Origin of the sequence: Serratia sp. T13T92 (assembly GCF_047530105.1) — a bacterium.
Taxonomy (GTDB): domain Bacteria; phylum Pseudomonadota; class Gammaproteobacteria; order Enterobacterales; family Enterobacteriaceae; genus Chania; species Chania fonticola.
Genome location: NZ_JBLJAK010000039.1, coordinates 1 through 44,018 on the forward strand (window position 1 = coordinate 1; position 44,018 = coordinate 44,018).

Sequence of the window (44,018 nt, forward strand, 5' to 3'; positions counted from 1 at the left end):
GGGGAAAGAATACGTGATGCTGTAAAAGACCGAGTATAGAAATTCGAGTAAAATTCGAGTAAATTCGAGTTATTGTAAATTTATATTTATAAATCAATAGCATAAAAAAAGACCGAGTACGATTCCTTTATGTGTCCATTTATAAATAAAGCTATAAAATTCAATGTGATAACTTCATAATCCATCAAAATCAACCTCTCAATACCTTCGTTTTCCATCCTTTAGTTTCAAATACCTATCAGATTTCTCGTTTCAATTCGGGAAAATTTCGGCACCAAAAACCGCAAAATTTAGTCTCAATATAATGACCGGTCACCATTACCACGGATAGCCCACAAACGACTACAATTTGCGAATTGATAGCGATCGAGATCTGCACATGCGCAAGTTAACCATTATGGGACATGCCATTTTCTTCATGAACGAGAACGAGGCCTACCCGACTCCCGATCGTGACGCCGGAGTCTCGTTTGCAGTGTGCCATGATGCCGAGAGAAGAATTAACTGGTAAACTGCTGGAGTTGTAATTTAGGTTAATATCTTACTTATTTATGGATTATTATTTTTAAATTATTTGAATGGCGGTTTTATGAAAAGACTATTAGTAATCATTACATTCTGCTCCCTCCTTGTTGGTTGCGCCTCAGAGTTAGAAAAGAAGAAATCAGCCGTTGACAAGGCTCATTCACTTCAAGAAAAACGAGATGTTCTTTTAAAGTATTCTGCAACAGCTGGATGGTCCGCCGATAGAGAGCGAGATGGTTATTTAAAATACGGCGCAGAAACAGATAGCTTCTTATCTGGGCTTGTTTCGGCTTGCTATGCTAATGAGTATCGAGACTGTGTTAAGAAGTACTATGATACAGCTTGGGAGTTAGCGTACAAAGAAGATAGAAGAAAGTGTTTTTTAGACGCTGAGTGCAAAAAAAACACCATAGTTTCAGAAGCACAAGATGAGCTAAACAAATGGTACTATATTCTCATTGCTAACAATCAGTTTCAAACTGGCGAGGCAGATCGTACAGCAAGAATGATTTGTGATGCTGTTGCTAAAAGCCAGAGTGCAGGAATGCCATATGAACAAACTGAAAGTATAATTCGAAGAATTAGCGGAATAGAGCCAGTTAATCGCGAGATGTTAATTAAAATTGGATTTGCGTGTTGGGACTTAAGTTACTATGGCTATGACCCTATCACATCAATTCGTCCCGTGATGTGATTTAAAATTAAGCGCAGTGTACACTATTAACACTGCGTTTAAAATTCACTAACAAAGGTAATATAACTCGTTTTTCCTCCTATCATTAAGCACATACCTACGCCTAACTGCGATGTGCTGTACTTCGCCACCTCTGCTGGGATTGCTCCTTGCCTTGCTGCTACTCCGGCATCACAGGCCAATCAATATCAGGTGCTTTATTGACATCAATACGATTGACTTGCACCCGGTAAAACATCCACTCTTTCAGTTTCGCCAACTCCTCTTCTGTAGCAATACCTAAATCCTTTGCATCCTGGAGCGGCCCCATTGCTTTAGTGGCTATTTCTAGAAGTGTTTCTTTTTTTCTCTGTGCTTTCGCAACAATCTCCTCATGCGTTTCAATGCGAGGAATAACTTTTTCACCATCAAACAGCCATCCGCCAAAAATATCGCACCCATCAGGCAAGCTGTCTACATCGACCACAGTTAGGCCTACAGGGTATAAACGCGAAGCATCCTCACTGATACTGCGAATTACCCCCGTATCGTTTTCAATCGCGATACTATATTTTTTGGTAAACAGCGGCAGCGATTTAAACCAGTCCAGCCCAGTTGCATCGATAAAATATTGTATTCCAACACCATTAAACAAAACATCAGGAACATAACGCTGTAAATTAACAAGTTTCATTCTTAACCCTCTATGGTTACCCAACCACCGCTACGCCAAATCTGCAATGGACGATACAATGCTACGCCAATCTGAGTGCCTTCATTGCCATTCCCACCAGTCAGTACGCACCCTGTTGGGGCCTCAACCAGTGCACCATCCATTACCATTGATCCTTGTGACCCACGCATTACACGACTAATGGTATTGTCGCTCAGCCAGGTAGTAAGGTAACCACCCCAGCATGAACCATAAACGTTGCCATCATTAGCAAATATAGTTCCATTGCTAAGGTTGATCCTGGGGCTGACGCCTGAAAGATTCAATAATCCATCATTGCGAAATGAAAGATAAGAGTCTGTCGTACCATATTTATTGTGTAATGAGACCTCGGCGCTTTGCCCTACTGTTTCATTGTAATAAAGCTCGGTAAGTATAGTATCAGCTATTGTTAACCGTACCCCTCCAGCCTGACGGTGCAAATTTCCTCCACCGTCTGTATAAGTGGTATAGCCATTTTTGTTGATAAAATCGGCATTATCGATACCCAGTGGTCCAGCAAGAACACCTCCGGAAATAGGTAAAGCGCCAGTATCATTTGCGGTTGGAGGGTTATTTTTATAGAACAATTCACCCAGTGGGGTATTATCAACTTGCGCAATCAGTTTGCCTTGGGCGCTCCATCCAACATGAGTCTTGTTGGTAAGCATTTCCATTCCGCCACCTTGCTGCACGGACATAAAATTACCAACGCTACCAAGACCTACATCTGCTGACGTGGGTTTGTTGACCCCATCGTAAAATGCTACCCAGCCCTGCCAAACACCATTTCTGCACGTGTTCCTGTATGTGCGATCGTATGAGCTAGGCGCGGTAATAACAACTGTTGCGGTTAATACTCCGCTCCCTCCGCTGACTTTCGTAATGCAGGACCAGTCCAGCTCATACTGCACAGCAGGAATTGGCATATCACTAGACCCAGCGCTTACTGTATATTTTCCAGACCCAAGTCCTGCAATGGTTGCCAATGTATTATTCGTCGATACAGCTGGAGTTGTCCCACCAATGCCAAACGCCCCTACTTGCATCAATCGGCCTGCAGTTTCGTCAGTAACTGATGTCTGTGCATCACGAAACGCAGCTGTGCCCAATCCTGCATAGATTGCTCCGGGGTTTGCCACGTTGAAGAATGTCTTCGTGCTGTCCATCAGGCATACCAGAGCCACGTCCTTCAGGATATCGTTGGCAACCAAAGCGGCTTTATTCCCTTTATACAGAGGGAAAGTCCCAAGAACGCGCCCCCCCATTGTAAGTTGCAGCGTACTGGCACCCGTGTTGTTCTGTGTGGGATAGACGATCACCGGAGATCTCAGCACCCAGTCAGTCGAACCGTTCAGAAAATACGTTGCCGGTAGTTCTAGCGTCAGTGCATTTGCAGTGCCACCAGCCACCGCGGCTGTGTAATGCCCACTCTGAAGTTGTTCGATTTGCACAAACTGGTTCTCTGAACCGCGCGTCGCGAAGTTGGCGATCACATCATTCAGGGACCAGCCTTTCGCTGTTGTACCCTCCTGACCGCGCACAACCGTCAGCGTGTCGTTATTGACTGCAGTCAGGTGACACACTTCAAACACTGTTTCTTTGGCGTCAGTCAGGGTGACTTTTGCGTAGGTTTTTAGCGTGTTAGAACCGTTGGCATAATCGTAAGTAAGCAAACCAGTAAATCTAGCCCCAGCACCAGGCATTACCTGTATTGTCGTCTGATTCGCCGTGATATCCGCGGCAAGCGACGACACAACGTTGTTTCCAAATCCGATAATCATTGTGCAACCACCGTGACAGAGTAGGTGTAAATAAAGGGCAATTTGACCAGCGCCTGGCTGATCGCATCTTTCAAGAAATAGCCTACACCATCGCCATAATCGGGAATGGTGAGGGAGAACGTGCCATTATCAACTGTGACGCCGATATCAAAGGTGCTTTGAAGTGGCGGGTCTATGCCGTTGGTGCCGTGTATAAACCGCGCAAGACGCCGTTTTAACCAGTCGATACAAAAGTGCGATCCGTCACCTTTGTAAAAATTCCAGGTCAGGATACGTTTGAAGTAGTCATCGGGAACGTATGACACCGAGCCAGGAACAAAGTTTTTCATAACTGCATAGGGAATGGCGTTGTAATCAATGGTGTTGTAGGCACCGCGAGCAATAGCATCCTCTGATATTTGCAACAGTGGACGCGATTCACCGTAAATGCCCAGCGCCACCCAATCCAGAAGCTCCCCCATGATTGACGGTGACGTCCAGCACGGCAAGTTCAGCGCGTTGAGCTCGTCAAGATAACGCTGAGCTAGCAAGTTATAAGCCGTAAAAAAGGCGACGATGTTGGGGTCACTGTTGTACTGCGTATAAGGGTAGGCGGGGATAATTTTATCAATTAGAGCTGCCATATTTCTTAACCTGAATTTGTGATGCCGAGGTGGAGAAATAGGCGTAGGTGTCACCAAAAACCAAACTAGAATCAGGCGCCGGTGGCTTAATCGTTCCGTTAATCACGATTTGGACCTGAATCATGGAAAGCAGTGACGTATCTACAAGCCCCGCGACAGACTTAAGAAAAAAATCCTGTATCTGGTATATGTTGACCGGCTGACCAACAGCAATGGCATTAACATAATCAGCAATATTCTGCTGCACCGCCTTTGCTATTCCGTCAGGATCGATATACGTAGTTGAAACCGAATTCCAGGTAATCAGAACCGTCACGTTTTGCGATGACGGCACGACAAACGGCACTTGGTAAACATCGGGGTAAACTGTGATCGGTATTGTTTTTTTTTCCACCTCAGCGCCTGATGGGTTTGATACATCATTAGTCAGAATGGAAATGTCCGGAACGGATTTATAGATCGCGTACGCAACCTCATAAGGATCGCCGCCGCCGACAACAGCCACCCATTTACCAAGCGATGCCTGTCGGTATGAAATTAGGTTTTCCTGAACGCCATCAACCTTCGCCAGGGATGAGCGTAAACAATCCGATGTTCCTTGCACACCAAACATGCCAGCGCGCATCACCTGCGCACGATAAGATGCATAAGTTTGATCTGGAGCACCCGGTAACCCAGCCGTCAGATTGGTACAGGTCACTTGATAAGTGTCCGGTACAGAAGTTTTTATCTGAGTCACAGTTCCTGCTGGCACTGCCCACACGCCTTCTGTCGTCGCCAGGCAATACAATGGTTCAGTCTGCCCGCTGTCTGGGATCGCAGTGTCACGCTGCACAGAATATAGATAGGTTCCATCTCCGACGGTAAACCCTTTCGAAATGCCAAACCCCGGCGGCCCCATGAACACCACATACACAGAGGTATTCGTGCCATCACCTTGCTGCACACCGTATATGGCCCCCAGTTGCTTCAGAAGGTGAATGTTCGCGCCGTAGGGGCTGCATGAGTTAATCAAATCGACCCGCGCTTGATCGCAAACCAGCAACGCACCAACGCTGGTACTGACCATGTCCTCGATCAATGAGCCGGGCAAGTCGGTTGTGATGCCGGGAGAGAGCTGAACCGCTGTAGCAATAACCTGCTGCCTCAGCTCATCTGCTGATTCCGGCACGGGGCCGGAAATATCATAAATAACGGGTAAATCACTCATACATACACCTGCGCCACTATTTTAGAGCCTGAGTTGGTGATCGCCGAGATGTTGTAAACTGGCGGGTCAACCTCGGTAAGTGCAATCTGGAGAGAGGAAAAATATCCACTGAACTGCTGTTGTAGCCTGTTCACGTAAAACGTGGGAATAATTTGCTGGATCACCGAACCGTTTGCCGGAATGCCGTGGTTTGCAAAAAAGGGTGACTCCTGCGGTGCTAGTTTGAGGTTCTGAACCAGCGTGGTGAGATAAACTGCGTCATTGAAACCGTTCGCGTCGGTGGTGATCATTACCCATTTTCCGGTTTCATCTTGCCCGTATGTTCTCATTCGGTAATGCTCCCGTTGAATTGTGTCGTTGGCCCCCCAGTATCTTGCCCATCGTTTCCATTACTGTGCTGATGGGAGTTAACCCAGGTAAGCAACTGCTGCCAGCCTTTATGCATGATTTCGGGGCTGGTGCTGGCCTGGGCATCTGCAAGCGTACCGCTCTGGCCAGTCAGCGACCACGAGCCGTTTGTCAGCGTCAACACGGTGCCGCCAACCGTGACCTTAAACTGGTCTGGTGTGGCAATCGTGATACTCTCAGGCGTCAGCAGGAACGTCGTATTACTGCCAGCATCGCGAATCGTGACGCCTTCCGGGCCATACAGAGTGAGCACTTGTGGGTCAACGCCCTCCCATTCCGTATGACTGATCGGCAAAAATACCAATGCGCTGAGGTTGCCTGGCGGCGTGAGATCAGCAACCCCCCCGCCCAGCCCGCTTGCACCGCCCAGATAGGTATCCGCGGGGATGACGATCCCCCGGTCCCCTGGCTGCATGGGGTAGCGGATATATTGCGGGCCAAACAAGGGGACGGTGACCTGCGGCAACACATACGGTATATCGCGAAGCAGGAACGACAGCGTGACCATGTTGCCCGATCGACTCACTACCGATGCAGGCAGCACCTTACCGGCCTCCAGCATGGCGTCCGCGATTTTTTGGTCAGTGAACCGATGCATGTTGCCACCAAAGTTCAGCTTTTTATCAATGCTCACGATGCCCCCAATTTCACAGCTGGGTAAGCTTCAATAACGGTTACCCAACTATTAGCGTCCGGTTGCCTACTGTTTCCTAGCAAACGCACGGAAGACACCCGAAAGACACCGGTAAAAGCAGCATCATCCCGGAACTGGGAATAGGATGACGCCTGTATCATCGGCCTAATCTTTTCAGGCATCCGTATATAATCCCCAACCTGAATATCACTTCGCATGACGCAGGGAATGCTGACCCTACCAAACTGCACCCACGTAGGCTGACCGATCAAGTCAGTGAATTCTATTTGGGTTGGGTTGTTACTTCTGTCCGACGCGCTTATTTTCGAATCTTTGTTCTGATGATTGGGAAAGTCATTATCGAAAACGCGGATTTCATTTCCGTTAACCATCGCAATTTCAACACCACTGTAACCCGCATCTTTAATAATGCTTTTACTGAATGAATTAAGATCTTTCGCCAGAGAAGAAAGGTTTCCGCAGAACCATGGCCGATCAAAGTCATTGACCAGCCTGTCGCTCACATTGATGGAGAACCGGTATCCACTTAACAGACTAAAACATCGCTCAAGCGCAACGGATAACTTTATTCCTTTGTTCCACGGGAGCGTCAAGCTGATCGGCGCCAAGGGAGCCGGATTGACCGACGATACTGGCCCAGCGGTAATAATAAGATCGGTACGTAATTCGGTACCTTGCCAGTTCCCCAGAACTTGCCAAATCGTCCCCTCCAGCACCAGTCCTTGCTGTGCAGGCTTCGCCAGCGGTAACCCCTTCGACATGCCTACCCACATTTTTATCGTCATACCAAACATATTTTGTCGAGCCTGTTGCATTTCCTTCGGTCCAATCCCCCAAATTGTAACTCTACTTTCTCCCTGCGGGGTAGACTCTCCAAAACGCTGAATATCAAACTCAATCATTAAATTTCCAGGATTAAAGACACCGTTTTTCAGACTTGAGTAATATCTAAATGGCTTGTTCGGATCTCCACCTTTTTCGAATATTCGAATATCGTAGTACCGCATCAGTTGATCACCTCTATCTGACCTATGGCACTACGCCATACCATACTTGTCACATTAAAAGCACCAACGAGCATATTAATATCATAGCCAATAGGGGAGCTAATCAACGGAATAGTAAGAAGCCTAATTCCTGAGTTATCTGTTACATTGAGATACCAGCGCTGCGCAGCAAGATTCCATTTTGTCTGGCAGTTATATACCCCACCATCAAGCATAGGAGTAAAAATCATGCTCTTCTGTTCATTCCCGGAAAATGGATAAAGTGTTGTGCTCATAAATTAAATGCCCCATTTAATTTACCGATAAGTCCGGTAACCGCATCTGAAACACTACTTCCCAGAGACGTATTCCCGAGCGCGGAGACCGTATTGGTCCATGAGGGCTCGGTGGTTTTATTCCCGTTATCAATATCGTCAAGATAGTTGTTGATCGCCTGCTCAGCTCCGCTTTCGGTAATCAGCGGCTGTTCAAATTCCCACAACCACTGACGCTGAGGCAGCGGCTCGTTTGTTCCGGTGACATCGCGAACTGTGCGAAGTATGCACCCGCTGTAAATCAACCCCGGCGTGGCTACCACGAACGTGCCGCCGAGATTGGCATGCGCTTGCAATACCGCCTGTAACGCGCTGAGCGTGACGAGCTTTGTCAGTGCACCGGTATTATCATTAACTGGTGCATCCATCAGCATGGGAATACGCAACGGCTGAGCCAGCAGCGCATTGGCAGCGATGGCCTGATTAGCGAAGGGGTAACGACCGATATCGTAATCGACCATGGTGCCACCCTGAGCGGCGCGCCAGTGGCAAAAATATTTATCCAGGTCGGTCAGATTCATCGACCCGCCCATCAGGCTGCTGACATAACTGGCACTTTGCGTTAATGCGACGATTGGCAGCATCCCACCAGGGATGCTCTGCGCCACACCGTCGCAAAGGATCACCGGGGATATTTCAAACCCCAACTTGTAGAGCTCGCGGGTAAATGCCATTAACCAAATCCTCCAAGTTGCGTGCTAGAGACAATCGCGCTGCCGCCAGTGTTGTTGTACACCACCACACCAGAACTGCCGCCCCTGCGCTGGTTATCCAATATTTGCTGTAGTATCTGATCGGTTTTATTGGAAGATTGCTGAGTGAGTTGCTGCTGAGGATTACTTTGGGTAGATCCTGGCGCACCTGAACCGTATATTTTTAAGAATTGCTCTTTCACTCGTCCCGGATATTCAATATTTTCCTTGCTGCCCCGTCTTCTGCCGCCATTGTAATAACGAAGGGCTTCATCAATACCGCCGCCATGCTTTTCTGCCCATCGCATACCATCACGCAGCACTTGGGCGCCGGCCATAATGTTGGTTCTGGGGTCGTAGGGATCCTCACCGGTTTTAAAGTTTAATGGTATCACCTGCATCAACCCCATAGCGTTAGCTTCACTTATCGCACGCTCATCCCATGATGACTCGGCACCTGCCACGGATTTAAGCAACCTGGCATCCAAGTCGTATTTTTTTGCCGCCTCTTCAAAATACTCATCGTAATCAGAGGGGGCGGCGCCTGAAGCCCGCTTTTTGGTGGATTGGGCGCGTTGTTCTGGTTCTTTGGGCGTGCCACCAAACCATTCAGGGAGATATTCATTAAGCTTGCTGTTCAAGCTGGTATAGGTGGAATGAGTTACTTTCAACCACTCCCATACGCGCGGGTCATCATCGGTGCCTGGCGTGTAGCTCTGTCCGGTCTGCGGGTCCGTCTGCTTTTCGTCACTGAGGATGGAAGAGTTGGCTTTTACATCATCCAGCGTGATCTCACCTGTAACAAAGCGAATCACCTTGCCAATAACCTGCGCCAACCGCTCAATGCCGGTCATAAACGACACAACGTCATTTTTGAAATCAGGTGATACCAGGTAATTACCGAACTTGCGGATCCCATCCGCCAGCCCATCTATCCACTTCCCCAGTTCCGGCGATTTAAGTACCGTCTCCACGGCCTCGGAGAAGGCATCAGACAATCTCCCCAGCTCAGGTGCTAGCGGAGCCAATCCACGAATAAAGGTGTTCTCGATGCTGATCTTGCTGCGATCCAGCTGAATATTGAAATCCTGCCATTGCTTTAATTGCTGGTCGCTAAGTTGCAGGCGCTGCGTATCCTTCTGCGCCTGTTTGGTCATCGCATCGATTTCGGCATCGCTCATATTTTTAAAGCGATTCAGGTCGTCGAGCGTGAAATAGTTGGTCAGTCCGTAAGCTTCAGCACCCTGCAGCGAACCTCCGTTCCGTGTGAAAATATCGCGGGCGCTTTTAATCATCTGCGGCAACAACGCCGCCACGTCCTGGTCAGGGTTATCGATCCCCATCGCATTGAAGGTCCAGCGCTTGCTCAGGTCCAATTGACCATCACGGATCGCACCCAGCGTACCAACGGGGTTTCCAAGTACCTTCTGGTAATTCACTGCACTCGAATTCAGGCCGCCAGCTGTTGTTCCCAGCCCCATTGCAGTGAAGCGCTGCGACGATGCTGAACTAGCCAGGCGACTCATCCCCCACAAACCACCCACCCCGGCGAGACCAGAGAACAACCCCAGCACGGCCCCCCATGAAAGCAGGCTGGCTGTGGCGTCTTTAATGTGCCCGGACAGGTCCTTGGCATCCTTGCTGGCCTTATTCAGAAATTTTCGGGCACCGCTGGTTTTTTTGTTAAATTCAGACTGTGTTTTATTGGCTCTCTCAAGGTTTCCGTTCAGTCGATCAAGGCCATCATTGATCGAGGCAATGGCGGCAACGCCATCAGTGAACGACTGAGCGATAGCCTCCGTGCTGCCCAGTACCTTGTCGGTCTGCTTAGCCGAGTCGCCAATCCCTTGAGCTGCACCCCGCCATTGTTCAGGCAAGCCCTCAAGCGCCTTCTGGTACTCATTGAATTTTTCGAGGAACGTCTGAAATTTCTCGTCCTGAACATCAATTTCAACAACGGATTTAGCTGCCATTGAAATAGCCCTTCTGTCTTATTTCTTCCAGAATGAACCGCTGCCGAAAATGGAGCGGGCTTTTGTATTCGCCGCACTCCAGTTCCCGACAGAGTTCGCTGAACCCTTCACAGGAGGCCCAGGTCAGGAGGGAATGAACGACAGTTCCTGCGGGGCTGGCGGGATCGGGGTATCGGTAGCCGTCTTCGACGTCGGTAAAGAATCGCGAAACGCCGTAGCGTTCGATGAGACGAGTTGCCCACTGTACATTTCGAGCGCTCTCCCCACTGTCGGGCCGATCAAGTTGGCTTTCTGAATAGCAGAGGCGACCATAAAAAACACCACTTCGCCCTCAACCTCGCGGTATTCGTCTGGAGAAATTATCGCCTGCTTGAACGCTACCTCCAGCGGGATAGAGCGCCATACGCCGTTATCGCTGAAAATCACCGTGGTCAGGCGTTGGATATCATCGACAAGGGTAGGCGTGGGCGGCGTACCCGTCTGGGCACCTTCGACATCTTGTCGCGCTTTGAGAATATTTCGTAACATCATTGCGGCCACTCGTGGGGCACCGGTCATCCCCACCGACGTGAAGAAGTTGTGGAACATGTTCCCCAGCAGCACGCAGTTTTCCTGCACCACCTCGTAGGGAAACGGCACAACGTGGAGGTAGACCAGCGAGCCATCGTCACGCGTGATCGTGCTGACGAAATTCAGTTTTTTATCAATTTTCATACCCATCAATCCCACATTTTGTCGTTGGTGGTCAGGTAGCCGGAAATTGTCGCAACAAAGCCAGCATCCATACCATTGAGGGTGATTTCGTTAAAATTCACCAGATAGCAGTTCAGGATGGTGTAGTTGCCGAAAGTGGTGGCATCCGGCGTAACCACTACTTCCCCCAACGCAGTATCAGAGGCAAATTGCCGCTGATAACTGGCGGCCAGCCCCTGAGTCTTCAGTAGGTGCACAGTCAATGTCACTTGCTGATAGGGTGCCTGGCTGCCGACTGTACCTGTCATTGTGGGGATAATGTCAGTAGCAACGGAATCTGGCCGCATACTGATCCCATCTTTACCAAGGAAGGAGGCAGTGACGTTAAGTGCCGGGTTGTCGGTAATGCTCACCGCGCCACGGACTCGATTAAGGAACCCCTGCGGTACTAATGGATTTGGCATTTATTACGCCCCCACAAAGTTGGTTACGTTCAGATTGAAGGTGATGGACTCAAAACCACGTTTCGGCGTGATAACAGCACTCAGACCGCCATATTTCCCATCCGCGTAATCGGACGGGTTTAGGCTGGTGTAGCTGGCGAAAGGCACGGCGTTGATGACTGCACTGCCAGCATAGGTGCCTTTTTCGTATTGTTCGTTAAAGGCATCTTGATTGAGTTGCGTATCGATAACCTGGCCGAGGATGAGCCCGTAACTGATGCCTGAGCGAAGCGTTTTAAGGGCGCGTCGTTGCAAGCGACCAATGCCTTGCGGCTCGTAATAGAGCGGGTTAACGGTGGTGTTGGAGCCGTTAATAACCTCGTTCGCCAGATCTATCTCCAGATTGATGGCGCACCATGCCACTGAGTACCAGTAGTTAAATGGCATCCCGTCCAGCATATGACCAGCGACCAGCATCTTGTTGCTCAACCCGCCCTCAGCAGCCGTGCCGATGTAGTTGATGTTTTTTTCTTGCAGTGTTTTCAGTAATGTACCATTTCCTGTTGGCGGGTACTCAGTCACGCCATACATGAAGCGGTACGCCATCGGCGGAACCATGTTTGATGAACCCGGGTCGTTGGCAAGCGACGACTGGAACGGAGCCGACATAGAAAATTCGGTGGCACCAATCCCTGGAGCTTCAACGCCAGCGAAAACATTCGGGTATTTCCCTGACACCCAGGCTTCATAGGTGGCAATAGTGGTAGTGACAAAAAACTTAACTAGCGATCCAGGTGAGGTGTAGTTGTTAGCCAGCGTCTTGAACGTGGTATCGGCATCCCACTCTCGCGGCACCAAATATGAGAAGAATTTCTGGTAGGTATTACCCAAGGAAATATCCTCATCGATGAAGTCAGCCAGTGCAGCCACAGCAGCAGCAACCGACACATCACCAAGCTCCAGAACATATACCGCGCGGGTTGTGCCCTGAGCCCAGAAAGTGGTGTTCATCTGAATGATTTCGTTTGCCGCTACGGTTTTCACTGTACCCATAACAGTTGCCGCGCCAGGGTTGGTCGTCAGCGGATAAGTAAATGCAGTGGAGCTGGTAACAGTGGCGGTGGCAGCGCGATTATAAGCTGCGGGCGTAGCGCCTGAGACAACAAGCGGGATGGTATCCCCGGTAGTCCAACCGTGGGCAGATGAAAGTGTCACGGTCACGACACCAGCAGACCAAGCGATTGTAGCAATGGCTTTACTTGGCGAAGTGATTGCCTTCAGATCGTCCTTCGTGGTGAGAAGTTTATAATCACCAATCGCCAGGGTCGTTCCGCCCATAGAGATCATCGCGCCGGATTTGAGAAGCTGCGAGGGCTTCGGCGGGTTGGTCACCGATACGTTAATGTTAACAATTGCCATTTAGTTATTTCTCCGGATAAATGGACGGAATGGCCGACGTGATCAGCTTGCGCGCGACGTTTCGCATGCGCTGCTGGTAATAGTTGACTTTGAATTTGATGGTTTTTCGCATCGCGATGATGTTCAGCTCGTTCTGCGTGACGCGCTCATCCTGAACAACCGGGATATTCATCACGCCCATTTCAGCGTCATCTCTGAGCGTGTACTGCTGTACATGCCTTACGAAATCCTCAACACTGGCATTGCGCAGTCCGGTGATGGAAATCGTCACATCCTCAGAAACCAGTTGGTACTGGTTCTGTTTCTCATCCAGGTAAAAGCTACCTGCTATCGGCGCGGTGTTGCTGCACTTCACTGTTGCGTAAGGTGGTGAAATGTTCTGCGTGGACAGCATGGCTGGGAACATCGGCATGTACTGACTCAGGGTCAGCCATACTGGAAGCGAACTCGAAACCACCACGTCTGATAGATCAATGTCGTCGGCAGAGTTAATAATCTGCGAACGCATGTAGGGAAAAATAGCCTCCCCGGTGTAATGATAGAGATTGGCGGGCTCATTCAGCCCGGTGCGCCGAGAAAACGAAAACTGAATGCCAAAGAACTCTCCGATGTACAAAACATCAGACCCGATGTCGTTGAATGGGTCGATGTCCGCCTGCGCGGTAAAGGTGACCACGTTGCGATCATAGAGCTGCTCATCGTCCTGAATGGTCTCGGTCGTGAGATGGAGGTATCCCTTTACCTCAACGGTGTCAGGCTCACTGCCTGGATCGTCGGAAAGGACCGATGCCTTTACCCAGAACACAAAACCATCAAGCGGCAAAACCTTCCTGATGTACTTCGTGAATGTCACAACCTGAAAACGGCTCAGGTCATCAAGCCCCTGCGTCAGTGTGGCATTAAGCTCTGTTTTTGCTGTCTGCTGCAATTCACTCAGGGAAGGCATTTAGCACCCCGCTCACCCAGGCGCGCATCGCCGCCTGGTATGTCCCGGTATCGATGAATGACGGTCGCGGCGATCCTTTTTTGTTTTTGAATCGCTTGGATACCCCCTCAAGTGCACGGCGCGTTGGAACTCCGGGCAAACCATTCATTTCTGTGTTGTCTAGAAAGGCCACAAACAAGTCATGGATCCGCGACATGGATTCTGCAAGCGGGTCCCTTGATGCCGGCGCGCCAGCCAACATATTCTCAAGATTTGCGGCAAGGTCTTTACTCATCAGATCGGCAATGTCATTGCCATATCTATCGAAGAAAGTCTGCATAATCTGGTATTTTCCCTCCAGATACTCAGCAACATCGCCGGTTGTGGTGTTCTCATCCCCGTAAGGGATATCGATAACGCCCAGATGGAAGGTGATCATGACAACCCCCACAGACTGCCAAATTGCTGGGCAATCATCAGGTAGCGACGCCCCCAAGGGTCCTGCAGCATCTGAAGGTCAGCAAGTGACAAATCCTTGAAGAAGTCAGGAACCAGGCGCTGCGCGCTGGTTGAGTTATCTCCTGCCCCTGTTATCACGCCAGCCTTGAAATCATTAAGCCCAAACTCTTTCCTGAATGTAGTAAACACCGACTCAGTGCCATAATTGACCAGGAACGACGAGCCAAGATTGTAAACAGCAGTCTCATACAGGCTGGGCATAACCAGTTCAATGTCTCGGTTTACCCATTCCACGGCCGCGTTATACGCAACGACGAAGGACGGAGAATCATAAGGAACCTGGCTGGCGGTTACCCCCATATCAGTGCGAACAAATATGATGAATGCAGCCAGATTTATGCTCATTTTTTCTTGCTCCCCGCCTTGGGAGTGGCGATCGTTTCGTTAACCGTAGGTGCTTCATCTGCTTCATCGCGCCCCTTGGCCTGCTCAACACTGAACTCCATATCCCCGTTATAACCAGTGCCACTTTCACGCAGCGTGCTATCAAGAGCCGCAATGGAGGCCTGGCGCAGGTTATGGGCGTTACGGGTCAGGTGAATGTCATTATCTCGGATGGTTTTTTCGATCACCGAAGCCGCCACCGGTTTGTTAACGCTGTAGCAAAGACCAACAAACATTTGGCTCTGGTCGATTTTTGTCGAGTCGATAAGGCCATAAACCTGGTGATGCTGAATAACTGAATCAACCTCTTCGGTAGAACCGTCGAGCACCATCATCTGCTCACCGTGGTTAATCGGGATCTGAACAAGGCGACCAGTCTCAAGCTTGCGGTAGGCAAAGATTTGGCGTTGTTTGGTGGTATTAGCGATAAAGAGTTTCATTGGTTACCTCATAAAAAAGCCCCTGCAGAGTTTCCCCGGCAGAGGCTTAACAACGACAGGAACGGATCAGTCGGCGTACTTCATGGACAGGATGGTGATGGCTTCCGGACGTACCGCCCAGCCTGCGGTAGAACGCATTTCGGAAAGCACATCGATCGCACCACCAGCAATGGGCGTCGGGATTTCACGCGGTGCCGCCATGTCGCAGAACATCAGGGCGTTAGCAGCAAGAGACGGGGTCAACTTGGCGAATTCGTTGGTGTTAACGGTCGGGTTAACCATTGGCACCTCAACTTCAGGGATAGTAATAACTACCGCATCAGTCCCACCCGAACCTTTACCGATCAGGGTATCGTCATACACCCAGTCAACCTGAATGTTTGCCCCCTTCAGAACTTCCTTCACCGTGCCACTAACAGTATCAGTACCGCCACCTGGGCGCTGGTAAGAGGTAAGTTGAACGATCTGCTGAATTTCCATTGAGCCGAGTACGCGCTGCGGCCCGAGGATAACAACACGCTGTTGGCGACCCAGCTGCATGGTACGGGTCATGGCAGCCTGAACGTGCCCCAGCAGATACACAGCCATCTGTCCGTGGTCGTAGGTCAGCACAGTGGTGTTACCGCTGCTGTCAGGCGGCAGTGACTCGGTGGTTGCGCCTGCAGTGTTCAGCAGGCCTTCGCCACCGGCAGGGTTCATTCCGTACAGCAGAGCAGAACGAAGCTGCTGGAAGATGCCCTGACGCATACCCAGGCGCTGAGCTTCCGGCAGTGCAAAGTTCCAGTTCCCGGCTGCAGCCATGTCATGGTGATCGTAGATACCACGGCAACGGAACAGGTAGGTAGGGGTGGAAATCATCTTTGCGTCCATCGCGACGCTTGGCAACTGGTTGCCGTTACCTGACTGACTGGAGGTTACCTGGGTACGAATATCCAGGCGACGCATATAGACGTACTGGTCTCCAACGCCAAGTCGAACTTGTGGGTTACCGCTGGCGATGGTTTCAAACGCACCTGACGCCTGTTGATAGCCGAGGATCATCTCCGGCGCAATGTACGACGGATTGACAATGGTATAGCTGGGGGTAATTGCAGCCATTTAATTTAGCTCCCGATTAAAGTAAGACCAGCGCGCAGCTGTCAGTGTTGTTCCAGGTCAGGAAGCCAGTCACGCTGTCGTAGTTGACAGTTTTGGAATTCCCAGCTTCGATGGCGATCACCTTTACCGGCAGCGTGATGTCGGAAAGTGTTACTGCGCCGATATTCCCCTGTGTGTTTGCCGCGCCGCCTGGTTCAGTAGCCGGGGCATAGGTAAAGGTTGTTGAGTTTGTAACGGAAAGCACAACAACAGTTCCGTTGTACGCGGCAGGAGCTACGCCGCTGATTTTCACGTATTGACCAGCGATCAGGCCGTGGGCTGATGCGGTGACGGCCGTTGCCACGCCAGAAGAATAAGTCACAGAGGTGGTTGCGATATCTCCACCAGCAAAGCCGGCAGCGGCAGCAGTGGTGATTTGGTTATTAACAAAATCCCATGCCAGAGCCGTTTTCACTGATGCACCTGTAGTGCCCAGCGCAACAACCTGCGCAGAGGCTTTCAGTGGAACGCGCATATTGGAACCGAGGCGATAATACGAAACGCTCATGCCTGATGCATAAAGCGGCACTGGTGACTGCGGGGTGGTCAGGCCATTATGCGCCTGGTTAAACACGGTGAAACCTTCCAACTCCGCCACGGACGCAGCCCGGCGGATATATGAACCGCGCGGACTAGACTGCGCGCCTGACAGAAGTTCAGCCACCGGAAGACCGCCCCACAGAGGTTTGGTTTCCGTTGCCGCCACGGTGCCCGCGGCCAGATTAAAGCGGTTAGCCGGGTCATCCAGAGCAATGCCCTGGATATAACCATCGGACTGTACACCGAAGGAACCCAGCGCGTTCGTGGTTGCCATCGGGTTAAGAGATAAATTAGCCATGCTTTAGAGCTCCCATTAAGCCTGGTTGTTGAAACTGGTGACCTGACGCTTACCTGACTGGAACGGAGCCCAGGTAGCAGCGGGATCGCCTTCGAAGGTGCTGATCTGGCGACCGGTCGCATCAGCTCGTTTGATTTCACGCAGCATGCCAGGGCCGACAGACAAGCTTGCAGATTTTTGCGCGTCGGCATAAATCTGCTTTTCAGCAAACCCTAGCAGCGCGGAATCAGCGATTGATGACAGGTCAACGGTTTTGAAGTCCGGTGAGTGCTCCTGCAATTGGATCATCAGACGGCGCCGGTATGCCAGCGGCTTTTCGCCAGACAGCGGGACCGGGGCGCGTTTGCCAAAGCTGGAGAATACGCTGTCTGCCTTCACCTGCGCGTCAGCAACTTCGTTGCGTTCTTCATCGCTAAGCTCGGTTGGAATACGTGAGCGCAAATCAGCAATTTCCTGACGCAGTTGAGAATCTGCCTTCTCTTTTGCCATACGCTCAGCATCTTCAGCATCGGCCTTTTCTTTGGCCTCGGCGTCAGCTTTTTCCTTGGCATCCTTCTCTTCTGCGTCTGCTTTGGCTTTCGCTTCTTCTGCCGATTCAGACTCTGCATCAGCCTTTTCTTTCTTGGTCGCCTCTTCGGCATCCGCTTTTTCCTTGGCCTCTTTTGCCTCGGGATCAGCTTTTGCCATGCGGGCATCGATCGCTTTGTTGATAAGCGCTACGATTTTTTCCTCGTCCATCTTTTCTGCCTCATTTGGTATGGAATCAGATTTAACACCAGTAGGGGCAAGGAGTTTGTCCCATACGCCCTGTTCACAAATTGCAACGTGGTCGAGCAATACCGGGGAACCTTCCACCAATAGAGGCTGACCGTCGATTTTGATGATTGAGTCCTGCATTTCGCTGTACGTGACGGTTGGCGAGGTGCTTAACTGCCTGGTCGCCATAATTCCGGCGGCTTCGGCGTCGTACACTCGGGCAATTGCCCACACCTCGCCATTATCAGCAACCCAACTGTTCGTCAGGGTGCCGATAACACGTTTCGCAAATTCATCGCTATCGAGCTTGTTTTTCTTCGGGTGCAGCCAGATGAGCGGTACACCGGCAACGCGCTGAAGAAACTCAGGTGTGAGATAGTCATCCGGGTTACGGAATGCCATCTGTTGATCTGCAGAGCGCCAGGTAACCCCCGTTCCGGTCACCCGGATGGCGAACATCCACATGTTGATAAAGTATTGCGGGCTGCTTAATGTCCCATCAGCGATGAGCGCGGCCACGTCGGTTTCATTGAGCGCCTGCTGCGCCAACATCTCAGCAAAAGGCTGATGAAGCGGCTTTGGCAGATCGTCAATATGGAACCACCCGGCGGCCAGCGACTCGTCGTTTAGCTTCGCTTCGAACTGCTCCGGCACCTCAGCGCGAAACGTCAGGTAATCACCGTAGACGCTGTGCGGATTCAGCGGGCCATCGTACTGATACCCCACCTCCTCCAGCACCTCGCGGCGCGCAGCATCAATAGCGAGCTCGCCCGGATCGACCTTGCCGCCAGGTTGACACCACGTTCCATCATCAGAGCGCTGGATCAGGAAGACGAACTTACCCTGACGGAACATTATCCCGCTGCCAAAAATAGCCACGTTTTAATGCTCCTATGCTGCTTTCATTGACTCCATGAACTTCTGCCCCTTTTGGGTCAGCATGTATTCAGGAATACTGCGGATGTTGTAGATGTAGGTCACATAGCACTGGCAAAAAACCTCTTCACCAGGCTGGGTGATTTCATCGAGATACCCAGCAGGCCCGGCTTTTACATAGCCGTTTTTTTGCGCCCAGTTACCGCGGATCAGGTAGAACAGTTGATCGCGCTCCTTGTGGTCCTCGCGGTAGTCATACCCGGCCCTGCGCCAGTGGCTGTGCCAAATCGCTGCAATCGCGTTGTTGCTCGTTGCGATCACGTTGTCAATGTTGGCTATCAGTTTATGGTTCTGGTCGATCATGACCCTGCGCGCTTCATAGTCCACCTTCTCGGCGGCCTTCTGAATGTGCGCAGCCGTCTCCCGCATCGTTCCCTGAATGCCGGTCAGCGCGATGCTGTCGGCGGAAGGAATGCTGCTGGCCCAGCCGCTAAAACGCGACAACGTTGTGTCGATGGCTTTCTTGCGGTTGAGCTGGATAAGGTCGGCGCTGGCCAGGATCCGTCTGTCGAGTTCAGTCCTCAGCTTCGGCTCAAGGTAGTTGAGCGTAAACCGGGATATCCCCTGGTGACGTTTCAGCGCGCCAGCGCGACCAACCTGCAAGTCATAGGCGTGCGTCAGGTTGCGGGAAACCATCGCCATATAGTCGTTAGCGGTTTCGCTCTCCGCCGCCTGCCTGATAATGCTCTGCCAGCGCTCAAGCTCCTCGCGAGACGTGTAGCCATTGCGAAGAAAGAACCTTACCGCCTCTCTCACGGTTCGCGTGAACGTGTTCATAGCATCATCCCTCCGCCCGGCTCTTCAGCCTTTGGAGGCTCTGGCGGCGGATTTTCTTTTAGCGAGATGTAATCGAGGTTAAGCCGCTGAGGGAAGAGGTTCTCGTTGGCGTTGGCGTTTTCACACGCCCACTCGATCAGCGTGGCGCGGTTTTCTGGGTCTGCTGTCAGTTGCGGCAGAACCACTTCCAGCATGCTGACGATGGCCTTAAACCGCGTTTCATCTACTTTCACCTTTTCGCTCTCCGGCTCCTTGAGAGAGGACGGCCAGCGGTACTCGAAGTTATTTATCCACATCGAGAAATACAGGCTGTAGGTGTTTTTCAGCTCAGGGAAGTCGGCGCGCAGCGACTGGAAGAACTCAATACTCCACGCCCTGTACTGGCATACGCGAATAAAGAATGCATAAAGCTGATCAAGCCATTCGCGGATGTTGTCGATGTACACGGCAACCGACCTTGCATCCTCTGTACCCTCACCAAACCCCTGAGCAAACGTTTCTGAGTTCAGGATGATTGCTGGCATGTCAGCGGCCGCAGCTACGTTCTCCAGAATGTGTTTGCGGGCAGAATCGAGAGGTTTTTCCAGGTTGCTCAAGTCGATTGACTCGATACTATCTTTGTCACCTATTTGCAGAACCTCTCCCGTCTTCCCCCTTTTCAGCATCATGCGCTTTATGCCGCTCAGCTTCTGCATCATGTTGTTGACTACCGAGCTGGGCCCCTGAATTTTTGTCACCAGCAGTCCGCCCTTCACCGCCACCATGTCGTCGGTGCGCATGGTCTGAATGAAGGATTTCAGCGGGTACAGGGCGCGCTGGTAAACGCTGCGCCCGGAAAAACCGAACGCCGCGGGGTTGTACGCTAGATAAATCGGATCCTCGTTCTGCACAACGACACAGCGCGATTTGTGATACGGCTTTCCAGCAACCCGGATGCCATCGACTTTCTGGAAGTCCTGGGCATTCGGATCTTGGTTTAAAACGATGCTGCCCGCTGTGTTGAGCGGGTCGAGAATATTGAAGCTGATGTTATGTTTATAGAGCGTACGGTAATCCAGTGACTCATTTGGCGCTTGGTTATCCACCAGCATAGCCACCGCCGACACACCGTAAATTCGGGCAATGCGGGCGGCGTTAGCAATATGCTGGTTTGCGCCAAGCGCCTTCCATTCGCGCTCGAACGCATCCCGCAGGCGCTGCTCAAGGCCATAAGACTGAGCAATATGCACGGTGCGCGGTTCGTTCATCGCCATCTTAATGGGGCGATCCACCATCTTGCCGCCCAGCGGGTGGTAGAGGTAGACCGTTTTGCAGGTCTGATAGCCCGCAGAGGATCCTGGCTGGATATCATCGCTGTCCAGCAATGCCATCAACTCTGAATGAGAGCAGCTGCCGATTTCGAAATCATCTTCGTTCATTGGTTTTCTCGTCAGAAGCCGTCGCCATTGCCTAGCCCAAGCGCGACGCCATAGTTGAAACAGTCAAACAGGTCATCGTCCTGATTCTCTTCGCCAATAATGAACTGGAGCACTTGCGTCAGAAGGTGGTTTTTCTTCGATTGCTTGTATTCCACCAGCTTGTCATAGGCGTATTTCGAGATGCGTACTTTCCCCGATGCCACATACCCGGAGATATTGATGGCGCGGGACTCTTTAGGCAGCGATGTTAATTCGCTGTCAATGGGGTGAACGTTCCAGCCCTCGTTAGCTCCTTGCTGCAATAGCGTGATACCGGTGGCCTTGTCCTCGATAAACAGCCCAGCGGTGCCCATACGTGCCAGGCATATTTCGCTGAGGTGTTTAGCTTTCCCAATCCACTGCGGCACTATGTCTTTCAGGAAATATCCGTCAATCTGGATGATGTCCCAGTCAAGAATGACCAGACAGGGCGATGGAAAGTTGCTAAGTGCGAACCAGATGCAGGCTGAACCATCATTCTGTAGTTGGCCTTTCTGGGCGCAATCGACAACGCCATAGACGGTATCGCAACTCGCCGGGTAATCGACCGGAGCGCCGTTCTCCAAAAGCCATTCCATCTTGAAGAAGTTTTGCCCTCGCCAATCGACAAAATCAGCGTTGTATTCCTGCTGAACCACCATCGGCGGGCGTCCGGCAATTATTCGCGCCAGCGCCTCGGGGTTGATGGTCGGATTCGCCGCTGTTGGCGCATGGTGCTCTTCCCACCCCATCGATTTATCGTTGCAGGCCTGATAGAAAAAATTCTCGTCGTCCACGCCCTTGGGCGTACCGGCCATAACGGCATCACCGTCATAGTCGAGCAGCGTCGGCTCTATCGCCTGTTCCCAAATATCGCGCATGCCCTTTTTAACCAGGCTGCCCTCATCGATGATGACTTTGTGATATTTACGGGAGCGGCCAGCGTCCGGGTTGTCCAGCGTCCAGAACTCCACCTGACCACCGCCGATCGTCTCAATTATCGAATCCGTTTTGCTGGAACTGGTTGTGATCGGCTTGAGCAGATCCCGAATGGCCTTAAACGAGGGCAGCAGGATTTTATAGGACGGCGCAAACCAGCCCACGCGCATCTGTTTTGCCGCCCAGTTGCCGCCAGCCTGCTCTAACATGGTGGTTTTGCCAAAACGGCGACCGGCGCGGATCACTTTCCGCTTCGCCGGTGAGCGATATATTTTCTTCTGCCCGTCATGAAACGGCAGGAACGTGATCGTGTGTTCAGTCGCCATCGGGAGAATTCACCAGGTTAATGATTATCTGAGGGCCGCCCGGCTTGTTATCCCCGTTGGTTTGTTTCTGGCGAGTAAGCTCGAGCTGTAGGCGTTCTGCCTCTGTCTGCCGCTTCTGTATCTCCAGTTCAACCAACCGCTGCGCAAGTTCGGTTTCGTTCAGTCCCATTCTGCGCATGATTGCCTCGAACATTTTTTCTCGGCTGATGGCAGAAATCTCTATCCCACCCTTACCTATCTTCGTGCCTGAATAAGCCAATCGGGCAATACCAGATAATTTTCGCGTGTCAGGAAAGTAGGCGCGACCGATCCCGTCACCATTGCACCGTGGGCACTCTGGATTAGGGTCCCTATTGTGGTCGTATCCGTAGCCCCCCTTATCGGGTGGATCAGGCTTGTTCCTGGCTTTCGCCTCTGTGCACTTTTCCTCATGCTCGATAGCGTCACGCCATTGGTAGTGATGACCGAACCCCCAGCAATGTCGGCAGGCTCCGTGGCGATACTGAGAAATCTCGTTGGCGTCGAACGTGGCCAGTTGCCACATTTTTTCGAGCACCTCATCTGCACTTGCCAAGGTGCGCACCAGAGAATCTTTCTGCTGCTGCGCAATTTCCTGCGCAACGTTAGGATTCGCCAGTAACTGTCTCCCGTAGTTCGGGTCACTGTACCCGGCGCGCTCTGCCGCAGCTGTTGCGTTCTGATCCACTAGATATTCAGCGACGAAGCGTTTTTGCTGAGCGCTTAATCCACTTTCAACCAGCCTCTTTGCGCTTTTCTCAGATTGCGCAGTGCGCAGTTTTTGCTGCGCAGTTTTTTGCGCATCTAGCGCACTCGGTTTCTTGATGTATCGGCGGGCTGTCGCATAGTTCAGTCCGTTAGCCTCACACCATTCTTTCGGTGAGATGTTGGTTTTGGCGTGCTCTGACAGAAACCGTTGCTGAAGCTCGCCCCAGTCCGGCTTCGCCATGAGTCACCTACATATATGTGATGGTCAACTTAATCCCGGGCGTAAAGGTTTTAACCCAGGCCTTTGTTGGAGTTGTTATGGTTAATTCAGAAAAGACATGGTATGCCTGAGGCTCAACTGGCGCTGTTTCGCTGTAACAAACAGCAAACTTACCATCAATAGTTTGAATTAGTGCATTCTCCACACCTGTCGTGATCTGTTGCCAATCGCCCGTCAGTGTAATGTCTTGGGTTGGTTCCATTTTTCCACCTACTACCTGTTCAGCAATGGGGCTTTCTGCCTGCAATTAAAAAGAGGCCAAGTTAACCCCTCAGCCTCTCAATGCTTTTAGAATGGCCCACCGTCAATATCAGCAATATTCACCGATACGTCCCAAATACCCTGTGGTGTAGAATTATCCACAAGCGTGAACTTCCGGTGAGAAGGAGAGCTGATACCTGCCAATGATGTGCCTGTTGAGTTTTTTACGCTCATGGCATCATCAGTGTTGTTGATAACCCAGTATTCAGTCATCACATCAAGCAAGGTTGCATTTGGCAAGGTCAGGGATGATTGCTGACCTGGCGTGTTTTGGTTACGGAACTCCTGGACTCTATCGCTATTTTCAGTGAGTGAAATTGATAGCGTACTCGCCCCTTCATGCGCCTGCTTGCTGCGCCTAATGTCTCTTGCATTGACCTCAAACTTGTCATTAGCCAAAGGAATGCTGGTTGCACTCCAGACACCGGAACCATCAGCCGTACTTGATATCAGTCTGAAGTGAGTGACTGATTGGCGGTAACCCATCCACCACAAGGTGGCACTGACATTGCCAGGGGCATTATCATCCCAGGCGTGAACCTCAATGTCCGCTGAGCCTGTGTTGACTATTGTGTATTCACGCGCAAGCTCTAGAGACTTACTGTCAGGTAATACACCAAGGCCAATCTCTGAGGATGTTCCTTGCAGATACAGTATCGCTGGTGAATTCGCGTTCAGGAAAATCTCGTATTGTGTTGCCGATGTATCAAGTGCGACGGCAGGGATGAAATCACGAGCCCTGATGGAGCCTGACGTGGTTCGCTTTGCCAGCGATTGGCTTACCGGGAGGTCAGATATCAATGCCCCGCTCGATTCGATGGTCTTCCCATCCGCAGTCGAGAAAACAGGGACGGTGTTTAAACCAGCACTCGCGCCGCCAAATACAACAGCACCATTGGTATTGCCCTGAACCACATCAAACTGTGAACCTACCGCGCCCTGAGCACCACCAGGCGACGTCTCTTTACAGAGCAGCATGTCACCAGCTTCAACAGCAACACCAGAAGCGCCACCAATCTTACCGGGAACGCTAATCACATATACCCAGCCAATTTCTGCGGCGGGGTAGTTTGGATTGGCGGAACAGTCCAACACACCGCGATATGACAGCGGGGCAACGATAGGGGTGCTTGGGCTGGAAACCAGCTGCCACTCACCCGCTCCTTCCCCTGTGTCTAGAGCCATCCACAACTTGCCGTTGTTGGCGTTGTATACGATAGAGCCAGGAATGAACCCCTGGGTAATGTCCCAAGCCTGCGTCGGGTCGGTATACTCATAAGTAACTAAATACGCCTGCTCAAAACTCCCACTGATGGCGACAATGGAAGCCCTGTTGCCGTTCGTGTTGTTTGAGTTTGCCAGAAAGTTTGTCAGCAGCGTTGTTTTGGCCTGAAACTCTTTTACTGCTGTCGTCTGGTCACCAACAAAAAGGCGCGTATTGCCACCAACATCCGACACGCCCAGCTGACCAAATTCCAGGCTTCCTGGAACCGATGTCACCGTACTGCGCTTTTGCTTCATCACTGCATTACCGACAGACATACCCACCCCTTAATATCAAAAAGTACCACCATCGAGCGTTACTGCAGATGACCGCTGTACAGCCACAATGCCCTCACCCTCGACATAATCATTGCTCACTGTGATCACCCACTGTGAGCCCGCGTTTTCCTCGCCCTGAGAAGAGCGGAGAATAGAATTGTTTAACTGCTCGGCTGAACGGTAATATGCACTGCGGACGAGGTGAACCGATCCGGGGTTCACTGAGTTAACAACCCAAACACCGTTGTCCCTTTCGTCAATCTGGTCTTTTAGCAGCCAGCCATTCTGGCTTTGAGAAAAATCAACACCATCAAGCTGTAACACCGGCGTTGTGTATACTCCGCCGCCAATGCTCAATAGTTCGATATTGCCAATTGAGGCAGCCTCAACCTCTGCCCAGCCCGACTTGCCAAAAACAGCCAGCTGCAATTCATCGAACGCCTGCTTTTCTCGCCTTGTTAGTGACATTCTCAAATTTCCTGTAATTGCTGCCTGGCATGATCCCAGCGTATAGATATTGATGACTCTGGCGGTATTGACACCCCAGTGGTTACCATGTCTATTTCCGTGCCACCATCAGAGGAGATTAGCTTCACGTTGCTATTATTCAGCGTCACCCAGTTTGCGAAAATTTGCAGAGAATGCGTTGACGTAGCGTGATTTAAAATTGTCACCACATCCCTGTCCAGGTAGGCGGACAAGTAGGCATTGTCATTCACGCCAAAGATTTCAGACAGCGGCGCGCTATAGTCTCCGTCGTTATACGAGGCAGACATATCAGTAAATGAGGGAAGAAATAATTTACGGCCAGGCGACAAGACGTAAGCAGTGATGTTTCCCCAGAAATAGTTGATGTCAAAATTTCCATCAATATCGAATGAGAACCTTCCTGATGCCTGCCCGTCGTCTCGCGCATCAGGCCATGACCTAGACCACAACAACTTTAACCACTCAGCCCTGGTTATCTTTCCTGGCGTTGTGTAGCTAGCAAAGGGAGTCTCTACCCCGCCTCCGAGGAATGCCCCAGGATAAAATGCCATCTCTTTTACTCCACCGCTATGTGTGCATTATCGAGCGCCCACGGATGGACGCTCTGGAATGCCTACTTCTTGTCGGGAAACAGAGCGCCAACAGCGCCAGAAGCCGCTATGCCGATAGCGATAGTGAGCTCAGCTGAATTGGCACCAAGATTAATCCCGAAAGCGCCAGCAACGAACATAACAATGCCTCGCTAGGTGCTGGCCTCTTTCAGTCGGTTTAGGATGTAGTTCATATGCCCCCCTTATCGATAGGCTCAGCGAACGCCATTGTGCTCTAGACTAAAGTGGTTTCCGTCCGGGTTGGTTTTAAATCGACCTCCCCAGCTCCCACCTATGCTTTCCCAAAACTCACCAAGCGGGGTGTAAGCTTCTGTGTTCATCTGGTATTCGCCATTGATGAACAAGTTAAAATCAACAGCCAGGCGCTGGATATGCAATGAATTGCCGATCCCACCACCTTTCTTTGCATTCAGCGCCGCCTGCTCAGGGGTGCGGTAAGCCTCGCCGAATGTCAGCCCGTAACCCTTGCTATCAGCAAAGGCGATCAGCTTCCCAATCATCACAGTGAAGAGTCGTTGCTTTTCGCTTAATGTCATTTTTATTACCTCACTTCGCAATTCGGCAGATCATCGCACCGTTGCGATTGGATAAAAGCGAGTTAATGAATTCCATGTCGCCATCACAACCGGTCTGAATTGCTGAGATCTGCGCACCCCACTTGTCGTTTTGCCAAGTTTGAATGCGCTCAACAACCTCAGCATCGGTATTTGCATCGGACAGGCCATAGGAAATTACTTTGCGCGAGTAGGAGTACTTTGCCTGGTCAACGCTCTTATCCAGTGAGGACAAGACCTGCATAGAGATAAAAACAATAAGCAACCAGGGGGCCGCATTCAGCCACGTCATTTTTAAAAATGATTTAACTTTTCCAGTCATAAATTCGTGTCTCTACTTTTTCTTCGCGTCGTCATCGCCGCGTATTTTTTTGATGAAAGCAATCGGATTTGCCGCCCCAGAACTGATGAACTTGAGCGCGCCAACAGCTATCACCGAAGTGATTACTGCGCCGAGAGGCTTTGTTGGGTGGAATGCTTCTGGCGTTGCCCATTCAATTAGGGCCGCCATGTCATCGGCGCAAACTACGCCAGCCAGAAATGATGCTAGGGATAGAAAAATACGCTGGGTCGGGCTTAACCCTGATGTGGTAAACGCGTAAATGACTGCACCCGCTGCGGAGCCAGCAAGGACATCGAAATAACCACCAGGAGAAAAGCTTGAGACAGCAATGGCACCAAGCGCCATCCCCTTCACTATCCCGCCTCCCGCGCTTATGGGATCTGCCATGTAAACTCCTTTACTGCTCAGCGAGGCCGGGCGTAAGACATAAAAAAGCCACGCATTAGCGCAGCCTTGAATGGTTGCCAGATGACGTCTGGCGGCGTATCACCGTATCTGATATCGTTAAATCGCCAAAAGTAACCACATCAAACACGGAGAAATCTATTACGCTAAGATAGCGCTCGGTGTCGCTCTGACCATCGCTGTGTTAATCAGGGCTTTAATTGCGGCGCACACTTCAAAGAAACCTCCAGGCTGTGGAGACACCTGAAAATAAGCAGTATCATCGCCACTACCAACAGCCGCTCGCAAAATAGACTGATCATACCAGAGTGAAATGCTAATCCCCTGTCGATACCCCCCTGTCACAGGTGAGTCATCCAGCGTTGTGGAGATAACAAAGTTTAAGCGGTAATCTTCATCCATTTGCAATCTGGGAAACGTAGTTAGCTCAAATTCACCAGGCTGTTTCCAGATACCGACTTCAACATAACGGTAAGCGTTACCTTGAGCATCTTTCCATGTATCAGAAGGTAAAGATAAAGACTCACTATACTCACGGAAAAGATCATGCGCGTTATTTTGCAGCTTTTCCCGCAATTGCCACTGAGTCCGCTTTAACTTCAGGTGCTTTTCCTTCAAATCGTTAAATTTCATATCCATGCATTTCTCCAAACAATTTTTGTAGGGGATTAGCATGATAACTCACCTCAAGGAAATAATTCGACCCAACATGCAAGCCAGATAGCCCCAGAAACGCAAAAACCCGCACAGAGGCGGGCTTTTCAACGTCAGGCACAAAACACCCATCGTTAGAGAGAAACTACCACACTTTCGGGAAATGTAAATAGCTCGCAATAAAATCACTCACTATTTTGTCAACCTGTCGTTGCCCTTAACGCCATATTGGCTCTCTCTTCCTCAATATCCAACTGGGTGATCATCTCGTCATAAAATGGCTTCACCGATTTTTTCCAGGTATCTAGCGAAATACTTTCAGTGATACAAGCGATCGCTCTATAAGCCTGAGTCGAAGGTATTCGTTCATAGCCGCGCCCTGAGCAGCGTTTGCAGGGTTTCTTCACTGGAACGCCTTGGCGCTCTGACTCATCTTTGTCGATGGCTACACCACGACCCCGGCAGTCATTGCAGTCCGTTTTTATCACTGTCCTGCCGTTGCATTTTGGGCACACCTTGCGCGTGGTTTCATAGAAAGCATGCTTCACCCGCATTTCCCGACCTTCCAACTGCGTAATCGAAGCTGGCAAATCTCCTCGCGCAAAGCTGTCGATAGTGTCGTGGGCCTTTGCCAGCTTGTTCATGACAAATTTCCGCTCTTCGATAAAGCCATCATCACATGCGTCGCAGGGGATCTCGCTGGCAGCGCTACGGGAAAAGTCCAAGAATGCGAATGCCGCCAGGGTAAGGATCACTTGGGCTTTGGTTTCGCCTGGGAGTTTGCGAATAGCTGCAACGTTGTCAGAGCGCACTATACAGTGCTTGGCAAGCAACACTACCGCCTTAACCTTGTCTGCCTCACTAATGCCCACCTTCCCCAAGAACGCTGACAGGCCCAATTCCGCCTGATCCTGACACATTCCCAGCGCCCCCATTACGTCACTGATCGTCAAAGAATCCGAAGCCGTTGCCGGAACCGAGTCCCCCAGCACTGGAGATTTCGGTGAGAAATATTTTACTACCGACTCGAGATTCATAATTTTCCTTCCTTTCTCAGAATTGCTTGCGTGCGAAGTACGCCCTCGGCGTGGTACAGACGCAGGGTTTCACGGTCATATTCGGTTTTAATGCGGCCATCGATCGCATCGTGGCAGCTGCTACAGGACCACGCGCCCTGAGCATCATCGGGTTTTATTCCGGTACCACAGGTGCCAGCCAAGCGGTAATGCGCCAGCACCGTGGTGTAGGGATTGAAATTACATACTCCAGGGATCCGGATCTGGCAGTCTCGGCCCTCGGCCGCTTTTCGTAGATTTGCCATTATGCGAAATTCATCAGCTGTGCCGCGGCGTTCTCTACTTCGTGCTGCATGCGGAAAGGTTTATGCAAGATCCAGCGCCATAGAACATCGAGCGCGGCTTTGTAGAGGTGACAAAATTCCGTTTCGTCCATGTTGGCGAACGAAATACTGCGAGGGTGCTTACGTAGGGTGCCATCTGGAAGCTGGATCGCGTCATAATGCCCGGCTTCAATGGTTACCCATGCCCGGTAGGCATCGAAGGATTTACACGCACTGATGCTACCAGTTCGTCGATCTGCGATGCGATCCAGGTACTGATCAGCTGCATCCAATAACGCGGATTCATTACCACCGAAAGTAGCGAGGAATTTTGCATAGCCGGTCACCAGCTTGCGCTCATTACTCGATATCGCGCCGCCGGTAGGTTCCCAGTATTCAAAACCCAGATTGAGAAGCGCGAAGAAACGGCGATGAAACGCCGGATTTCGCACCTGCTTGAAGTCGGCAACCAGCACGGCGCCGAGCTTGCATTTCGTTTGCAGGAATTCGCTGGTCTCCGGGCTGGCCGGGATCAGTATTCCTGATGATTGCTTGATAAGTTGTAACTGCGCCATGGTGTTCACTCCAAGACGCAGCAGGTGATCAGCTGTTCAGGCTGACGGGTGTAGTGTAGCTCACTTTTTACGGACGTCGTAGCCCGCGCGTTTGACTAACTCGATCATTAACGACAGATCGGCCATGATTTGCCCATCAGTGAGAACTAACACTGATTGCGCTTCGCCACGATCCATATAAACCACTGCTCTCCCGGTGAACGGTAATAACTTCAAAAATTGTTCCACTGTAAACATATTCCACCTCATCGAACGCTTCACTGATCGCCAAAGGATTTACTGTATATAAACACAGTATCAGCAGAAATAAATTTGATCAAATACTTGCTGTCAAAATACTGATTTAAATCACAATTATCTGTTTTATAAGAAACTATCATCCCTGAAAGTTTCTTTTTACTAACCTCACCACACAACAAAACCCGGTTGACTTTCCGAGATTTAACTTATCTCAGCCTTGGCCAGCTGATGGCAATAGTGAGCCCCATTAGGCCGACACGTTAAATCAAGCAGACCATTACAACGCGGGCAGTTGTAACGAATTTGGACTCCTGCACTGTTGAGGGCCTCAATGATTTTATCGAGGTAGTTTTGCTCCACCTCACCCTCTGCAGTTGGCAGCTTGACCGGCTGCTGTAGTCGATGCTCTGCCGCCTCTGCGCGGTGCTTCATTTCACCCAGCATCACAAGCAATTCGTCATGACTATTGAGCAACGCCATTACTGCCGGGGCGTAACTCCAATGCTCGCTACGTGGGCCAGTGGCTACGTCCCGAAGCTCTGCTTTTGCGTCTGCAAGTGTGATTTTAATTTTGCTCATGCTGCCACCTCCCGGCGTGGTACGCACATTTCCGGCAGATTGGCACGTACCAGCGCCTCGGCGAACGGCGGCGGTACCGCATTGCCACAGCGGGCTACCTGTTTATCTTTGGCGTATTTCTTGCCCTTGTAGTCCTGATCGATGATGTACCAGGACGGAAAACCCTGAGCAGCGTAAAGCTCATGCGGTTGCAGCATGCGCATGCCGATATCAACGATCTGGTAATCGATACCCTCTACCGTGACCAGGCCAAAGCGGTCGTTGGTTGTGACGGTGTGCAGCGGATCCGTGAGGCTTACCCCTTCTTTCTCATTGCCGTAGTATTTCAGCAGGAAGGCGCGAACCTCTCCGAAGTGATTGCCACCGGCGGTTACCGTCTGTAGGGGGGCGGTAACTTCCTGCCCGATGTTGGTACCGCGCATCTTGATAAGGTTGGATGTGACTAGGGAGTTGTGATCGGTTGTCGTCACCGTGTGGGCTGGTTCAGCAAGATCAGCGCCGGGGCCGGTATAGTTACCGCCAAAGTGTTTGGCCAGGAATGCGGATACCAACGCATGTTTATTCCCACCTGCAACCACTGTGCCTAATGGCTTATGCAGATCCAGAGAGCGGGGGGCTTGCCCTTCTCTTTCGCCATAACCAACCTGAACCAGTGAAGGAGCCACCACCAGGTGCTCTGCTTTAGTCGTGACTGTTGTTAGCGGTTTGTCTGCCTCATAGGCCAGGCGATCACCACCAAATCCTGTCTGGCCAATGCGGGCAATGACTGGCGCAATAACACAGGAATGGTTTGTATTGCACAGCGTATGCATCGGCTGATCTACAGATCGCGGTTTCGCGGAGTATTTAGGGCCGCCAGCGCCAGCGATAAACGGCGTCAGTTTTGCCTCAACCATTCCCAAAGCATGCCCGTTACCGCCTGGGCGTTCTGAACTGCCCGCGGTGATAGTGGAAAGCGGCTCGTCACATTCTTGGCCGGTGGCGCCAGTGCGGAATTTGGTGATGTGTGGCGACACCAACGCATAACCTTGGGTTTTAGTGATCGTCTGCAAAGGTTCATCAAGCGGCTGCCCACGGAAACAGTTGTAGACCGTTTTGGTGCTGGTGTGGTTGCACTTAACGACAAACGGCGCTGGGCTGTCGATCACAAAGCGCTGGATGCCTCGGGCAATGCGGCGCAGGGTGTTCTCCGCCAGCGGGCGCTTACGCTCGAAGATGCTCGGGCATGGGATAGACCAATCAATGCACTCTGCCGCGGTGCGCCATGGCTTCAGCTTGCCGCTTTGGACTTCCAGCGATTTCGGATCCCCGTGGGTAGGCTCTGGCCAGACAATTGGCCGCCCGTCGCAACGCATCAGCATGAAGAAGCGTTTACGGATGGTTGGAGCGCCATAGTCACAGGCCCGCAGCTCACGGTAATCGACAACATAGCCCAGACCGGCAATCAGCCGGTGGTGATCGTCACTACCCTCTTCAATGCCCAAAATGTCGCAGCATTCGGCCAGCGCCGGGTGATCTGCTGCTATGCCGGTGGTCAGCATCGCCACAAACCCTGCGAAAGTTTCCCCTACACGGTCAGGACATGGGTAATCATTGCCGTTTTCGTCAGTGACCAGCGGCCCCCACGTCTTGAACTCCTCCACGTTCTCCATCGGAATAAATCTAGGGTTTACCCTTAAAATCCAGCGGATGATGATCCAGGCAAGGCCGCGGATCTCTTTTTTAACCGGCGCGCTGCCCTTTGCCTTGCTGAAATGACGGCAGTCGGGGCTAAACCATGCCAGCCCAACTGGCCGTCCGGCGGTCGCGGCTACAGGGTCGATGTCATACACCGATTCGCAGTAGTGCAGCGTATCGGGGTGGTTTGTTTCGTGCATCGCGATGGCGTTCTCATCGTGGTTGATCGCAATGTCAACGCTGCGGCCGGTGGCCAACTCGATACCCGTTGACGCACCACCACCACCGGCAAAGTTATCAACAATAATTTCTCTCATTGATAATGCCCCAAGGTATTGGCCAGCACTTTGGCAACGGAAGTAACAGTGGGCATAGGGATCCCTTCTAACCACATGCGGTTGATATGGTGCCGGAGCCGTTTTTGATGGCACTCCGGCAAGTTTTCCGCGTTGTCGATTTGGGTGATCACCATCTCGACCTCTTTGGGCCAAACTGTATTTTCAACCGGGATCAGCAGCATGGTTTCAAGTTCGATGATCCGATTAATAGCGTTTTTCAGGATTATTTCGTCCATCATGCTGACGCCCTCCCCTGGACAGACGCCAGCGCCTGATCGAACATTTTGTGCAGATGGCAGAACCGCAGTTCAACAGAGTTGAAATGCCAGAGCCTTTTATCGGTGGGATTGTATTGAGAACTAGCGCGATGATTGATCTCCGCTCGTACCATAAACCTTTCGCTGACATGGATCAGGGTGTAACGCGCCTGATTACCCTGGCCAACAACAACGATCTCAGCATTCGGTGATCGAACCATATTCCTCAGCCTGGTTACGATTGAGGCGCGAGTTAAGTCATTGCCGGGGAAAGCCTGGTGCGCCAGCTTGTAAATTTCGCTGGTGCTCAGTTCTTTGCACTGGATCAGATCGACAAACTGCTTGGTTGTAATTCTGAATTTTTGGCTTGTTTTATTGGTCATTGGTTTATGTCTCGGTTATTTAACAATTTTACTTTTTGCGTCGGCACGAATTTTCGCCAACAGTTCCATGCCTTTTTTCTTGTAAGCCCCATCGGCGTCGGCGATCTGAGATTCGCCTGGTGGACGATGCTCCAGGGACTTGGTTTTGCGGATCGGCGGGATGGAGTAGCCCATTTCGACCTGCTTGGCCCACTTCGCCAACTGACGCCCGGCTAGCGCCACCAGCTCGGCCTGCCCTAACTTTCGCTCGACACCGGCCCTGCGCAGTTCCGTGCAGATCTGGAACAAAACCGGGTGCTTCCAGGGAAAGCTTTCCGACGACTCATAGCGCCATGACTCGTTGCGCCAACACTTGTATTCCGCCATGACATCCTCGGCGGTGAGCCCGAATGGGTTGGCCGTGCACTCGCCGACAATCGCCGTGAACTCGGCAAGGTCTGGTGGCCAGTGGTTGCCCGCACTGCAGCGTTCCATGCACCGCTTGGCAGCGAACGCCAGTTGCTCATTCGAGAACCGCGAAATCGTTTGGACCCAAATCATGGAAGGCTGTACCCCGTTCTTGCTCACCCAGCGGTTCGCATAAATCCCCGCCATCGTCTCCCAAAGGAGCCAGCCCCTGTCTTTCCCGCTCTGCGTTTCGTGCAGCCCTGACCTGCTGCTGAGCGGTAACGCCTGCTGTTGCTCTTGTCGCATTTGAACCTCCCGTTGATGCTGGTTTTCTTACCGCTGCCCGTTGCCGTTCGTACAGCACGTGATCGGCAAATTTCTGTTCCCACTGGGTTTGATTTAATACCCTTCCCTCGGCCTGCCAGAACGAAATAAAACTGGCCAGCTCAGTGGCTTCGTACCCTGGTGCTGGGCCTGTGATAATCCGGCCCCACAGTGCCGCCTGCCGCTGGAACTGTTCCGAAGGTACCCAAGTGTTAGCCATGGCGAATTTACCGAATGGCGTTTGCAGGTCGTCGCCCCATGGTTCCGGTTCCTGTAGTTCCCCTGGTTTTTCATCAGGAGGAAATTCACCCGGCGCACTCGCGCCAGAGAGAGAGGGGTTTAAGATCTGTTTACTGCTTACTGCTTTCTGGAAAGGGCTTGGCAAAGGCTTAGGCAAAGGTTTTGCCATGGTGAATGCCGTATCAAAAGCCAAGCCCATAGCCTTGGAAACGCCGTGTGATGCGGCTTTCATGGATTCCAGAGCCTCGTATTTCAGGTCACATTCAGGCAATAATTCGAACGCCCTCACCCATGATTTGATGACGTTCACCGACGTTGGCGGGTTATGCTTCGCCGCGTTCGGAAGCCAAAACACTCTGGCTTGGGTGTCGGCTTTTACCATCCCTAGGGATAAGGCTTCGCCTAAGGCTAAGTCGAAGGCTTCGACATCCCACCCCAATTCCTCGGCCAGAGCTGCCCGCCCGGCCTTGAACAGGCCAGGTATAATCCCGGTGAAAGGGCCAGTGAGCAGATAAACAAACAAGCTCTGCCCGCTAGGTGGCAATGGGGATAACGCCCGGAATTTAGGGTCATCCCACATCGTGATTTTTACTTTGCGGTAAGGCTCATTGCTTGCCTTACTCTTAGGCAAAGGTTTTGGCATGCTATTAGCCATACTTGTTACCGCCGACCCATGCGACGCCCAGGGACATGCGGGCGATCTGGCTTGTCTTTTATCCGCCTGCTGTGCTTTGCATGGGTTTTCGCCCATGCCAGAAGTTCAGGCAGTTTCATGCGAGGGTTGCTGCGTTGGTGATCGACAGCAGCCATGGCCGACGACACTGCGACAGCCTCCTCGTATTTCGCCTCACGCAGCTGCGCGGCGATCTGCTTTTGCAGAAAATCATCATGTGTGGTCATTGGTTTATGTCTCGGTCAGTGCAGTGCGCAATATGCGCGCCGTAGTTCGTGGAAGCTCCGTTCGGCCTCGTCACACTCTCGTTCGAAGTCAGCCGGTGATGCGTTAAGCAAAGCCGCGGCGATCGCCTCCTGGTGCTCTTTCAGCGAACGGATGGCCAAATACTCAATGCTCTTGCCTGCAACCAGTCGGGCGCGCAGTTCTGCCGGTAAAGCGGCCAGGATTGCAGGCTGCAGCATTTCGATTTTCCGACGGGCGCCTGCGGTGTCGCTGTCCAGCCAGCGGAAGATCTGCTGCTTGTTGTTGTGCCATGCAGCAAAATCTACGGTGCCGTCGGCACGTTCGATCTGATCCAGGTGTGGCAAGTCCAGATTCATGTCGAAGTAAGCCCGTGTGATTTCGGCTGCAACCGTGCGCTGAGTGGCCTCCGTGGCCCATCCGCGCAGCGCGTCGCGGATCAACTCGTGTTTGATTTCCATATATCAGTCCTTAAGGGGCGACGCAGGTATCCTGCTGCTGCGGTAATCCATCAGATGGATTGGGATAAAGGTCAGGACGCAACTCGTGAGGAGTTACTCCGGTTGTGTTATAGATCGGCAATACACGATCAGCGGGGACACCGTTTTTTTTCCAAAGGCAAACGGCCATACGACTGAGGCCAAAAGCCTGTCCCAGCTTTCTAGCATTGCCAGCAATTTCTATTGCTCGATTAAGACCAGTCATTAAAACCTCCGTTAGAATCAAGCAAAGTAAAGCATCTATTTACCAAATGGTCAATAACCTCTTTCTTTTGCACCGTAAAGTAAAGGTTTACAATGCAAGGTATGACTATAAAAAAGGCAAATCCCAACCTCATAGCCAGGTTGAATGAACTGAACGAAAAAGGGCTCTCCAAGTCAGAGATGGCTCGAATTGCTGGCGTAAGTAAGCAAGCAGTTACTGGATGGTTCAGAACTGGCACCATGAGTAAGAACTCTGCATTAGCCATAGCTGAGGCAACAGGTATTTCGGTTGCATGGCTATTGGGAGAAAATGTTGAAGAGAGTAGCGGACTAACCCCTAACGAAGCAGAAATGCTCCAGCTCTACCGACAACTGCCAGAGCAAGACCAAAAAAACATGATCGCTGCATTCGGCGCGCGATTAAAAGAGCTGGATGCGTTTGTAGACTCATACGTTCGCAAGAGATTTAAAGATATCGAATAGCAGCTTAACTGCCAAAAAACCCCATCAAACCGCCCATCTGTGGCGGTTTTTTTATGCCCGCACACCAAGAGTAAAGTAACACCTTACCATTTAGACAATATTTTCTTGACCACTCGGTAAAGTTGTTGTTTACTTACTCACATCAAGCAGCAGGTGAAAACGTTCTGACAGCCGGAAAGACGGCAGAGACATAACCAATGACCACTACCCCAGAGGGCTAGATGATGGAAGATGCATACGAGGAATATTTCAACAGCCTGGCAAAAGGCGAAGAAGCATTGAGTTTTGCAGAGTTTGTAGAAGCGCTGTCCTGACAGCCATCATCCGTAGCCCCGGTAACGGGCAAAGCATGCAGACTAACCGAGACATAAACCAATGAATACCATCGTTCCTAATAGCGGCAAAGCGGTAACCCTCCGCAATAAGCGCACCGGCGCGCCTTGGGTTGCCTCGTTCGACCACACGCGCAGCGTCTACCGGTTCGAGCCTACGGGCAACCTGCGCGCCATTAAGGCACCGTTCGAAGCCCCCGGCATACCGGCGGAATTCGAACCCGCGGGCACCCACTGAGGGTATAAACAATGACCATTCGGCGACATGTTTGGAAGGACATAATCATCGGTTGTTCTTTGTTCTGGGCGTTTGTGTTCTTTCTAATTTTTGCACTTTCTAATTAAAAAATAACCGGTACCTGACGGGCAATTACTTTGCCCACGGGATCCCCACGCCTGAAAGGCACCAAATCGCAATTATTTAACGAGGTGTTGATGTGAAAACTTTTAACTCAGAAGAGGCTCGGCAGGCGCAGGCCAAATATTGCAAAGAAAAGAACTATCCACATTTCGCGCCACGTGACGGGATTTGCTGGCGTTGCAAGCGGGACATTTATCAGCAACAAACCGCCCCCACGCGTCCTACTGGTATTTCAGTTCAAGAGGCTGGCAGCAAGCTGATCTGCTTCTGTCCTCACTGCAATCGGAGCTATGACGATTAGGGCGTAAAAAAGCCCGCACTAGGCGGGCCATCTTACCCATTTTACATCTGGGGGATGGGTAGCCGGGGAACCACCCCCAGCAACCGAGACATAACCAATGACCACTATCGCAGTCAATGATCGACTGCATTCTACCTAAATTCAGGAGAATTGCATAATGCAAAACATGTATGCCTATTATCTCAAGGCAAAACAGAAATCCGGCAAACCTTCCCTTTTCATTTATTTTGAAGCGAAGAACGACGCTCGGGCACTGCGTGATCTGGAAAACAAAATTGAAGATGCCGAGCTGGATCCGAAAGAGTATTTCAAACCAGTTCGCACAAACTTCCCGGTGGTCGACGACCTGCCTATCGAAGGTGTATTCAGCGAACCTTGGTGTGACCGTTATTGCTTAGGTGATGATGGTTTGACGTGGGAGCTGATCGCTACCGAACCCGCGCAACAGCTGCCGCAGGTAACTGCAAAACCACCAGCAAAAGACGAGACCACATATTCCGCAATAGACCTCGACAAGCATACTGTGATTGCCGCCGCATGGCTGTTTGGCCGTGACTGCATGAAAATGACAGGGGAGCAGTTGAAAGCAGCAACCAGGCTTATGATGGATGACTCGCAGCGGTACCCGCAAAACGTCATCATGGCCCTCTCCAATCTTAAGGGGTTCGATTACGTTTACCCGGACATGCCGATAGTGGCCATTGCAGCCATGAAGGCCATCTGGCCGCCATTCGATAAAGCGCCAGAACTGGGCAAAATTAGTCAGTTTGCAACTGAATACCTGAATGCAAAGGTAGATGATCGCCAGTCTGTCATTTCTAAATGGCAGACAACACCCAATGCCACGCATGCGCCTGACCCAGAACTGCCACGAACAACGTCCGGCGCGCAAAGCAAACCAATGCAGGAAGATAATTTTTCATCTGCGGAGATGATCTCAGCGATCGGCGATGAGGCATTAAAAAAGCACACAGCCCTTTCCATCATGGGTATCAACCCATCACAGGCCAAAGCACGCGACGTCACCAACGCTAAAGCAATGGAAGATGCTCGCGATCCCGCTTGGCGTGCCTGGTACACAACCTACCGAGTTATTCCCGGCATCCAGACGGTCGATACGGACACTCGTCACGCTATCATTTCAGATGGTTTGAAGAACCTGAAGCTGCTCGCCGATAGCGATGCTCGCTTGCACTTTGTTAAATCTCGCCTTGTCGGTCACCCTGGATGCCCCGAGTTGGCTAACTACACGCAGGCGCTACCAGCTGGTGACACTGTGGAAGATGCACCGTCAACACAGGACGAGTTAGCTACAGTCGCCGCAAACGAAGAAATGCTCACAACCGAAACCGGGCGCGGCGCATGGCTACTCGGTGAGGTTCTCGCTGTCCTGGGTGGTGAAACAACAGTGATGAGTGTTGATGAGGCCAATGCCCTGATCTCCGCAATTAACGGAGCATCACGCGTATACCTTGCCAGATTAATATTTAAGGAAATAGATGTATGTGATCCGTTCTGCCAACTTAGTGCTGACGATGTCCATCACATTACTTGCGACGTGATGCATCAATGGATCGAAGACAGGTCTCAGAGGATTGATTTCATCAATGAACGTGTCGCATTTAATCTAAAAGAGGGTCGCTCGGTACAGCCGCAAGAAAACTCAGAAGCAGCACGACCTGATACCTTAAATAATGGAGAAACAATAGAAGCCGCCCAGCAGCATCAGCCCGGCGAACTTCGCAGCATGGGGGGCGGGAAATTCGACGTATCCGCGCTCTTTGAGGCTTCCCCGCTTAAGGATGCATCCGCAGAACCTGCGCCGGAAATCACCTCAAATGAAGGCGAAAAAGAAGAAGTGGACGCCGCTAAGGATCTTGACCCAACAACGCGCAGCGCGTGGCTGCGGCGAGAAATCATGTTCGCCCTGGACGGTAAAACGTCAGTGATGAGTAAGGATGATGTCGAGGAACTTCTCACAAAAGCTGGCGATTTTAATCACGTATATCTCGCCAGGCTGCTGGCCAAAGAGATAGAGCCTTGTGATCCCTTCAAGCAACTGGTCGAGGATGATATTTACCACCTCACCTGCGATGTACTCGAGGGTTGGCTTGATGATAAATCCCAGCGGATTGATCTGATCAACGAACGCATTGAATCTTATCTGCGCGAAGGTAGCGCAGAGCCTCAAAGCGTCACCCTCGAAAACAAAGAGGCTGTGGAGGTATCCACTCCAGTGAGCGAAACCGCTCCAGAGGTGATCGCCAGCGAAACGGCAGAACCTGCCGTAACGTACCCGGCCTATTTCGAGCCTGGTCGTTACCACGATATCCCGAACGACGTTTACCACGCGGCGAACGGCATCAGTAGCACCCAAGTGAAGGATGCACGGATCAGCCTGATGTACTTCCATGGCCGCCACGTCATCAAGTCTATTGCCCGTGAACGTAGCGATGCCCTGACATTCGGTTCGCTCGTCCACACGATGGCGCTGGAGCCTGAAAAACTGACCAACGATTTCAACATCGAGCCAATCATTCCTGAGGGTGCATTCACCGGCGTAGCATCGATGCGCGCATTCATCGAGAAGCACAACGCCACCCTGCCCAAAATGACGGACTCGGACACGCTGCGTTCAATTCTTGATGAGCACAACGCCAAGTTACCTACGCCGTACGCACTGGGCGGGAACGCTGATGAAATCGTCCGGATTTACACCCTGCTACCGCAGGAGTTCCAGAGCATCGCCGAGGGGCAGAAATTCACGGCCACAGCCATGAAGGCTTGCATCAAAGAGTACAACGCAACTCTGCCCGAAATGCTGAAAACCAGCGGCGGCCGTGATGCTTTGCTCGAGCAGTTGGCAACCATTGATCTGGAATTCGCCACGCGTGAAAAAGCCATCCCTGCGCCGCTGCCGGTCAGCGGGACAAAAGAGGACATGGCAGCCCGGATCAAAACGATTCTGCCTGAGGCCATTTTTGCCGATGAAATCCTTGATGCGTGGACGTCGTCAGATGACGGTCGCCAGCTGGTCACCCAGCAACAGATGCAGGCGGCGAAAGCCATTCAGCGCGCCCTGTTCACTCACCCGTCTGCTGGCCCCCTGCTGCAACACCAGAACCGCGCTGTTGAGGTGAGTTACTTCGGGATCGACGAAGACACAGGCCTCGAGGTACGTGTCCGCCCTGACCTTGAAATCGACCTTGATGGTGTTCGCCTGGGTGTGGATCTCAAATCGACCAGCATGGGCCGGGTAAAACAGGATTTCTTACGCGCCAAATTGCACCGGGAAATCATCGATCGCGATTACCACCTCAGCGCGGCCATGTATTGCGACGTTGCTGCCTTCGATCAGTTCTTCTGGATTTTCGTGAACAAGGACGAGGGTTATCACTGGGTGGCCATCGTTGAGGCCTCGCCGGATCTGTTGGAGCTGGGGCGACTGGAATACAAAAAAGCGATGCGCGACATCAAGCAAGCTTTCGACACCGAAACATGGCCAGCGCCGATCACAGAAGAAGTGATCGATGACCTGAACGATTTTGACCAACGCCGCCTTGAAGCGCTGCGCATTGCATAAGGGGAACGAAAAAAATGAGCAATATCACTTTGGCAGAAGAAAAAACGAACTCGGTTACCGACTCCAACATTGCCCTGTTCAATCCTCAATATCTGACGGCTATCAGCAACTTTGCGCAGATGATGGCCAGCGGCGTGGCCACGGTTCCCAAGCATCTACAGGGCAACCCTGCCGACTGTATGGCAATCGCGATGCAGGCAGCGCAGTGGCAAATGAACCCCTTTGCCGTGGCGCAGAAAACCTACACGGTGAGCGGGATCCTCGGCTATGAGGCACAGCTCGTCAACGCTGTGATTTCAACGCGTGGCCCGTTGGTTGACCGCATCAATTACGACTGGTTTGGGCCATGGGACAAGGTCATCGGGAAGTTTGAAGTCAAGAGAAGTGAAAAAGGTGAATACCGCGTTCCTGGCTGGCGGATGGCGGACGAAGAAGGGATCGGCATAAAGGTATGGGCCACGCTCAAGGGGGAGGCAGAGCCTCGCGAACTTACCCTGTTGCTGGCGCAGGCCAGAACCCGCAACTCTACGCTGTGGGCCGATGACCCACGCCAGCAGTTGGCCTACCTGGCCGTTAAGCGTTGGGCGCGCCTGTATTGCCCTGAGGTCATCCTCGGCGTGTACACAATTGACGAACTCGAGCAGCGGAACGAGAAAGAAATCAATCCGGGAGCCCCTGCAGCGCGGGTGAGTGTCAGTCAGTTGACTGAACCAGTTGCGGCAGCGCAGCAGCAAAGCAGTGCTCCACCGGTGGACAGCGACGGCATTGCGGCAGATATCCGGGCAGCGATCGAGCAGGCGAAGGCTCCTGAACAGACCATGGCGATCCGCGCGCAGGTTGAGGAGTTGAAACAGAAGCTGGGCATCACTGATTACACCGAGCTGAAAAATAAAGTGGTCAAGCGTCACCGGCAGATCACCACGGCCACAAGCGTAAATACGCAGCTTGAAGCCTGCAGCACACCGGAAGCATTTGCAGCAGCGGAGGCTTTGGTTCGCCGTTCTGAGCGTGACCTCAGTGCAGATGATCTGGAGCGTTTCCAGATTGCACTGGATGACATGCGCCTGGAGTTTGCAAACTGATTTCCAAAAACCAAACCACTCCGGCCATCGCGTTTACCATGATGGCCGGTTGTGTGCTCGAGGCATAACCATGACCAAGTTACTTACATTAGAAGAATGGGCTGATGAAGTTTATACGGACAAGTCTAGACCAACCGTGCCGACGCTCCAGCGGTGGGCAAGGAACGGGAACATATACCCGACACCGGATAAGCAAGGCAGGCAATACTTCGTTAAGCCTGGCGCAATCTATATCAACCCAAACGACCTAAATCTCGGAAAGAAAATAAGAGACGCCCAAAGCGCGGAGCCCGCACGGGCCGCGTTTATGGAGAAGGTAATCAATGGCACGGCGAAAGGACGGGTATGATATGAAGCTGCCCAAAAATTTAACTTATCGCTGTAAGGGAAAATCCTTCTATTGGCGCAATCCTGCGACCAAAAAAGAAATATCGCTAGGGCCTATCGCGCGCAGGGATGCGATTGCGCAGGCGATCGAGGCCAATCACTACATTGAGCAGAACTACTCCCCTGTTCTTTTGTTAGACAAAATTAAGGGTACACACGAATACACGCTGAATGCCTGGCTTGAGCGATACGATGTTATTTTCAAACGCCGTAAGCTTTCCGAGAGCACTTACAAAGCCCGCAAGGGACAGATTGCCATCATTAGCGAGAGATTAGGCGCATTGGTGCTGTCAAAAATCACGACACGGAATGTCGCCGAATTCCTCGAATTCTGGGTGGTTCAGGAAAAGCAGACGATGGCCACCACCATGCGATCAGTGCTGTCTGACATTTTTCGCGAAGCGATTGTCGAGGGCCACATTGATACCAATCCAGTGACACCAACGCGAGCAGCCACAGCCACTGTAAAGCGTGAACGCCTGGAGCTAGACCAATACATTGCCATTCGTGAAGCGGCAGCCGAACTGCCCGCATGGTTTGGTCTTTCGATGGATCTTGCACTGATAACCGGCCAGCGCCGGGAAGACGTGGCACTCATCCGTTTCGAGCATATTGTTGATGGTCGGTTGCAGATCACCCAGGGTAAAACTGGGGCCATGATCTCCCTGCCTCTGGATTTAGAATTGCGCGTGTTAGGGCTCAAACTGGAAACGGTTATTGAACGATGCAGGCAGGCCAGCGCCACAGGCTTTATGGTCAGTTCCGGCATCCGGAAAAACAGCAAAGATGGATCGCTTAATCCGGATAGTTTAACCAAGAAATTTGTAGCAGCCAGGAAGTTGGCAGGAATAGTTCTTGAGGATTCACCGCCCACGTTCCATGAGATCCGAAGCTTGGCCGGGCGACTGTATGAGAAGGAAAAAGGGAAGGAGTTTGCGATGAAATTGCTGGGGCATAAGTCGGTAAAAATGACGGACAAATACCTCGATACCAGGGGGAAAGAATACGTGATGCTGTAAAAGACCGAGTATAGAAATTCGAGTAAAATTCGAGTAAATTCGAGTTATTGTAAATTTATATTTATAAATCAATAGCATAAAAAAAGACCGAGTACGATTCCT

The 44,018-nt window shown here is 51.5% G+C and carries 53 protein-coding genes; 8 read left to right on the plus strand and 45 right to left on the minus strand.

The features are described 5' to 3' along the window. The first annotated feature begins 589 nt into the window (after positions 1–589). Entirely contained in the window at positions 590–1,219 is a 630-nt protein-coding gene (locus tag ACMV5I_RS23560; RefSeq protein ID WP_414825399.1) for a hypothetical protein, read from the plus strand. Between the two features lie 160 nt (positions 1,220–1,379). On the opposite strand, the gene ACMV5I_RS23565 is transcribed toward ACMV5I_RS23560, so the two are convergent. The 28 genes from ACMV5I_RS23565 to ACMV5I_RS23700 all read right to left on the minus strand — a co-directional run bounded on the left by ACMV5I_RS23565 (position 1,380) and on the right by ACMV5I_RS23700 (position 26,393). Continuing rightward, positions 1,380–1,892: a tail fiber assembly protein gene (locus ACMV5I_RS23565; RefSeq protein WP_414825400.1), complete on the minus strand. Its 513-nt coding sequence runs from the start codon at positions 1,890–1,892 to the stop codon at positions 1,380–1,382. A 2-nt stretch (positions 1,893–1,894) separates the two neighbouring features. After that, positions 1,895–3,694 carry a hypothetical protein gene (locus ACMV5I_RS23570; protein ID WP_414825401.1) on the minus strand — a complete coding sequence of 600 codons (1,800 nt, stop codon included), beginning with the start codon at positions 3,692–3,694 and terminating at the stop codon, positions 1,895–1,897. Continuing rightward, positions 3,691–4,317 (minus strand): hypothetical protein, encoded by a 627-nt coding sequence (locus tag ACMV5I_RS23575; protein WP_414825402.1) that lies wholly within the window; start codon positions 4,315–4,317, stop codon positions 3,691–3,693. Before ACMV5I_RS23575 ends, ACMV5I_RS23570 begins: the two co-directional genes overlap by 4 nt. Continuing rightward, positions 4,301–5,527, minus strand: a complete 1,227-nt coding sequence (locus ACMV5I_RS23580) for a baseplate J/gp47 family protein (RefSeq protein WP_414825403.1) — start codon at positions 5,525–5,527, stop codon at positions 4,301–4,303. The genes ACMV5I_RS23575 and ACMV5I_RS23580 overlap by 17 nt, the downstream gene beginning before the upstream one ends. Further along, positions 5,524–5,856 carry a hypothetical protein gene (locus tag ACMV5I_RS23585; protein WP_414825404.1) on the minus strand — a complete coding sequence of 111 codons (333 nt, stop codon included), beginning with the start codon at positions 5,854–5,856 and terminating at the stop codon, positions 5,524–5,526. The genes ACMV5I_RS23580 and ACMV5I_RS23585 overlap by 4 nt, the downstream gene beginning before the upstream one ends. Further along, the gene (locus ACMV5I_RS23590; RefSeq protein WP_414825405.1) at positions 5,853–6,569 is read right to left on the minus strand and encodes a hypothetical protein; all 717 of its coding nucleotides are present in this window, start codon (positions 6,567–6,569) and stop codon (positions 5,853–5,855) included. Before ACMV5I_RS23590 ends, ACMV5I_RS23585 begins: the two co-directional genes overlap by 4 nt. Continuing rightward, positions 6,566–7,597 carry a hypothetical protein gene (locus ACMV5I_RS23595; protein ID WP_414825406.1) on the minus strand — a complete coding sequence of 344 codons (1,032 nt, stop codon included), beginning with the start codon at positions 7,595–7,597 and terminating at the stop codon, positions 6,566–6,568. The genes ACMV5I_RS23590 and ACMV5I_RS23595 overlap by 4 nt, the downstream gene beginning before the upstream one ends. Further along, positions 7,597–7,872, minus strand: coding sequence for a hypothetical protein (locus ACMV5I_RS23600; RefSeq protein ID WP_414825407.1), 276 nt, complete (start codon positions 7,870–7,872; stop codon positions 7,597–7,599). The genes ACMV5I_RS23595 and ACMV5I_RS23600 overlap by 1 nt, the downstream gene beginning before the upstream one ends. Then, positions 7,869–8,585 carry a hypothetical protein gene (locus tag ACMV5I_RS23605; RefSeq protein ID WP_414825408.1) on the minus strand — a complete coding sequence of 239 codons (717 nt, stop codon included), beginning with the start codon at positions 8,583–8,585 and terminating at the stop codon, positions 7,869–7,871. Before ACMV5I_RS23605 ends, ACMV5I_RS23600 begins: the two co-directional genes overlap by 4 nt. Continuing rightward, on the minus strand, positions 8,585–10,576 hold the full coding sequence (locus tag ACMV5I_RS23610) for a lytic transglycosylase domain-containing protein (protein ID WP_414825409.1): 1,992 nt from the start codon (positions 10,574–10,576) through the stop codon (positions 8,585–8,587). Before ACMV5I_RS23610 ends, ACMV5I_RS23605 begins: the two co-directional genes overlap by 1 nt. 123 nt (positions 10,577–10,699) lie before the next feature. Continuing rightward, complete coding sequence (locus tag ACMV5I_RS23615) at positions 10,700–11,296, minus strand: hypothetical protein (protein ID WP_414825410.1); 597 nt, start codon at positions 11,294–11,296, stop codon at positions 10,700–10,702. After that, positions 11,296–11,733, minus strand: coding sequence for a hypothetical protein (locus ACMV5I_RS23620; RefSeq protein ID WP_414825411.1), 438 nt, complete (start codon positions 11,731–11,733; stop codon positions 11,296–11,298). Before ACMV5I_RS23620 ends, ACMV5I_RS23615 begins: the two co-directional genes overlap by 1 nt. A 3-nt stretch (positions 11,734–11,736) precedes the next feature. After that, on the minus strand, positions 11,737–13,131 hold the full coding sequence (locus tag ACMV5I_RS23625; protein ID WP_414825412.1) for a hypothetical protein: 1,395 nt from the start codon (positions 13,129–13,131) through the stop codon (positions 11,737–11,739). A gap of 4 nt (positions 13,132–13,135) precedes the next feature. Next, positions 13,136–14,077 carry a hypothetical protein gene (locus ACMV5I_RS23630; RefSeq protein WP_414825413.1) on the minus strand — a complete coding sequence of 314 codons (942 nt, stop codon included), beginning with the start codon at positions 14,075–14,077 and terminating at the stop codon, positions 13,136–13,138. Continuing rightward, positions 14,061–14,495, minus strand: coding sequence for a hypothetical protein (locus ACMV5I_RS23635; RefSeq protein ID WP_414825414.1), 435 nt, complete (start codon positions 14,493–14,495; stop codon positions 14,061–14,063). The genes ACMV5I_RS23630 and ACMV5I_RS23635 overlap by 17 nt, the downstream gene beginning before the upstream one ends. Beyond that, the gene (locus ACMV5I_RS23640) at positions 14,492–14,920 is read right to left on the minus strand and encodes a hypothetical protein (protein WP_414825415.1); all 429 of its coding nucleotides are present in this window, start codon (positions 14,918–14,920) and stop codon (positions 14,492–14,494) included. Before ACMV5I_RS23640 ends, ACMV5I_RS23635 begins: the two co-directional genes overlap by 4 nt. After that, the gene (locus ACMV5I_RS23645) at positions 14,917–15,399 is read right to left on the minus strand and encodes a hypothetical protein (RefSeq protein ID WP_414825416.1); all 483 of its coding nucleotides are present in this window, start codon (positions 15,397–15,399) and stop codon (positions 14,917–14,919) included. The genes ACMV5I_RS23640 and ACMV5I_RS23645 overlap by 4 nt, the downstream gene beginning before the upstream one ends. Before the next feature lie 66 nt (positions 15,400–15,465). Continuing rightward, positions 15,466–16,497 (minus strand): DUF2184 domain-containing protein, encoded by a 1,032-nt coding sequence (locus ACMV5I_RS23650; RefSeq protein WP_414825417.1) that lies wholly within the window; start codon positions 16,495–16,497, stop codon positions 15,466–15,468. 16 nt (positions 16,498–16,513) lie between these two features. After that, positions 16,514–17,374 (minus strand): hypothetical protein, encoded by an 861-nt coding sequence (locus ACMV5I_RS23655; protein WP_414825418.1) that lies wholly within the window; start codon positions 17,372–17,374, stop codon positions 16,514–16,516. A gap of 15 nt (positions 17,375–17,389) precedes the next feature. Then, positions 17,390–19,009 (minus strand): NUDIX domain-containing protein, encoded by a 1,620-nt coding sequence (locus tag ACMV5I_RS23660; protein WP_414825419.1) that lies wholly within the window; start codon positions 19,007–19,009, stop codon positions 17,390–17,392. 12 nt (positions 19,010–19,021) lie between these two features. Continuing rightward, positions 19,022–19,843 carry a hypothetical protein gene (locus ACMV5I_RS23665; RefSeq protein WP_414822203.1) on the minus strand — a complete coding sequence of 274 codons (822 nt, stop codon included), beginning with the start codon at positions 19,841–19,843 and terminating at the stop codon, positions 19,022–19,024. Continuing rightward, positions 19,840–21,261, minus strand: coding sequence for an anti-CBASS protein Acb1 family protein (locus ACMV5I_RS23670; RefSeq protein WP_414825420.1), 1,422 nt, complete (start codon positions 21,259–21,261; stop codon positions 19,840–19,842). The genes ACMV5I_RS23665 and ACMV5I_RS23670 overlap by 4 nt, the downstream gene beginning before the upstream one ends. Before the next feature lie 11 nt (positions 21,262–21,272). Then, positions 21,273–22,544, minus strand: coding sequence for a hypothetical protein (locus tag ACMV5I_RS23675; protein ID WP_414825421.1), 1,272 nt, complete (start codon positions 22,542–22,544; stop codon positions 21,273–21,275). Beyond that, positions 22,534–23,511, minus strand: coding sequence for a terminase small subunit (locus tag ACMV5I_RS23680; RefSeq protein WP_414825422.1), 978 nt, complete (start codon positions 23,509–23,511; stop codon positions 22,534–22,536). Before ACMV5I_RS23680 ends, ACMV5I_RS23675 begins: the two co-directional genes overlap by 11 nt. 7 nt (positions 23,512–23,518) lie before the next feature. Further along, on the minus strand, positions 23,519–23,752 hold the full coding sequence (locus ACMV5I_RS23685; RefSeq protein WP_414825423.1) for a hypothetical protein: 234 nt from the start codon (positions 23,750–23,752) through the stop codon (positions 23,519–23,521). Positions 23,753–23,838: 86 nt separating this feature from the next. Beyond that, positions 23,839–25,353: a hypothetical protein gene (locus ACMV5I_RS23690; RefSeq protein ID WP_414825424.1), complete on the minus strand. Its 1,515-nt coding sequence runs from the start codon at positions 25,351–25,353 to the stop codon at positions 23,839–23,841. 15 nt (positions 25,354–25,368) lie between these two features. Further along, entirely contained in the window at positions 25,369–25,821 is a 453-nt protein-coding gene (locus ACMV5I_RS23695) for a hypothetical protein (protein ID WP_414825425.1), read from the minus strand. A gap of 2 nt (positions 25,822–25,823) precedes the next feature. Beyond that, on the minus strand, positions 25,824–26,393 hold the full coding sequence (locus ACMV5I_RS23700) for a hypothetical protein (RefSeq protein ID WP_414825426.1): 570 nt from the start codon (positions 26,391–26,393) through the stop codon (positions 25,824–25,826). Here ACMV5I_RS23700 and ACMV5I_RS23705 point away from each other — a divergent pair. Further along, the gene (locus tag ACMV5I_RS23705; protein WP_414825427.1) at positions 26,387–26,530 is read left to right on the plus strand and encodes a hypothetical protein; all 144 of its coding nucleotides are present in this window, start codon (positions 26,387–26,389) and stop codon (positions 26,528–26,530) included. The genes ACMV5I_RS23700 and ACMV5I_RS23705 overlap by 7 nt on opposite strands. 117 nt (positions 26,531–26,647) lie before the next feature. On the opposite strand, the gene ACMV5I_RS23710 is transcribed toward ACMV5I_RS23705, so the two are convergent. The 17 genes from ACMV5I_RS23710 to ACMV5I_RS23790 form a co-directional block, all read right to left on the minus strand. Next, complete coding sequence (locus ACMV5I_RS23710; protein WP_414825428.1) at positions 26,648–26,989, minus strand: M15 family metallopeptidase; 342 nt, start codon at positions 26,987–26,989, stop codon at positions 26,648–26,650. 10 nt (positions 26,990–26,999) lie between these two features. After that, positions 27,000–27,329 (minus strand): hypothetical protein, encoded by a 330-nt coding sequence (locus ACMV5I_RS23715; protein WP_414825429.1) that lies wholly within the window; start codon positions 27,327–27,329, stop codon positions 27,000–27,002. Positions 27,330–27,341: 12 nt separating this feature from the next. After that, positions 27,342–27,737, minus strand: a complete 396-nt coding sequence (locus tag ACMV5I_RS23720) for a putative holin (protein WP_414825430.1) — start codon at positions 27,735–27,737, stop codon at positions 27,342–27,344. A gap of 159 nt (positions 27,738–27,896) precedes the next feature. Then, a complete protein-coding gene (locus ACMV5I_RS23725) occupies positions 27,897–28,394 on the minus strand; it encodes a hypothetical protein (RefSeq protein WP_414825431.1) in 498 nt (165 codons plus the stop codon). A 215-nt stretch (positions 28,395–28,609) separates the two neighbouring features. Continuing rightward, entirely contained in the window at positions 28,610–29,446 is an 837-nt protein-coding gene (locus ACMV5I_RS23730; protein WP_414825432.1) for an antitermination protein, read from the minus strand. After that, a complete protein-coding gene (locus ACMV5I_RS23735; RefSeq protein WP_414825433.1) occupies positions 29,443–29,730 on the minus strand; it encodes a DUF1364 domain-containing protein in 288 nt (95 codons plus the stop codon). Before ACMV5I_RS23735 ends, ACMV5I_RS23730 begins: the two co-directional genes overlap by 4 nt. Next, positions 29,730–30,323: a DUF1367 family protein gene (locus ACMV5I_RS23740; protein ID WP_414825434.1), complete on the minus strand. Its 594-nt coding sequence runs from the start codon at positions 30,321–30,323 to the stop codon at positions 29,730–29,732. The genes ACMV5I_RS23735 and ACMV5I_RS23740 overlap by 1 nt, the downstream gene beginning before the upstream one ends. A gap of 60 nt (positions 30,324–30,383) precedes the next feature. After that, positions 30,384–30,539: a hypothetical protein gene (locus tag ACMV5I_RS23745; RefSeq protein WP_414822192.1), complete on the minus strand. Its 156-nt coding sequence runs from the start codon at positions 30,537–30,539 to the stop codon at positions 30,384–30,386. Between the two features lie 225 nt (positions 30,540–30,764). Then, a complete protein-coding gene (locus ACMV5I_RS23750; RefSeq protein ID WP_414825435.1) occupies positions 30,765–31,142 on the minus strand; it encodes a hypothetical protein in 378 nt (125 codons plus the stop codon). After that, complete coding sequence (locus ACMV5I_RS23755; RefSeq protein ID WP_414825436.1) at positions 31,139–33,136, minus strand: DNA cytosine methyltransferase; 1,998 nt, start codon at positions 33,134–33,136, stop codon at positions 31,139–31,141. Before ACMV5I_RS23755 ends, ACMV5I_RS23750 begins: the two co-directional genes overlap by 4 nt. Continuing rightward, positions 33,133–33,396, minus strand: a complete 264-nt coding sequence (locus ACMV5I_RS23760; RefSeq protein WP_414825437.1) for a hypothetical protein — start codon at positions 33,394–33,396, stop codon at positions 33,133–33,135. The genes ACMV5I_RS23755 and ACMV5I_RS23760 overlap by 4 nt, the downstream gene beginning before the upstream one ends. Beyond that, entirely contained in the window at positions 33,393–33,797 is a 405-nt protein-coding gene (locus ACMV5I_RS23765) for a hypothetical protein (protein ID WP_414825438.1), read from the minus strand. The genes ACMV5I_RS23760 and ACMV5I_RS23765 overlap by 4 nt, the downstream gene beginning before the upstream one ends. Before the next feature lie 15 nt (positions 33,798–33,812). After that, on the minus strand, positions 33,813–34,337 hold the full coding sequence (locus ACMV5I_RS23770; protein ID WP_414825439.1) for a replication protein P: 525 nt from the start codon (positions 34,335–34,337) through the stop codon (positions 33,813–33,815). Next, positions 34,300–35,403: a DnaT-like ssDNA-binding domain-containing protein gene (locus ACMV5I_RS23775; protein WP_414825440.1), complete on the minus strand. Its 1,104-nt coding sequence runs from the start codon at positions 35,401–35,403 to the stop codon at positions 34,300–34,302. The genes ACMV5I_RS23770 and ACMV5I_RS23775 overlap by 38 nt, the downstream gene beginning before the upstream one ends. A gap of 5 nt (positions 35,404–35,408) precedes the next feature. After that, a complete protein-coding gene (locus ACMV5I_RS23780) occupies positions 35,409–35,648 on the minus strand; it encodes a hypothetical protein (protein ID WP_414825441.1) in 240 nt (79 codons plus the stop codon). A gap of 15 nt (positions 35,649–35,663) precedes the next feature. After that, the gene (locus tag ACMV5I_RS23785) at positions 35,664–36,125 is read right to left on the minus strand and encodes a toxin YdaT family protein (protein ID WP_173409107.1); all 462 of its coding nucleotides are present in this window, start codon (positions 36,123–36,125) and stop codon (positions 35,664–35,666) included. 10 nt (positions 36,126–36,135) lie between these two features. Continuing rightward, positions 36,136–36,369 carry a transcriptional regulator gene (locus tag ACMV5I_RS23790; protein WP_253083479.1) on the minus strand — a complete coding sequence of 78 codons (234 nt, stop codon included), beginning with the start codon at positions 36,367–36,369 and terminating at the stop codon, positions 36,136–36,138. Between the two features lie 92 nt (positions 36,370–36,461). Between ACMV5I_RS23790 and ACMV5I_RS23795 the strand changes: the two genes are divergently transcribed. The 6 genes from ACMV5I_RS23795 (at position 36,462) to ACMV5I_RS23820 (ending at position 43,916) form a co-directional block, all read left to right on the plus strand. Then, a complete protein-coding gene (locus ACMV5I_RS23795; protein WP_414825442.1) occupies positions 36,462–36,851 on the plus strand; it encodes a helix-turn-helix domain-containing protein in 390 nt (129 codons plus the stop codon). A gap of 375 nt (positions 36,852–37,226) precedes the next feature. Further along, positions 37,227–37,421 carry a hypothetical protein gene (locus tag ACMV5I_RS23800; protein WP_209526789.1) on the plus strand — a complete coding sequence of 65 codons (195 nt, stop codon included), beginning with the start codon at positions 37,227–37,229 and terminating at the stop codon, positions 37,419–37,421. A gap of 581 nt (positions 37,422–38,002) precedes the next feature. Beyond that, on the plus strand, positions 38,003–41,428 hold the full coding sequence (locus ACMV5I_RS23805; protein WP_414825443.1) for a RecE family exodeoxyribonuclease: 3,426 nt from the start codon (positions 38,003–38,005) through the stop codon (positions 41,426–41,428). Between the two features lie 14 nt (positions 41,429–41,442). Continuing rightward, positions 41,443–42,510, plus strand: coding sequence for a RecT family recombinase (locus tag ACMV5I_RS23810; RefSeq protein WP_414825444.1), 1,068 nt, complete (start codon positions 41,443–41,445; stop codon positions 42,508–42,510). A 70-nt stretch (positions 42,511–42,580) separates the two neighbouring features. Continuing rightward, entirely contained in the window at positions 42,581–42,859 is a 279-nt protein-coding gene (locus tag ACMV5I_RS23815; RefSeq protein ID WP_414825445.1) for an excisionase, read from the plus strand. Then, complete coding sequence (locus ACMV5I_RS23820) at positions 42,834–43,916, plus strand: tyrosine-type recombinase/integrase (RefSeq protein WP_414825446.1); 1,083 nt, start codon at positions 42,834–42,836, stop codon at positions 43,914–43,916. The genes ACMV5I_RS23815 and ACMV5I_RS23820 overlap by 26 nt, the downstream gene beginning before the upstream one ends. Positions 43,917–44,018: the final 102 nt, after the last annotated feature.

Bases quoted from the DNA above. Each gene is read 5' to 3' on its own strand.
- ACMV5I_RS23560 (WP_414825399.1), top strand. From the start codon at position 590: ATGAAAAGACTATTAGTAATCATTACATTCTGCTCCCTCCTTGTTGGT.
- ACMV5I_RS23565 (WP_414825400.1), bottom strand. From the start codon at position 1,892: ATGAAACTTGTTAATTTACAGCGTTATGTTCCTGATGTTTTGTTTAAT.
- ACMV5I_RS23570 (WP_414825401.1), bottom strand. From the start codon at position 3,694: ATGATTATCGGATTTGGAAACAACGTTGTGTCGTCGCTTGCCGCGGAT.
- ACMV5I_RS23575 (WP_414825402.1), bottom strand. From the start codon at position 4,317: ATGGCAGCTCTAATTGATAAAATTATCCCCGCCTACCCTTATACGCAG.
- ACMV5I_RS23580 (WP_414825403.1), bottom strand. From the start codon at position 5,527: ATGAGTGATTTACCCGTTATTTATGATATTTCCGGCCCCGTGCCGGAA.
- ACMV5I_RS23585 (WP_414825404.1), bottom strand. From the start codon at position 5,856: ATGAGAACATACGGGCAAGATGAAACCGGAAAATGGGTAATGATCACC.
- ACMV5I_RS23595 (WP_414825406.1), bottom strand. From the start codon at position 7,597: ATGCGGTACTACGATATTCGAATATTCGAAAAAGGTGGAGATCCGAAC.
- ACMV5I_RS23600 (WP_414825407.1), bottom strand. From the start codon at position 7,872: ATGAGCACAACACTTTATCCATTTTCCGGGAATGAACAGAAGAGCATG.
- ACMV5I_RS23605 (WP_414825408.1), bottom strand. From the start codon at position 8,585: ATGGCATTTACCCGCGAGCTCTACAAGTTGGGGTTTGAAATATCCCCG.
- ACMV5I_RS23610 (WP_414825409.1), bottom strand. From the start codon at position 10,576: ATGGCAGCTAAATCCGTTGTTGAAATTGATGTTCAGGACGAGAAATTT.
- ACMV5I_RS23615 (WP_414825410.1), bottom strand. From the start codon at position 11,296: ATGGGTATGAAAATTGATAAAAAACTGAATTTCGTCAGCACGATCACG.
- ACMV5I_RS23620 (WP_414825411.1), bottom strand. From the start codon at position 11,733: ATGCCAAATCCATTAGTACCGCAGGGGTTCCTTAATCGAGTCCGTGGC.
- ACMV5I_RS23625 (WP_414825412.1), bottom strand. From the start codon at position 13,131: ATGGCAATTGTTAACATTAACGTATCGGTGACCAACCCGCCGAAGCCC.
- ACMV5I_RS23630 (WP_414825413.1), bottom strand. From the start codon at position 14,077: ATGCCTTCCCTGAGTGAATTGCAGCAGACAGCAAAAACAGAGCTTAAT.
- ACMV5I_RS23635 (WP_414825414.1), bottom strand. From the start codon at position 14,495: ATGATCACCTTCCATCTGGGCGTTATCGATATCCCTTACGGGGATGAG.
- ACMV5I_RS23640 (WP_414825415.1), bottom strand. From the start codon at position 14,920: ATGAGCATAAATCTGGCTGCATTCATCATATTTGTTCGCACTGATATG.
- ACMV5I_RS23645 (WP_414825416.1), bottom strand. From the start codon at position 15,399: ATGAAACTCTTTATCGCTAATACCACCAAACAACGCCAAATCTTTGCC.
- ACMV5I_RS23650 (WP_414825417.1), bottom strand. From the start codon at position 16,497: ATGGCTGCAATTACCCCCAGCTATACCATTGTCAATCCGTCGTACATT.
- ACMV5I_RS23655 (WP_414825418.1), bottom strand. From the start codon at position 17,374: ATGGCTAATTTATCTCTTAACCCGATGGCAACCACGAACGCGCTGGGT.
- ACMV5I_RS23665 (WP_414822203.1), bottom strand. From the start codon at position 19,843: ATGAACACGTTCACGCGAACCGTGAGAGAGGCGGTAAGGTTCTTTCTT.
- ACMV5I_RS23670 (WP_414825420.1), bottom strand. From the start codon at position 21,261: ATGAACGAAGATGATTTCGAAATCGGCAGCTGCTCTCATTCAGAGTTG.
- ACMV5I_RS23675 (WP_414825421.1), bottom strand. From the start codon at position 22,544: ATGGCGACTGAACACACGATCACGTTCCTGCCGTTTCATGACGGGCAG.
- ACMV5I_RS23680 (WP_414825422.1), bottom strand. From the start codon at position 23,511: ATGGCGAAGCCGGACTGGGGCGAGCTTCAGCAACGGTTTCTGTCAGAG.
- ACMV5I_RS23685 (WP_414825423.1), bottom strand. From the start codon at position 23,752: ATGGAACCAACCCAAGACATTACACTGACGGGCGATTGGCAACAGATC.
- ACMV5I_RS23690 (WP_414825424.1), bottom strand. From the start codon at position 25,353: ATGTCTGTCGGTAATGCAGTGATGAAGCAAAAGCGCAGTACGGTGACA.
- ACMV5I_RS23695 (WP_414825425.1), bottom strand. From the start codon at position 25,821: ATGTCACTAACAAGGCGAGAAAAGCAGGCGTTCGATGAATTGCAGCTG.
- ACMV5I_RS23705 (WP_414825427.1), top strand. From the start codon at position 26,387: ATGCCATCTCTTTTACTCCACCGCTATGTGTGCATTATCGAGCGCCCA.
- ACMV5I_RS23700 (WP_414825426.1), bottom strand. From the start codon at position 26,393: ATGGCATTTTATCCTGGGGCATTCCTCGGAGGCGGGGTAGAGACTCCC.
- ACMV5I_RS23710 (WP_414825428.1), bottom strand. From the start codon at position 26,989: ATGACATTAAGCGAAAAGCAACGACTCTTCACTGTGATGATTGGGAAG.
- ACMV5I_RS23715 (WP_414825429.1), bottom strand. From the start codon at position 27,329: ATGACTGGAAAAGTTAAATCATTTTTAAAAATGACGTGGCTGAATGCG.
- ACMV5I_RS23720 (WP_414825430.1), bottom strand. From the start codon at position 27,737: ATGGCAGATCCCATAAGCGCGGGAGGCGGGATAGTGAAGGGGATGGCG.
- ACMV5I_RS23725 (WP_414825431.1), bottom strand. From the start codon at position 28,394: ATGGATATGAAATTTAACGATTTGAAGGAAAAGCACCTGAAGTTAAAG.
- ACMV5I_RS23730 (WP_414825432.1), bottom strand. From the start codon at position 29,446: ATGAATCTCGAGTCGGTAGTAAAATATTTCTCACCGAAATCTCCAGTG.
- ACMV5I_RS23735 (WP_414825433.1), bottom strand. From the start codon at position 29,730: ATGGCAAATCTACGAAAAGCGGCCGAGGGCCGAGACTGCCAGATCCGG.
- ACMV5I_RS23740 (WP_414825434.1), bottom strand. From the start codon at position 30,323: ATGGCGCAGTTACAACTTATCAAGCAATCATCAGGAATACTGATCCCG.
- ACMV5I_RS23750 (WP_414825435.1), bottom strand. From the start codon at position 31,142: ATGAGCAAAATTAAAATCACACTTGCAGACGCAAAAGCAGAGCTTCGG.
- ACMV5I_RS23755 (WP_414825436.1), bottom strand. From the start codon at position 33,136: ATGAGAGAAATTATTGTTGATAACTTTGCCGGTGGTGGTGGTGCGTCA.
- ACMV5I_RS23760 (WP_414825437.1), bottom strand. From the start codon at position 33,396: ATGATGGACGAAATAATCCTGAAAAACGCTATTAATCGGATCATCGAA.
- ACMV5I_RS23765 (WP_414825438.1), bottom strand. From the start codon at position 33,797: ATGACCAATAAAACAAGCCAAAAATTCAGAATTACAACCAAGCAGTTT.
- ACMV5I_RS23770 (WP_414825439.1), bottom strand. From the start codon at position 34,337: ATGATTTGGGTCCAAACGATTTCGCGGTTCTCGAATGAGCAACTGGCG.
- ACMV5I_RS23775 (WP_414825440.1), bottom strand. From the start codon at position 35,403: ATGGCTAATAGCATGCCAAAACCTTTGCCTAAGAGTAAGGCAAGCAAT.
- ACMV5I_RS23780 (WP_414825441.1), bottom strand. From the start codon at position 35,648: ATGACCACACATGATGATTTTCTGCAAAAGCAGATCGCCGCGCAGCTG.
- ACMV5I_RS23785 (WP_173409107.1), bottom strand. From the start codon at position 36,125: ATGGAAATCAAACACGAGTTGATCCGCGACGCGCTGCGCGGATGGGCC.
- ACMV5I_RS23790 (WP_253083479.1), bottom strand. From the start codon at position 36,369: ATGACTGGTCTTAATCGAGCAATAGAAATTGCTGGCAATGCTAGAAAG.
- ACMV5I_RS23795 (WP_414825442.1), top strand. From the start codon at position 36,462: ATGCAAGGTATGACTATAAAAAAGGCAAATCCCAACCTCATAGCCAGG.
- ACMV5I_RS23800 (WP_209526789.1), top strand. From the start codon at position 37,227: ATGAATACCATCGTTCCTAATAGCGGCAAAGCGGTAACCCTCCGCAAT.
- ACMV5I_RS23805 (WP_414825443.1), top strand. From the start codon at position 38,003: ATGCAAAACATGTATGCCTATTATCTCAAGGCAAAACAGAAATCCGGC.
- ACMV5I_RS23810 (WP_414825444.1), top strand. From the start codon at position 41,443: ATGAGCAATATCACTTTGGCAGAAGAAAAAACGAACTCGGTTACCGAC.
- ACMV5I_RS23815 (WP_414825445.1), top strand. From the start codon at position 42,581: ATGACCAAGTTACTTACATTAGAAGAATGGGCTGATGAAGTTTATACG.
- ACMV5I_RS23820 (WP_414825446.1), top strand. From the start codon at position 42,834: ATGGCACGGCGAAAGGACGGGTATGATATGAAGCTGCCCAAAAATTTA.